This window comes from Variovorax sp. 278MFTsu5.1, from assembly GCF_048305045.1.
GTDB classification, from domain to species: Bacteria; Pseudomonadota; Gammaproteobacteria; order Burkholderiales; family Burkholderiaceae_C; genus Variovorax; species Variovorax guangxiensis.
In genome coordinates this window covers 1-57,671 of the sequence record NZ_CP157622.1, presented here as the reverse complement: position 1 = coordinate 57,671, position 57,671 = coordinate 1, and the positions used below count along the sequence as shown (strand labels likewise).

The window sequence follows — 57,671 nt, the reverse complement described above, 5'->3', positions numbered from 1 at the left end:
TGACGCGGCAGCTGCAGCACACGCTCGAGAAGCAGTTCAACCTCGGCTGTCCCCGCAACGCCACAGGCCACGGCACCGACGTGAAGTGACATTCAGGGGCCGCCGGCACGCATGCCCACCGGCCCCCCGCTCACCCCGGCATGCCGCGCCGCCGCGGCGGCGACGCCATCGCCGGGCGCATCCATCGACAGCTTCGCCAGAAAAGCCGCCAGCACGTCGTTGGCGGCCGCCTGTGTCCGCGCGGGGCCGCGCGACCCGCCGATCAGCGCTGCGGCAGCGAAGCGCGCCGGCGCCGAAAGATACAGCGGCACGTCGGTGAAGCTGTAGTGGTTCGCCTCGGCGATCTGGTAGCGGTAGCCGCCTGCCCGCGCATGCCGCACAAGGGCGAGATTGCCGTCCAGGTAGTGCCGCGAATGCCGCGTCTCGCGGTGGTCGCTCTCCAGCAGGAGGAAGGGCACCGGCAGCGCGCCGGTGGCCGCGTGGCCGTACAGCGTGCCGTCGATGTTGGCGACGGCACGGATGCGCGCGTCCTCCATCGCCGCCTCCACCGCGCTGGCGCCACCGAAGGAATGGCCGATCGCCGCGATGCGCCGCGGATCGAGCCGCTGCGACAGGCGCGGGCCGAAGGCCCCGGGCTGACCGACGCGGCCGGCCACGAAGCGAAGGTCCGCCGCCCGCACAGCCTGCCTGGCGCCCATGTAGCGCAGGCGGTCGGGGTCGTCGGGCAGGAAGCGCACGACCGGCGTCGCGAGCCGGCCGTCGGCCAGCTCCACCACCGGCGCCTCGTAGGCATGGTCCAGCGCGAGCACCACGAAGCCGCGGCTGGCCAGGTCGGCAAGAAGGCCGGAATAGAAAGCGCGCGAGGCACCGTAACCCGGCGAGAACAGCACCACTGGCCAGCGCTCCCGCTGCGCCGCCACCGGCGCGTCGAGGCGCGCGTGGGTGTCGATGCGGTCGTAGCGCCGCATCACCAGTCCGGGTATCAGCGAGACGAAGTCCGGCAGCCTCTCGAGGCCGTCGATGTAGCGCGACGGCCCCGCGGCGCCCTCCCCGGCCGCCGCCGGATACCAGGCCTGCACCACCACGCTGCGCCGGTCGTCCGGGTCGGCGGTCGCGTCCTCGGCGCGCTCGCTGTCGACCCAGCGGAACACCTGGGTTCCGACCGCGTAAGGGCCGTGCGGCGCGGGCAGCTCCGGCACAGGCAGGAAGCTCCACGTCAGCAGCGCCGCCAGGGCCAGACCCGCCACGCCGCCACGGCCGAGCCAGGCGAGCGCGCGCGGCGGCAGCGGTGATGGTGCTGGCCGGCCGCGCCTCCAGCCCAGCGCCAGCAGCCCCGCCAGCAACGAATAGACGGGAAGGAACTGCCAGTAGAAGCCCTCGCGCCAGAGCTGGAAGGCACAGGCGGCCAGAAGCATCGCCGACATGCCGGAGACCACGCGCGCGCCCACCCGCCTCGTCGCCGCGGCGGCCAACGCAAGACCGACCGCGACCAGCACGATCGCGCCATCGAGCACCGACACGGCCTGGGCTCCCTCAGCCCGCGTACCTGGCCAGCATGCCCAGCTTCTCGGCCAGCCCGGCCTGGAAATGCTCGCGCTGCGAGGGCACCCACATCGGCGCGTCGAAGAAGGCGACGATGCGATGGCTCTCGATGCGGATCGTGCCCGCCAGCGGCTCGCGCACCGCGAAGCTGTCGCCCTGCACCTCGACCCGGAAGCCCAGCGCCTCGCCCTCCTTCAGCTGCGCCTTGAGCGCCTCGCGCAGCACCGCCGCCTGACCGGCATGCGCAACGACGATCTCCACCGGCCGCAAATCCGGCAGCGGCAGCAGCACCGGCGCGATGAGCTTCGACGGCCCGCCCGCACCCGGAAAGCGCAGCTTCGCCGCCGCGTCGAGCACCAGCGCGCGCGCCGCCGCGACATCGTCGTCCGCCTCGTAGCCGCTTTGCGCGGTGACGAAGTTGTCGGTCAGTACCTCCACCGACTCCACCCGGCCGTCCGCCGCCACCGCGAGGCGCAGGCTCGTCACGCCCTGCACTTCCTTGAACGGTTTCAGCGGCTGCGCGAGCGAGCGATGGAATCCGGCGATCACCTCGCGCGCGGCCGCCTCGTCCAGCGGCCCCGCAGTCACCACCGGCGAGGCGGCGCGCAGGTGCCCCACCAGCGCGATGCGCCCTTCCAGCGGGTCCATGCTGCCCTGGATGGTCGGCGTGCCGTGGACGACGCGGTCGTCGAACAGCAGCAGCTGGTTGAACCGCGCCGGCACCAGTTCGTACAGCACCTCGCCCTGCACGTGGTGCTTCCTGTAGCTGGGCACGCCGTCGCGCATCAGCAGCGTCTCGCCGCCGGCGAACTTGCGCGACTCCCACCGCGTGAGCGAGTAGACGAAGCCCAGCGTGCCGTTCTGGAAGTCGCTGTGCAGGCCCAGCGTGCAGCCGTTGACCATCAGGTGCAGGTTGGGCTCGCCCGTCGGCACCAGGCCGGCGTGCTCCATGCACCACTGCCGCAGGTGCCGGTCGAAGCGCCGCCACAGCGGCTGCGCAAACACCTGCTGCGGCGCCGTGCGCAGGTAGGTGTACATGCGCGGGTCGCAGAAGTACTGCCACTCGATGGCCTGCCGGTAGGCGTTGCCCACCTTTTCGTCGTAGGCCGCGCGCATCGCCTCGGCCTCCGGGAAGAAGTCGGCGGCGACGTGCTGGCGGCGGATCACGCGGCCACCTCGCGCATGTCGCCCAGCGCCACGCGCACCTGACGGTTGCCGCTGTAGGGCAGCCGCCCGTGGGCCATCAGCAGGTTGTTGACCAGCAGCACGTCGTGGGCCTCGGTGGGTATGCGGACCGAGCACTCCACCAGCACCCGGTCGATGGTGCGCACCCATTCGGCCGGAATGGGGCTGCCGTCGCCGAAGAACACGGTGCGCGGAAACTGGTCTCGGCGGAAGTGCCTGCCCAGCATCGCATCGACCTCGGCCGGCAGCGCGTCGGGGTGGTGCAGCAGGATCTGGTTGAACCACGCCTCGGTGCCGCGCTCGGGAATCCGCAGCACCGCATGGGTGCGGTACGACACGGTGAGGTCGTTCTCGGAGATCGCGTCGATCCCGTGCCCGCTGGCGCCGATCTTCTCGCGCAGCTCGCCCAGGCTTTCGACCTTGAAGAACTGCTGCCAGGAAGTGTCCAGCCCGCGGATGAAGCGGCGCCGGTACATCAGGCCCAGCTCGCGGAAGCGCTCGAGCATCTGCGCCGGCAGCCGCTCGATCACCTGGCGCCCGTCCGAGAGCGTCCACTCGCCGCCCTCGGAGGCCGGCTCCAGGCAGAAGAACAGCTGGCGCGAAGGCCAGCTGCGCGTGTGCGAGGCCTCGTTGTGGAAGCGGATCTCCAGGTGCTTCGGATACGGCGTGGCGAAATAGACGTTGTCGCCCGCGCTGGCCAGCGGCAGGTCGCCGTAATGGCGGTAGAGCGCGTCGCAGGCCGAGCCCGCGCAGTCCTCGAAGCCGGCGAGGCCGCCGACGTCGAAGCCTCGGAACAGCACGTGGCCGTCGCTCCACAGGGCCTCGTCGATGCGCTCGCGGTGCCGGCGGATCCAGGGCGCGAGCGGCTCGTGGGAAGGGGAAGTGATCTGCATGGGTTGTTTCACACCTTGGGTTCTTCGATCTCGTCAGGCCATGGCCACCAGGATGCGGCGTGGCCCCTCGAAGGGCAGCCGCCCGTGCGCGGCGAGGAGGTTGTCCACCACCAGCAGGTCGCCCTGGCGCCAGGCGAAGCTGCGGCGCTGCGCGCGCAGCACCTCGCGCACGCCGGCCAGCGTGTCGTTGTCGATGCGCCCGCCGTCGCCGTAGTACGCCGCCATCGGCAGCCCGGCCTCGATGCGCGCATCGACCCTGGCGCCCATCGGCGTGTTGGAGGCGTGGAACAGGTGCGCCTGGTTGAACCAGACGCGCTCGCCGCTCAGTGGATGCACGCGCGTGGCCGGCCGCCGCTCGTGGATGCGCAGGCCGCCGCCGGGCTGCCATTCGCAGCCGATGTCCATCTCGCGGCAATGCGCCTCGACCTGCCCGCGGTCGGCGGTCTCGAAGGCCTTGCTCCAGGCGTTGTAGGGCGCGTGCGCCGGCGCGAGGTTGCGCACGTACATCAGCCCGCGGCGCTCGAACTCCTCGACGATGGAAGCCGGCATCGCCTGCAGCACGCGCCGCGAGTCGGCCAGCGGCGTCTCGCCGCCGGCCTGCGGCGCGGTCGCGCAGAAGAAATACAGGCGCCCCGGCCAGCGCAGGCTGTACGACATCTCGTTGTGCAGCGGGATCTCCAGCTGCCTCGGGTACTCGGTCGAGGTGTAGACGCCCTCGTCCACCTTGCTGCGCGGCGAGGTGCCGCCCGCGTAGTCGCGCAGCTGCAGCGGCGCCATCGCCGCGACCGCGCGCCGGAAGTCCGCCGCCTCGCGCAGCGGAAAACCGCGAAACAGCAGCGCGCCGGCGCGCAGCAGCACCGGCTCCAGCCGCGGCATCGCCTCGCGGAACCAGCCTTGCGCATCGGCCGCGCTGCCGCCGGCCAGTTCCGCATCGGCGTGGATGCGATGCGGAAAACCGTCGCCGAAGTCCTCACCCTCGCCCTCGCCCGGGTCCGTTGCGGTCATCGCCACCCCGCTCATGGCCGCTGCCCCAGGTACCAATGGCGCCCGACGATGCCGATCACGCGATCGACGTGCGGCGGCCGAAGGATCGACAGGTGATCGCTGCCGGGCACATCGAAGCTGCGCAGCCGGGGCTCGTGGCGGCGCCAGGCATCGAGGCCGACGGCCTCCGTCCCGTCGCCTGAAACCGCGCGCAGCAGCAACGCCAGGCCGGTGAACTCGCTCTCGGGGCGGTAGCCGATCGCGCACTGGCGGCAGAACATCTCCAGCACCGGCGCGAAGTCCGCGCGCCGCGCGCTGGGCGGCAGGAGGCGGGCGCGCCGCATGGCCTCGAAGACCGATGCCGTCTGCTCGCCGGCCGGCAGCGCGGCCAGCGTGCCGGCGTCGAGCCCGTGCTCCTTTCCGCCCTGCAGCCGGATCAGCGCCAGGTACTCGCGCAGCGCGTGGGCGCGGTCGCCGAAACCTTCGGCGCGCGGCGCATCGGTGTCGACCAGCACCACCGGCGCGACCGTCGCACCGGCTCCGGCGAGTTGCCGCGCCGCCTCCAGCGCCACCCAGCCGCCGAAGGAATGGCCGATCAGGTGATAGGGCCCCTGCGGCTGCAGCGCGCGTATCGCATCCACATGCCGCCGCGCCGCCTCCTGCAGCGTCGGCGGCTCGCCCTCGCGACCCAGCAGCGCGGGCGCCTCCAGGCCGATGAAGCTTGCGTCGCCCGGGCTGCGCGACGCGAAGTCGAGGAAGGTGGTCGCGTTGGCCCCTGCACCCGGCAGGCAGAACACCTTGCGTGCCTGTGCGCCGCTGCCGCTCCTGATGGTCACCACCGCGCCGGCCGCCGGCTGGCGGCTGGCCATGGCCATGGCCGGCTTCGCCTGAGCGCCATCGAGCCGCGCGAGGAGCGAATCGATCGCCCCGCCGACGCGCGCCGCATGCCCGGCGTCCATCATGATGCTCCAGTGGTCGCCGCCGACGTGATGCACCTGCAGCCGGTTGCCCAGCACCGCGCTCCAGCCGTTGGCCGGATCGCCAGCGTCCCCGGGGAGTGCCGAGAACAGGTGCGCATCGACCTCCAGCGGCCGCGCGTGATAGCGGTGCGCCGCCGCGCGCAGATCGAACCACAGCCCCGCGCGCGCGTCGAACTCCGCCGGGCTCATGTCCTTCTTCAGCCACTCCTCGGCGCGCGCCAGCGCGATCGCGGCGGGCAGCCCGTCGGCGGCGAGGATGCGCTCGATCTCGCTCGCCTCCAGCTTGCGTCCGTAGTACTCGGCGAAGGCCACCAGCAGCAGCTTGCGGTCCTGCTCGCCCAGCTCGGACACACCGCGCTCGCCCTCGCCACGGTGCCAGCTGTCGATGAGGCCGAGAAACTCGACCCGCCCGCCCGCCGCGATCAGCTGCCGTGCGACCTCGAAGGCCAGCACGCCGCCGGCCGACCAGCCTGCGAGCCGGTAAGGCCCCTGCGGCAACGCCTCGCGGATCAGGTGCGCGTAGCCGGCGGCCAGGTCCTCGTAGCGGCTTTCGCCATGCACCGCCGCGCGGTCGGCGCGAATGCCGTAGAGGCCGATCTCCGGATCGACATGCCGCGCCAGCCGCTCGTACGACAGCACCTCGCCGCTGGGTTCGTGCACGAACACCAGCGCGCGCCGTGTGCCGCCGCCCTTGCGGATGGTCACCCACTGCGCGTTCGCACCCGCGTTCCCGTCCGCCACGTCCTCGCGCGGCTTGCCGATCAGCGCCGCCAGCGCGCCGAGCTGCTGCGCCAGCAGCACGTCCTGCAGCGCCACCTCGTAGCCCTTGCGCTTCAGCCCCTCGATGACCTGGAACACCATCAGCGAATAGCCTCCCAGGTCGAAGAAGTTGTCGTGGCGGCCGATGCGCTCGATGCCGAGCAACTCCGACCACAGCGCGGCGATGGCGCGCTCCGCCTCGCCCTGCGGCGGCTCGTAGCGGCCCAGCGCCAGGCCCTGCGCGTCGGGCGCGGGCAGCGCCTTGCGGTCGAGCTTGCCGTTGGGCGTGAGCGGCAGCGCGTCGAGGGTCACGAAGGCCGAGGGCAGCATGTATTCGGGCAGCTGCGCGGCGAGGCCCGCGCGCAGCAGTGCCGGATCGGGCGCTTCCGCACCGGCCACCACATACGCGACAAGCCGCCTGTCGCCGGGAACGTCCTCGCGCGCGACCACCGCCGCATCGCGCACGCCTGGCAGCCGTGTCAGCCGCGCCTCGATCTCGCCGGGCTCGATGCGGAAGCCGCGCAGCTTGATCTGCTGGTCGTTGCGGCCCAGGTATTCGAGCGTGCCGTCATCGCGCCAGCGGCCGAGGTCGCCGGTGCGGTACATGCGCGCCGGCGCATCTTCGGCAACGAAGGGGTCGCGCAGGAATCGCCGGGCCGTGAGCTCGGGCCGGCCCAGGTAGCCGCGCGCGACACCGGCTCCGCCGATGTGGATCTCTCCGGCCACGCCCACCGGCACCGGGTGTCCCGCCGCGTCGAGCACGTAGATGCGCGCGCCCGGCATCACCTGCCCGATGTGCGGGCGCCGCCCGTCGATCACGCCGCAGCTCGCGTCCACGCTGCACTCGGTGGGCCCGTACATGTTGAAGAAAAGCCGCCCTTCGACGGCGGCCAGCGTGCCCCAGGTGGCCGCATCGATCGCCTCGCCGCCGAGCAGCAGCTTTCGCAGACTCGGTGCGCGGCCTTGCAGGAGGCCCGCGCCCTGCAGCAGCCGCAGGTGCGAGGGCGTGCACTCCATCGCCTCGATGCGATGGGTTTCGAGAAAGCCGAGCAGCTCGTGCGCGCCGAGCCGGTCCGTTTCGGGCAGCAGGAACACGCTGCGGCCGAAAGCCAGCTGGCCCCATGCCTTCACCGCCATGTCGAAACCGAAGGAGGAGTTCCACGCCACGCGCCGGCAATCGGGCGCCGTGCCGTGCGCGCAGGCCTCCATAGCCCGCAGGAAGAAGGCCACGTTGCGGTGCTCCACCATCACGCCCTTGGGCTCGCCGGTCGAGCCGGAGGTGTAGATCACGTAGGCCAGGTGCGAGGGCGTGAGGTCGACTGCGGCCGGGTCCGGGTTGGCGGACGGCGCCGAGGCCCACTTGGGCAGTTCGGCATCGAGCAGCACGCGCGCGCATCGTTGCGGCGCCTGCAGCCGTGCGTCGAGGCGCCGCTGCGTCAGCAGCACGGCCGCGCCGCTGTCTTCCAGCATCTGCGCGAGGCGCTCGTCCGGATGCACCGGGTCGAGCGGCACGTACGCGCCGCCGGCCTTGAGCGTGGCCAGCATCGCCACCACCAGTTCGAGGCTGCGTTCGGCGCAGATCGCCACGCGGTCGTCGGGCTTCACGCCGAGCGCGCGCAGATGGTGGGCGAGCCGGTTGGCGCGCGCGTTGAGCTCGCCATAACCCAGGCTTTCGCCCGCGTATTCGATCGCCTGCGCGTCGGGCTGGCGCGCCGCCTGCTGCTCGATGAGCGCATGCACCAGCACCGGTTCGGCCACCGCGGCATGGCTTTCGTTGAAGCCTTCCACGATCGCCGCGCGCTCGTCGGCATCCAGCAGGTCGATGCGGTCGACCGGCTGGCCGTCGTCGGCGACCATGGCGCGCAGCACCGCCTCCAGGCAACGCCAGTGGCGGCGCACCGTGGCCTCGTCGAACAGCGCGCTGGCGTAGTTGAGCTGGCCGGCGATGCCTTCGCCGTTCTCGCGCAGCTCCAGCGACAGCTCGAACTGCGCGCTGTCGGCGCCGCCGCCCAGGCTCTGCGCCTGCAGGCCGGGCAGCTCGAGCGCGGCCCCGGGCGTGTTGTGCCACGACAGCATCACCTGGAACACCGGGTGATGGGCCAGCGAGCGCGGCGGGTTCAGCGCCTCCACCAGCCGCTCGAAGGGCACGTCCTGCAGGCTCTGCGCCAGCACCGCCGTCTGCCGCGCCTGCGCCAGCAGCGCGCCCACGCTCGGGCCGCCCGAGATGTCGATCTTCAGCGCCTGCGTGTTGACGAAGAAGCCGATCAGCGGTTCCACCTCCACCCGGTTGCGCCCGGCGTGCGAACTGCCGATCACCACCTGCTCCTGCCCGGCGAGCCTGCCCAGCACCACAGCCCATGCCGCGAGCAGCGTCATGTAGAGCGTGGTGCCGTGGCGCTGGCCCAGCGCGCGCAGGCCCTGGCCGAGCGCCGCGTCGAGCTCGACCGCGATGTTGGCGCCGCGGTAGTCCTGCACCGGCGGGCGCGGCCGGTCGGTCGGCAGGTCGAGCAACGCCGGCGCGCCGCGCAGCTGCCGCACCCATTGCTGCAGCTGCTGTTGCAGCAGCGGCCCCTGCAACCACTGGCGCTGCCACATGCCGAAATCGGCGTACTGGATGGCCAGCGGCGGCAGCGGATCGGGGCGGCCTTCGCGGAAGGCGCCGTACAGGGCCGAGAACTCCTTCGCCAGCACCCCGCCAGACCAGCCGTCGGACACGATGTGGTGCATGGTCACCAGCAGCGCGTGGTCGTCGGGGCCGAGCGCGAGCAGCCGGCCGCGGATCAGCGGGCCCAGCGCCAGGTCGAAGGGCCGCAGCGCCTCCTCTCGCACGATGCGTTCCAGCGCCTCGTCGTCGATGCCGCGCCGGTCTTCATGCAGAAGCGCGAAGCCGCGCGGCGCGTCGATGACCTGCCGCGCCTCGCCCGCCATGCCCACGAAGCGGGTGCGCAGCACCTCGTGGCGCTCGACGATGCGGTCGAAGGCGGCCTGCAGCGCCGCCCTGTCCAGCGGGCCGCGCAGCCGCACCGCGTCGGGCACGTGATAGGCCTTGCTCGCCTCGGGATCGACCCGCGCGATGAACCACAGCCGCTGCTGCGCGAAGGACATCGGCAGCGGCGCCGAGCGGTCGGCGCGCGTGATCGCGCCCAGCGTGTTCTGGCTTGCCTCGGCCACCTCCCGCGCCAGGTCGGCGAGCCGCGGGTGGGTGAACAGCACCGGCAGCGGCAGCTCCACCCCGAGCCGCTCGCGCAGCTGCGAGACCAGCCGCACGGCGAGCAGCGAATGGCCGCCGAGCTCGAAGAAGTCGTCGTCACGCCCCACGCGCTCCATGCCGAGCAGCTCGCACCAGATGCGCGCCAGGGTGTTCTCGATCTCGCCCGTCGTCGCCTCGTAGCTGCGGTGGGCGAAGGCCAGGCTCTCCGGCGCCGGCAGCGCCTTGCGGTCGAGCTTGCCGTTGGGAGTGAGCGGCAGGGCGGCGAGCGGCACGAAGGCGCCGGGCAGCATGTGCTCGGGCAGGCGCGCGGCCAGTTGCCGGCGCAGTTCGGCGGGGTCGATGGGATCGAGGGGGTCTTCGGTCGGCGCGCCGTCCGCGACGACGATGTAGGCGACCAGGCGTTTCTCGCCGGGCACATCCTCGCGCGCGACCACGGCCGCCTCGCGCACGCCGGGCAGCTCGCCCAGGCGCGCCTCGATCTCGCCCGGCTCCACGCGGTGGCCGCGGATCTTGAGCTGGAAGTCGTTGCGCCCGAGGTATTCGATCGTGCCGTCCTCGCGCCAGCGGCCCAGGTCGCCGCTGCGGTACATGCGCGCGCCTTCGGCGTCCGGGAACGGATCGCGCAGGAAGCGCTCGGCGCCAGGCGCGGGCTGGTTCAGGTAGCCGCGCGCCACCTGCGCGCCGGCGATGTGGATTTCACCCGCCACGCCGCGCGGCACCGGCCGGCCCAGCGCGTCGAGCAGGTACAGCCGGCAGTTGTCGACCGGCGTGCCGATGGGCGGCAGGTCGTCCCAGTCCCGGGCCGGGCCCGCCAGCGTGTGGGTCGTGACCACGTGGCTTTCGGTCGGGCCGTAGTGGTTGTGCAGCCGCGCCGCGCCGCCGCCGTCGAACAGCCGCCGTATCGCCGGCGTGATGCGCAGCTGCTCGCCCGCGACGATCAGGTCGCGCAGCGCCGGCGGCAGCGCTTCCCCCTGCTGCGACCACAGCTCGCCCAGCGCATGGAGCGCGATGCAGGGCAAAAAGAGCCGCTCGATCCCCTGCCCGGCCAGCCAGCCGGCCAGCGCGGGCAGGTCGCGGCGCAGCTCCTCGGGCACCGGCACCAGCGTGCCGCCCGTGGCCAGCGTCGAGAAGATTTCCTGGAACGCGACGTCGAAGCCCGGCGCCGCGAACTGCAGGGTGCGCGCCGCGTCCGGCAGCTGCTCGCGCTGCCAGGCCAGCAGGTTGGCCAGCGCACGGTGCGGCATCGCCACGCCCTTGGGCACGCCGGTGGAGCCGGAGGTGTAGATCACATACGCCAGGTGGTCGCCGCGCAGGCCCATCGCATGCGCGTCGGGACGCGGCGCGGCGGCCTGCGCCCATGGCGCCCCGGCGATGTCGTCGAGCAGCACGGGTTCGCAGGCCGGCGCAGCGGCGAGGCGGTGCAACAGCCGCTGCTGCGTGAGCAGCACGCGCGGCGCGCAGTCGGCGAGCATGTGCGCCAGGCGCCCGTCGGGCAGCGTGGGGTCCAGCGGCACGTAGGCGCCGCCGGCCTTGAGCGTGGCCACGATGGCGATCGCCGCCGCCGCGCCGCCGTCCAGGCAGATCGCCACGCGCTGGTCGGGCACCACGCCCAGCGTGCGCAGATGCCGGGCCAGCTGGTTCGCCCGCGCTTCGAGCTCGCCATAGGTCAGCCGCCCGGTGGCGGATTCCAGCGCCGGTGTGGACGGATCGCCGTCGGCCCGGCGCTCGAACAGCGCGTGCACCAGTTCGCCTTCGGCAGCGTGGTCGCGGCGTGTGCCGTTGAAGCCGCGCAGCACCTGTTCGAGCTCGGCCGGCGGCAGGGTCTCGATGCGGTGCATCGGCGTGTCGGGTGCCCGGTCGAGCGCGCGCACCAGGTTGCCGAGGGTTTCGCGCATCCAGCCGGCGATGCGCGCGGCGTCCACGCGCTCGACGATCTCGGCGGTGATGGAAAAGTCCTCGCCATGGTCATCCACGTGCAGCACGAAGGGGTAGTTGGTGCGGTCGCGGCTTTCCAGGTGATGGATGCCGGCGATGCCCTGCTCGCCTTGCGCCGCTTGTTCGCGGCTGTGGCGGTAGTTCAGCAGCGCCGAGAACAGCGGCGTGTTCGCGGGCAGGCCGCTGCAGCGCTGCGCGAGCGTCAGCGATGCGTGCTCGTGGCGCAGCAGTTCGGCAAGAGCCGCGGCAGTTTCGTCCAGCGCCTCGCCCGCGCCGCGCCCATCCAGCCGCACGCGCAGCGGCAGCGTGTTGATGAACATGCCCATGGCGCGGTCGGCACCCGCGCCGCCCTGCAGGCGGCCCAGCAGCACGGTGCCGAACACCACGTCGCCGCCGCCGTTTCCGCTGCATCGCGCGAGCAGCTGCGCCCAGGCCAGGTGGAACACGCTGGCCGCGCTGGTGCCGCGCGCCCGCGCCGCGCGGCGCAGGTCCGCGCACAGCGCGGGTTCCAGCCGCAGCCTCGCCTGCACCGTGTCGCTGCCATTGCCCTGCACGTCGAGCAGGTCGAAGGGCGCGGTCGGCTGCTCCACGTCGCCCAGCATCGCGCGGAAGAACTGCTCGTGCTCCGCCTCGCGTGCGCCCAGCCGCGCCTGCGCGACGAAGTTTCGGAAAGGCACGGGCGGCGGCAGTTCCTCGCGGCGTCCCTGCATCACCAGGCCGACTTCCTGCGCCAGCAGCTCCAGCGTGACGTGGTCCATCGCGAGGTGGTGATGCAGCATCTGCAGCAGCCAGCGTCCGCGAGGTGCGTCGAACGCCGCGAAGCCGCGCATCATCGGCGCGCGCCGCACGTCGAGGCGGCAGCGCGCCGGGTCGGCATGGGCCTGCAGCCGCGCCTGCACATCGCTCTCGCTGCCGCCGTCACCGGCTTCCAGCATTTCGATTTCCAGCCGGGCCCGCCGCCACACCACCTGCACCGGCTCGGGCAAGCCATCCCATTGCACCGCGGTGCGCAGCACGTCGTGGCGCGCGATGGTTTCGTCCATCGCGGCGACGAAGCCGTCCAGCAGCTCGCGGCTGTCGAAGGCCATCAGCAGCCGGGTCAGGTAGGCGTCGCCCTGTTGCTGCAGCAGGTGATGGAACAGGATGCCCTCCTGCAGCGGCGCGAGCGGATAGATGTCCTGCACGTTGCCCGCGCCGCCCGGCGTGGCGGCCACGATGCGGTCGATCTGCGCCTGCTCCAGCCGCACCAGCGGCAGCATGAGGGGCGTGATGCGGGGTGTGGTGCGGGGTGTGGTGCGGGGCTCGTGCGGCTGCTGTTCCCGCGCAACGGCGTCGCCCTTCGCGGCAGCCCAGCTCAGCAGCGCCTGCTTGTGCAGTTTCAGCGAGGCCATCACGCCCGGCGTCAGCACGCCGCGCGGCGCCTTGAGCACCAGCTCGCCCTGCTCGATGCGCGCCAGGACCCGGCGCTGCTCGAGCAGGCCGATCAGCGCCGGCGCGTCCATGGATTGCGTGTTCGCTGCTTCCAGATTCACAGTCTGAACTCCTCGGTTTCCGATTCGGTGTCACACCCGGCTTCCGCTTCGGGCTCGTGGTGGGCGAAATGCGCCGGAATGGCGTTGTGCGGTACCTGCACCTCGTGCGCGCCCGGCGCGGTGCGCACGGCCGCAGCCATCGCGGCCAGCCCCGGCCGGTCGAAGACCGCGCGCACGTCGATACCCCAGCCGCGTCCGCGCAACTGCTCCAGCATCTGCACCGCCAGCAGCGAATGCCCGCCGAGCGCGAAGAAGCTGTCGTGGCGGCCGATGCGCTCCACCCCGAGCAGCCGCGCCCAGATCGACGCCAGCGCTTCCTCGACCTCGCCCTGCGGCGGCTCGAAGGCGCGGCGGCCGAAGGCCTCGTCGCCGGGCGCGGGCAACGCCTTGCGGTCCAGCTTGCCGTTGGCGCCCAGCGGCAGCGCGGCGAGGCGCACGTAGGCGGCGGGCAGCATGTGTTCGGGCAGGTGCTCGGCGAGCCGGCCGCGCAACCGGGCGGGCTCCGGCGCGTCGCCGGACGAGCCCGGCACCACGTAGGCCACCAGCGCCGGTGTGCCGGAACGGTCCTCGCGCGCCAGCACCACGGCATCGGCGATGCCATCGACGGCGCGCAGCCGCGCCTCGATCTCGCCCGGCTCGATGCGCTGCCCGCGCAACTTGACCTGGAAGTCGGTGCGGCCCAGGTACTCGATGGCGCCGTCGGCGCGCCAGCGGCCGAGGTCGCCGGTGCGGTAGAGCCGGCCGTTCCCGCCGAAGGGGTCGGCGATGAAGCGCTGCGCCGTCAGCTCCGGCTGGCCCAGGTAGCCGCGCGCCACCTGCACGCCGCCGATGTAGAGCTCGCCCGCGACGCCGGTCGGCACCGGGCGCAGCGCGCCGTCGAGCAGATAGAGCCGGGTGTTGGCGACCGGCCTGCCGATGGGCACGCCGTCGCCGTCGCCATCGCCATCGCCGCAGGTCCAGGCGCTCACGTCCACCGCCGCTTCGGTCGGCCCGTACAGGTTGTGCAGGCGCGCATGCGGCAGGCGCTCGCGGCAGCGGCGCGCAAGGCCGGCGGAAAGCGCCTCGCCGCTGCAGACCACGCGCCGCAGGCCGGCGCAGGCGGCTGCGCCATCGGCATCGCCGTCGAGCCGCGCCAGGAAAAGCCGCAGCATCGAAGGCACGAAGTGCAGCGTCGTCACCCCGCTCTCGCGGATCAGTTCGCACAGATAGGCGGGGTCCTTGTGCCCGTCGGGGCGCGCCAGCACCAGCCGCGCGCCCGCCATCAGCGGCCAGAAGAACTCCCACACCGACACGTCGAAGCCCAGCGGCGTCTTCTGCAGCACCACGTCGTCGGGTGTCAGCGCGTAGGCCTGCTGCATCCAGTGCAGGCGGTTGACGATGCCCCGGTGCTCGTTCATCACGCCCTTGGGGCGGCCGGTGGAGCCGGAGGTGTAGATCACATAGGCCAGGTGGCTTTCGCGGACTTCGGGGCCGCGTTCGTCCGGTTCGGTGGGCGCATCCGTGAGGGCGCAGCGATCCAGCGCGAGCGTAGGCACCATCGTCGGCAGGTCCGCCGCGAGCCCGGCGTCGGCCAGCACCGCCACCGGGCCGGCCTCGTCGATCATTTCCCGCAGCCGCTGCGGCGGATGCGAGGGGTCGAGCGGCAGGTACGCGCCGCCGGCCTTCAGCACCGCGAGCAGCGCCACCACCAGCATCTCGCTGCGCTGCATGAAGATGCCCACGCGCGCGTCGGGCGCCACGCCGAGCGCGCGCAACCGCCGCGCCAGCCGGTTCGCGTGCGCGTCGAGGCCGGCATAGCTGAGACTGCGGCCTTCGAACACCACGGCGGTCGCGTGGGGGCGTTGCGCGGCCTGGCGCTCGAAGAGCTGGTGCAGGAGCAGGCCGCGCGGATAGTCGGCGGCGGTGGCATTGAAGCCGCTCAGCACCCGCAGGCGCTCGCTTTCCGGCAGCACCTCGATGCGGTGAAGCGGCCGACCGGGCTCGGCCTCCAGCGCATCTGCGAGCGAACGCAGGGCCTGCTCGACGAAGCCGCGGATGCGCCGAGCATCGATGCGGCGGTCGATCTCGGCGGTGATGCCGAAGCCGTCGCCATGGTCGTCCACGTGCAGCACGAAGGCATAGTTGGTGCGGTCGTGCCCGCCCAGCGATTCGATGCCCGCCATGCTCGCGGCACCCGCGCTACCTTCGCGATGGCTGTGGCGGTAGTTGAGCAGGCTGGTGAAGAGCGGCGCCTCGGCCGGCAGCCCGCTGCAGCGCCGCGCCAGGCTCAGCGAGGCGTGCTCGTGGCGCATCAGCTGCGCGAGATCGGCGTGCACGCGGCGCAGCGCCGTTTCGGCGCCGTCGTCGATGCGCACGCGCAGCGGCAGCGTGTTGAGGAACATGCCCATCGCGCGCGTCGCCTCGGCGCCCGCCTGCAGCCGGCCGAAGAGCACCGTGCCGAAGACCACGTCGCGGCTTGCGCCGCAGCAGCGCGCCAGCACCAGCGCCCAGGCCAGGTGGAACACGCTGGCCGCGCCCACCCCGTGCAGCCGCGCCTGTTCGCGCAGGCGCCGCGCGAGCCCGGGCTCCAGTTCGCCGCGCGACTGCAGCACGCCGCTGCCGTCGCCGCGCACCTCGTCCAGCCCGAAGGGCACGGTGGCCTGCTCCACGTCGCCTAGCACGCGGCGGAAATAGGCCTCATGCCCCGCTTCCGACCCGCCGCGGCGCGCCTGCGCCACGAAGCGCCGGAACGGCACCGGCGCTGGCAATTCATCGCGCCGGCCCTGCAGGATCAGCATGACCTCGTGCACCAGCAGCTGCGAGGCCGTGTGGTCGAGGATCAGGTGGTGGTGCAGCAGCTGCAGCAGCCAGCGCCCGCTGCCCTCTTCCCCGATGGCATGGCCGCGCAGCATCGGCGCGCGGCGCACGTCGAGGCGGCAGCTGCGTGGGTCGGCCAGCGCGCGCAGCCGCTGCAGTGCTTCTTCTGCGGGCGCGGCGGCCAGCATCGCGATCTCCAGGTCCGCCTCGTGCTGCACAACCTGCACCGGCTGCTCCAGCTCCTGCCAGTGCACGCTGGTGCGCAGGATGTCGTGGCGTGCGATCACCTCGCGCAGCGCCTGCACGAAACCCTCCAGCCGTTCGCGGCTGTCGAAGCGCAGCAGGGTCGGCATCACGTAGGCGTCGCCTCCATCCTCGCTCTCGCGATGAAGGCGGTGATGGAACAGGATGCCCTCCTGCAGCGGCGCGAGCGGATAGATGTCCTGCACGTTGCGCCGGCCGCCGGGCACCTTCGCCGCGAGGCGGTCGATGGCGTCCTGCTCCAGCGCCGGCAGCGCATCGGCACCCTGGCCCTCGCGCAGCAGCGCGATCAGCTCGGCCTTGCGCTCGCGCAGTGCCCGCACGAGCGCCGGGTCGGCCAGCAGCCGCGCATCGCCCTGCAGCGCGAGCCGCTCGCCGTCCAGCCGCAGCGCGAGGCCGCGCGAGGCCAGCGCCTCGAGCAGCTGCAAGGGCGTCGCGTCGAAGTTGCTCACAGGACGATCTCCTCCAGCTGCACGGTGGCCGCCGCGAGCTCGGCCAGCGTCGCCGCGTTGAACACCATCTGCACGTCGACCTGCAGCTGCTGCTCGCCCATGGCGTGGATCAGCTGTATCGCGAGCGCCGAATGCCCGCCGAGCTCGAAGAAGTTGTCGTGACGGCCGACCTGCGCCACGCCGAGCAGTTCGCCCCAGAGGGCGGCCAGCCGGGCCTCGATGTCGGTCCGCGGCGCGGCGTAGGTGCGGCGGGCGAGGCCGCTGTCGCCGGGTGGCGGCAGCGCCATGCGGTCGAGCTTGCCGTTGGCGTTGAGCGGCCAGGCCGCGAGCACCACGCACGCGGCGGGCAGCATGTAGTCGGGCAGCTGCGCGCCGAGCTGCGCGCGCAGCGTGGAAGGCTCCGGCGCCGCGCCCTGCTGCGCGAGCAGGTAGGCGACCAGGCGGGGCTCGCCGGGCTGGCTGCCATCGGCCACCACGATGGCCTCGCGCACGCCTTCCAGCTGCGCGAGCCTGGTCTCGATCTCGCCCAGCTCGATGCGGTAGCCGCGGATCTTCACCTGATGGTCGTTGCGGCCCAGGTACTCGATGCTGCCGTCGGCGCGCCAGCGGCCGAGGTCGCCGGTCCTGTACATGCGCGCGCCGGCTTCGGCCGCGAAGGGATCGGGCAGGAAGCGCCCGGCGGTGAGCGCAGGCTGCCCCAGGTAGCCCCGCGCGACGCCGGCGCCGCCGATGTGGATCTCGCCGGCAACGCCGATGGGCACCGGCTCGCCATGCGCGTCGAGCAGGTAGATACGCGCGCCCGGCATCGGCCGGCCGATGTTCGGCACCGCGCCCGCGACGGGGCCGCAGGTGGCGTCCACGCTGCATTCGGTCGGGCCGTACATGTTGTGGAACCGGAGTTCCGTGCCGTTCTCCGCGATGCCCTGCCAGGTGTCGGCGTCGAGCGCCTCGCCGCCCAGCAGCAGCTTTCGAAGCGAGGTGCCGCGCCGCTGCGGAAAGCCGGCCGCGCGCAGCATGCGCAGATGCGAGGGCGTGCACTCCATCGCCTCGATGGCATGGCGCTCCAGGAAGTCGAGCAGCGCTTGCGCATCGAGGCGTGTGCGCTCCGGCAGCAGGAACACGCTGCGGCCGAAGGCGAGCTGGCCCCATGCCTTCACCGCCATGTCGAAGCCGAAGGAGGAGTTCCAGGCCACGCGGCTGCAGTCCGGCGCCGGGCCATGGATGCGCCGCTCCATTCCGCGCAGGAAGTTCAGCACGTTGCGGTGTTCGACCATCACGCCCTTGGGCACGCCGGTCGAGCCCGAGGTGTAGATCACGTAGGCCAGGTGCGCGGGGGTCAGCCCCACGGCTTCGGGGTCGGGGTCGTGCGAGGGCGCACCGGCCCATGGTGGCGGCGAATCGCCGTCCAGCACCAGCACCACGCATCCTTCGGGCACCGCGAGGCGCTCCAGCAGGCGGGCCTGCGTCAGCACCGCCACCGGGGCGCTGTCGCCCAGCATGTGGGCGAGGCGGTCGTCGGGGTGCACCGGGTCCAGCGGCACGCAGGCGCCGCCGGCCTTGAGCGTGGCCATGAGCGCCACGCCGAGGTCCACGCTGCGTTCCAGGCACAGCGCGACGCGGTCGTCGGGGCGCAGGCCCAGGCCGCGCAGGTGATGCGCGATGCGGTTGGCGCGGGCGTTGAGCCCCGCGTAGTCCAGCGATTCGCCCTCGCAGGCCAGTGCCAGCGTCCCCGGCCGTCTTGCGGCCTGCGCCTCGAAAAGGCGGTGCAGCAGGCCATTGCCCCCGCCGGCCTCGCCGCCGTCGTTGAAGCCGCGCAGCACCAGCTCGCGCTCGCGTGGCGCCATCAGCGCGATGCGGTCCACCGGCGCGGCGGCATCGGCCGCCATGCCGCGCAGCATTGCCACCAGTGCGTGCCAGTGGCGCCGCACCGTGGCCTCGTCGTAGAGGGCGGTGGCGTAGTTGAACTGGCCCGCGATGCGCTCGCCGGCCGGCTCCAGGTCCAGCGAGAGATCGAACTGCGCGCTGCCCGCGTGGCTGGCGAGGTTGTCGAAGGCAAGTCCTTCCAGCTCCAGCCGGGCCGGCGGCGTGTTCTGCCATGCCAGCCGGACCTGGTAGACCGGGTTGAAGGCGCTGGAGCGCGGCGGGTTCAGCGCTTCCACCACCTGCTCGAAAGGCACGTCGCGGTGCTGCTGCGCTTCGAGCGCCACCTGCCGCGCCTGCTTCAGGAGGCCTTCGGCGTCCAGGCCCTCGCCGATGTCGAAGCGCAGAGCCTGCGCGTTGACGAAGAAGCCGATCAGCGGCTCGAGCTCGGCCCGGTCGCGCCCGGCGACGGCGCTGCCGAGCACCACGCGCGTCTGGCCGCTCAGGCGCGCGAGCACCGCCGCCCATGCCCCGAGCACCACCATGTAGACGGTGACGCCATGGCGCCGCGCCAGCGCGCCGAGCTCGCGCGTCAACGCCTCGTCGATGCCGACTTCGATGCTGGCGCCGCGATAGTCCTGCTGCGGCGGGCGAGGCCTGTCGGTGGCCAGGCCGATCAGCGGCGGCGCGTCGCGCAGCCGCTCCACCCAGTAGCCCAGCCGCGCCTGCGCGCCCTCGCCCTGCAGGCGCCGCCGCTGCCACGCGACGTAGTCGCCGTACTGCACCGGCAGCGCCGGCAGCGGGTCGGGCTCGCCGCGGCCGAAGGCCGCGTACAGCGCAGAGAACTCGTGCGCCAGCACCGCCAGCGACCAGCCGTCGCACACGATGTGGTGCATCGTGAGCAGCAGCACATGCTCGTCGGCCGCGAGGCGCAGCAGGCGCACGCGCAGCGGCGGCTCGCGCTCCAGGTCGAAGGGCGCGGCGGCCTCGGCCTGGCACAGCGCGCGCAGGGTGCTGCGGCCGAGCTCGTCGGGTCCGCTGAAGAGGCCGTCGATTTCCTGCAGCTCCAGCGCGACGCCCTGCGCCGCCTCGATGCGCTGGCGCGGCTGGCCGTCGACCATGACGAAGCGCGCGCGCAGCGACTCGTGCCGCGCGACGATCCGCTCGAGCGCGCGCTGCAGCGCGACGCGGTCGAGCGCACCGCGCAGGCGCAGGGCGGCGGGCAGGTGGTAGGCCGCGCCGGCCTGTGCGTCGATGCGCGTCACGTACCAAAGGCGCTGCTGAGAGTGCGACAGCGGCCACGTGCCGCGATCCAGCGCTGCCCGATCCGCCGCGACGATCGGGTCTGCCGCGCCGGGCGCCTCGCGCGCTATCTCCTGCGCGAGCTGCGCCAGCCGGGGCCGCGCGAACACCGTCGTCAGCGCCAGCTCGACGCCGAAGCGCTGGCGCAGCTGCGAGATCATGCGCACGGCCAGCAGCGAATGGCCGCCCAGCTCGAAGAAGCCGTCGTCGCGGCCGACGCGCTCGACGCCGAGCAGCGATTCCCATGTCTGTGCCAGCGCCCGTTCGTGCTCGCCCTCGGGCGCCCGGTAGCCGCGCCGCGCATGGGCTTCGTCGTCCGGCGCGGGCAGCGCGGCGCGGTCGAGCTTGCCGTTGGCGTTGAGCGGCAATGCATCGAGCGGCACGAAGGCGGCCGGCAGCATGTGCTCGGGCAGGCGCACGGCCAGGCGTGCGCGCAGTTGCGCCGGTTCGGGCGGCGGGCTGGTCGGGTCGGCGGCCACCACGTAGGCCAGCAGGCGCCTGTCTTCGTCCTGCCCTTCGCTGGCGATCACCGCCGCTTCGCGGATGCCGCCCAGGCGCATCAGCTCGGCTTCGATCTCGCCCGGCTCGATGCGGAAGCCGCGGATCTTCAGCTGCCGGTCGTCGCGGCCCAGGAATTCGATGGAACCGTCGGCGCGCCAGCGGCCGAGGTCGCCGCTGCGGTACATGCGCGGCCGCGATGCATCGGCGGGAGCGGTCACGAACGGATCGGCCGCGAAGCGCTGCGCCGTCAGCTCGGGGCGATGCAGGTAGCCGCGCGCCACGCCCGCGCCGCCGATCCAGATTTCGCCGATGGCGCCGACCGGCACCGGCTCGCGATGCGCGTCGAGCAGATAGACGCGCGCATTGGCGACCGGCCGGCCGATGTCCAGCGACGAATCTCCGGCACGGCAGCGCGCGACGGTGGCGTTGATGGTGGTTTCCGTCGGCCCGTAGGCATTGGCCAGCGCCGGGCGATGCCCCCCGCGCCGCCACCATGCGTCGAGCGCGGCCGCGCCGACCGTGTCGCCGCCGATCACGATCTGGCGCAGCGACGGCGGAAACATCGCTTCGGGCGACAGCGCGAGTCGCTGCCAGAACAGCGTCGGCAGATTGGCCACGCTGAGCCGGTGCTCGCCGCACAGCGCACACCAGCGCGCGGGCTCGGCGAGCCATTCGTCGGTGCGCAGCACCAGCGTCGCGCCATGGCTGAGCGCGCCGAAGATCTCCTCTCCCGCCACGTCGAAGCTCAGGCCGGAGAACTGCAGCACCCTGTCCTGCGCACCGAAGCCGTAGAGCGCCTGCAGCGCCGCGACCTGGTGGGAGAGCTGCCGGTGCTCGACCATCACGCCCTTGGGCGTGCCGGTGGAGCCGGAGGTGTAGATCACGTAGGCCAGGTGCGAGCCGTCGCCGGGCAGGCCGCCTGCATCGGGCGTGTGCGCGGGCTCGTTCGCCAGCGGCTCGTGCCTGTCGAGCGCGATCGTCGTGCAGCGCGGCGGCGGATGCAGGCGCGGGCTCAGCGCGGAATGCGTCAGCAGCACGGCCGGCGCGCAATCTTCCAGTTGCCAGGCCAGCCGCTGGTCGGGGTGGGAGGGATCGAGCGGCACATACGCGGCCCCGGCCTTGAGCGTGCCCAGCACAGCGACGACGAGATCGAACCCGCGTTCGAGGCACAGCGCGACCCGCTCGCCGGCCCCGGCGCCCAGGCCGCGCAGGTGGTGTGCGAGCCGGTTGGCCCGCTGGTCGAGCTCGGCATAGCCGAGGCGTTCGCCATCGTGCTCCAGCGCGACCGCCTGTGGCCGCAGCGCGGCCTGCCGTTCGAACGCCGCGTGCGCGAACGGGTGCGCGGGAACTGCGGATGCGCCCTGGGCGAAGACGTGCAGCAGACGGTCGCGTTCCGTGTCGTCGAGCAGCGCGATGCGCTCGACCGGCAGGCCTTCGTCGCTCTGCGCCATGCCGCGCAGCGTCGCCACCAGCGCCTGCCAGTGGCGGCGGACCGTGGCCTCGTCGAAAAGCGCCGTGGCGTAGTTGAGCTTGCCGACGATGCGGCCGCCCTCTTCCTGGGCTTCCTGCAGGTCCAGCGCCATGTCGAACTGCGCGCTGCCCGGCAGGCTCTCGACCCGCTCGACGGCGAGGCCCGCGAGCTCCAGCGCGATCGGCGGCGTGTTGTGCCAGGCCAGCATCAGCTGGAACACCGGGTGGTGGGCCATGGAACGCGGCGGGTTCAGCGTCTCGACCAGGCGCTCGAAGGGCACGTCCTGCCGGGCCTGCGCCTGCAGCGCGGTCTCGCGCACCTGCGCGAGCAGGCCGGCCACGCTTGGGTCGTCGTCCAGCGCGATCTTCATCGCCTGCGTGTTGATGAAGCAGCCGATCAGCGGCTCGACCTCGGCGCGGCCGCGGCCGGCATGCGAACTGCCGATCACCACCTGCCGCTGGCCGCCGTAGCGCGCCACCACCGCGGCCCAGGCCGCCAGCACGACCATGTACAGCGTCGCGCCGTGCCGCCGGGCGAGCGCTCGCAGGGCCCGCGTGGTTTCGGCATCGACGCCGACCTCGATGCTCGCGCCGTGATAGTCCTGCAGCGCGGGCCTCGGGCGGTCGTGCGGCAGCTCGACCAGCGCCGGTGCGCCTTGCAGATGCCCGGCCCACTCCCGCAGCCGGGCCTGTGCGGCGGGGCCCTGCAGGTGGCGGTGCAGCCACGCGGCATGGTCGGCATACTGGACGGCCAGCGCCGGCAGGCGAGGCTCGCGCCCCTCGCACAGCGCGCTGTAGGCGGCGGCGAACTCGCGCATCAGCACGCCCAGCGACCAGCCGTCGGAGACGATGTGGTGCATCGAGACCACGAGCACGTGGTCCTGCGCCGCGACGCGCAGCAGTCGGCCACGGATCGGCGGGCCGGCCGCGAGGTCGAAGGGCTCGGCGGCGGCTTCGCGGCACAGCGCCTCGATGTGCGCGGGGTCCGCGGCGTCCGCGGCGCTGACGCCTTGCTCGCGCAGCTCGAAGCCGCGCGGCGGGTCGATGTGCTGCCATGGCTGCCCATCCGCTTCGACGAAGCGCGTGCGCAGGGCCTCGTGCCGGGCGACGACGTGGTCCAGCGCGGCACGCAGGGCTGTGCCGTCGAGCGCGCCGCGCAGGCGCAGGGCGCCGGTGATGTGATACGCGACGCTGGCCTTGGCATCGACACCGGAGATGAACCACAGGCGCTGCTGTGCCGGGGACAGGGGCAGCGGCCGGCTGCGGTCGGCGGGCGTGATCGCGTCCGGTGCGCCCGGACCTGCCTCGGAGATGGCCTCGGCGAGCGCGGCAAGGCATGGGCGGGCGAAGAGCGTGGCAAGCGGAAGTTCCGCGCCGAGGCGCTCGCGGATCTGCGAGATGAGCCTGATGGCCAGCAGGGAATGGCCACCGAGCTCGAAGAAGTCGTCGTTGCGGCCGATCCGCCGGATGTCCAGCAGCTGGGACCAGATGCCGGCGAGGGCTTGTTCGACTTCGCCTCGCGGCGGCTCGTCGGTGCGCCGGTCGCGGGCTTCGGGGGCGGGCAGCGCCTTGCGGTCGAGCTTGCCGTTGGGGGTCAGCGGCAACGCGTCGAGTGCGACGAAGGCCGAGGGGACCATGTAGTCCGGCAGGCGGTCGCGCAAGGCGGTGCGCAATGCGTCCGGATCTGCGGCCTCGGTGAGGACGAGATACGCGACCAGCCGTTTTTCGCCCGGCTGGTCTTCTCGCGCGATCACCGCTGCTTCCCTGACGCCGTCGAGCCTCGCCAGCTGCGCTTCGATCTCACCGGGCTCGACGCGGTAGCCGCGCAGCTTCACCTGATGGTCGTTGCGCCCCAGGTACTCGATGCTGCCGTCGGCGCGCCAGCGGCCGAGGTCGCCGCTTCGGTACATGCGCGCGCCGCCGCGGCTGAACGGGTCGGGCACGAATCGGTCCGCGCTCAGTTCGGGCTGCGACAGGTAGCCGCGGGCGACCTGGGCGCCGGCCAGGTACAGCTCGCCGGCGACACCCACCGGCACCGGATTGCGTTGCGCGTCGAGCACATGGATGCGGCTGTTGCCGACGGGCTTTCCGATCGGCGGCAGGTCTTTCCACTTTTCGGGGAGGCCGCTCAGCGTGTGCGTGCTGACCACGTGGGTCTCGGTCGGGCCGTAGTGGTTGTGCAGCCTTGCCTGCGGATGCCGCGCGAACATCCGGCGGATCGCCGGCGTGATGCGCAACTGCTCGCCGGCAGTGATCACATCGCGCAGCATCGGCAATGGCTCGACGCGCCGCGACCACAGTTCGCAGAGGTTCTGCAGCGCGATGTAGGGCAGGAACAGGCGCTCGACGGACTCCCGCGCCAACCACTCGGCCAACGCCGGAAGATCCTGACGCAGCCCTTCGCGCAGCAGCACCAGCGTGCCGCCACAGGCCAGTGTCGAGAAGATCTCCTGGAAGGCGACATCGAAGCCGGGCGCCGCGAACTGCAGGGTGCGCGCGGGCTCGGGCAGCTGCTCCCGTTGCCACTCCAGCAGGTTGGCCAGCCCGCGATGCGGCATCGCCACGCCCTTGGGTTCGCCCGTGGAGCCGGAGGTGTAGATCACATAGGCCAGGTGCGATGCGGCGAGCCCTTCGACTTGCAGGTCGTCGGCGCAGGCTTCGGCCCAGGCCGCGCCTGCTTCATCGAGCGGGACCGTTGCCACGTCCGGCGCAAGCCGTTCGATCAGGGCTTGCTGGCCCAGCACGACAGTCGCCGCGCTGTCGCGCAGCATGCGGACCAACCGCTCCCGCGGATACGCAGGGTCCAGCGGCACGCACGCGCCGCCGGCCTTGAGCGTGGCCAGGATCGCCACCACCATCGCGAAGCCGCGCCCGGCGCAGATGGCGACGCGGGTATCGGGCCCGACGCCGAGGCCGCGCAGATGCCGGGCAAGCCGGTTGGCCTGCTCACCGAGCGCGCGATAGCTCAGCTGCGCGCCATCGAGTTCGAGCGCGATGCGCTCGGGGTGCACCGCCACCTGCCGTTCGAAGGCTTCGTGGACCAGGGCTGTCGGGTCGTGCGCGCGATGCGTGTCGTTGAAACCATGGAGCACACGCCAACGCTCCTGCTCAGGCAGCACATCGAGCGCCATCAGCGGCCGCCCCGGTTCTTCTTCCAGAGCCCGCGAAACAGATTGCAGCGCCTGCTGCACGAACCCGGCAACGCGTTCCGCGCCCACCGAGGCATCGACCTGCACCGTCAGCCCGAAGCCGCTGCCGTCGTCGTCCACATGCAGGCCGAAGGGGTAGTTGGTGCGGTCGCGCACGTCGAGCAGGCGCACGCCATCGAGCACCTCGGCGCGCGCGAACTGGCCGTGCCTGTAGTTGAGCAGCGCAGAGAACAGGGGCACATGCGTGGGCATCGCGCTGCAGCGCTGCGCTTGCACCAGCGAGGCGTGCTCGTGGCGCAGCAGCGCGCTCAACGCCGCGTGGGCCTCATGCAGCCCCTGCAGCGTTCCGCGCCCGCCCAGCGCGATGCGCACCGGCAGCGTGTTGATGAACATGCCCATCGCGCGTTCGATGCCCGGGCCGCCCTGCATGCGGCCGAACAGCACCGTGCCGAACACCACGTCCTCGCGTCCGCTGCACGAGGCCAGTACGCGGGCCCAGGCCAGATGGAAAAGGCTCGCCGTGCTCACGCCATGCCGCATGGCGAGGGCGCGCAGCTGCGACGACAACGCCGCAGGCAGCATCGACTTCGCCTGCCCGATGCGCGAGCCATCGCCCTGCACATCGAGCAGGCCGAACGCAGCCGTCGGCTCGTCCACGTCGCCGAGCATCGCGCCGAAGAAGGCCGCGTGCTCCGCCTCGCTCGTGCCCTGGCGCGAGCGGGCCACGAAGTCCCGGAACGGCACCGGCGCGGGCAGGCTGCCCGCGTCGCCGCGCTCGATGGCCGCGATCTCCTCCACCAGCAGCTCCAGCGCGGTGTGGTCCATCACGAGGTGGTGATAGGACAGCTGCAGCAGCCAGCGCCCGCTCGCGTCGTCACGGGCCGCGAAGCCCTGCAGCATGGGCGCGCGCCGCACGTCGATGCGTAGGCCCCGCACGCGCGGATGCTCGCGCAGGCGCTGCTGCGCGGGGCTCTCGCCCGGTGCCAGCGTCAATGTCGCGGGCGCGAATCCGGCGTTTCGCCACACCACCTGCACGGGCTCGGCCAGGCCCTCCCAGTGGATCGCGGTGCGCAGGATGTCGTGGCGCCCGATCACCTGGGAGAGCGCCGCGGCGAAGCTGTCCATGCGCGGCCTGCTGTCGAACTCGAGCAGCGTCGGCAGCACGTAGGCGTCGCCCTCGCCCTTGCCTTCGCGCTGCAGCAGGTGGTGGAACAGGATGCCCTGCTGCAGCGGCGCGAGCGGATAGATGTCCTGGATGTTGGCCGCGCCGCCCGGCGTGCCCTGCACGATTCGCGCGATATCGGCGGCGTCGAGCCTGGCGAGCGTCAGCATCGCGGGCTCGATGGCTTCGCAGCCCGGCGGGATCAGGTTGGGCGGCACCGATGCAGTCTCTTCGTCGCGCCGGATCGTGGAGGCGAATGCATGCAGCCTCGGGTGCATGAAGAGCGACCGGATGTCGGTGGACCAGCCGCGCCGGCGCAGCTGTTCGAGCAACCGGATGGCGAGCAGGGAATGGCCGCCGAGCTCGAAGAAGTCGTCGTCGCGGCCGATCTGGCGGATGCCGAGGAGCTGGGACCAGATGCCGGCGAGGGCCTGTTCGACTTCGCCCTGGGGTGGCGCGGAGGTGTTGTGGCCATGGGCCCCGGGTGCGGGCAGTGCCTTGCGGTCGAGCTTGCCGTTGGGGGTCAGCGGCAGCGCGTCGAGTGCGACGAAGGCCGAGGGGACCATGTAGTCCGGCAGGCGTTCGCGCAAGGCGGCGCGCAGTGCGGATGGATCGAGGGCACCGGCGCAGACGAGGTAGGCGACCAATCGCTTGTCGCCCGGCTGGTCTTCGCGGGCGATCACTGCAGCTTCGCGTACGCCTTCGATGCGGGCGAGTTGTGCTTCGATCTCGCCCAATTCGACGCGGTAGCCGCGCAGCTTCACCTGATGGTCGTTGCGCCCCAGGTACTCGATGCTGCCGTCGGCGCGCCAGCGGCCGAGGTCGCCGCTTCGGTACATGCGTGCGCCAGGGCCGCCGAACGGATCGGGCAGGAAGCGTGCTTCGGTGAGATCGGGCTGCGAGAGATATCCCCGGGCGACCTGTTCGCCGCCCAGATACAGCTCGCCCACGACTCCCTCGGGAGCCGGATTGCGCTGCGCATCCAGCACGTAGATGCGGCTGTTGCCGACGGGCTTCCCGATGGGCGGCAGGTCTTCCCATTGCCCGGGCGCGCCGCCCAGCGTGTGCGTGCTGACCACGTGCGTCTCGGTCGGGCCGTAGTGGTTGTGCAGCCGGGCCTGCGGATGCTTGCCGAACATGAGCCGGATCGCGGGCGTGATGCGCAATTGCTCGCCTGCCGTGATCACGTCCCGCAGCATCGGCAGCAGTGCACTGCGCTGCGACCACAGCTCGCACAGGTTCTGCAGCGCGATGCAAGGCAGGAACAGCCGTTCGACCGATTCTTCGGCGAGCCATTCGGCCAAGGCCGGCAGGTCCTGGCGCAAGCCCTCGCGCAGCAGCACCAGTGTGCCGCCGCTGGCCAGCGTCGAGAAGATCTCCTGGAAGGCGACATCGAAGCCGAGCGCCGCGAACTGCAGTGTGCGCGCGGGTTCGGGCAATTGCTCCCGCTGCCATGCGAGCAGATTGACGAGCCCGCGATGCGGCATCGCCACGCCCTTGGGCTCGCCGGTGGAGCCGGAGGTGTAGATCACGTAAGCCAGGTGCGATGGCGCGAGGCCTTCGACGTGAAGGTTGTCGGCAGATGCTCCGGCCCAGGCCGCTTCATCGAGCGGCACCGACGCCACGTCGGGCGTGAGCCCTTCCATCTGCCCCAGGACGACCGCCGCCCCGCTGTCGCGCAGCATGCGGCCCAGGCGCTCGCGTGGATATGCCGGATCCAGCGGCACGCAGGCACCGCCGGCCTTGAGCGCGGCCAGGATCGCGACCACCATCGCGAAATTGCGCCCGGCACGGATCGCGACACGGGTGTCCGGCCCGACTCCGAGTCCATGAAGATGCCGTGCAAGCCGGTTGGCCTGCTCGTTGAGCGCGCGATAGCTCAGCTGGGCGCCATCGAGTTCGAGCGCGATGCGTTCCGGGTGCCGCGCCGCCTGCTGCTCGAAGGCCTGGTGCGCCAGCGACGCCGTGCCGTACGCACCATGCGTATCGTTGAAGCCGTGCAACACGCGCTGAAGCTCTTCCGCCGGCAAGACTTCGAGCGCCATCAGCGCTCGGCCGGGCTCCTCTTCCAGCGCCTCGGCAACAGCCTGCAATGCCCGCACCACGAACCCGCACACGCGCCGCGCGGGCACCGAGTCGTGAATCTCGGCGCTGAGCACGAAACCTTCTCCCAGGTCGTCGACGTACAGGCTGAACGGATAGTTGGTGAGGTCGCGTCCGCCGAGGTAGTGCATGCCATCGGCGATCGCGATCCCGCCCTCCGCGGAGAAACTCTCGCTTCGGCTGTGCCGGTAGTTGAGCAGCGCCGGGAAGACCGGCACGCCCGGCCCAAGGCCGCTGCAGCGTTGCGCCAGCGTGAGCGATGCATGCTCGTGGCGCAGCAGCTCGCTCAACGCCGCATGGGTCTCGCGCAGCCCCTGCAGCGTTCCGCGCCCGCCCAGCGCAATGCGCACCGGCAGCGTGTTGATGAACATGCCCATGGCACGCTCGATGCCCGGGCCGCCCTGCATGCGGCCGAACAGCACCGTGCCGAACACCACGTCGTCACGCCCGCTGCATGAAGCCAGCACACGCGCCCAGGCCAGATGGAAGATGCTGGCCGTGCTCACGCCGTGGCGCATGGCGAGGGCGCGCAGCCGCAGCGACAAGGCCGGGGGCAGCGTCGCCCTCGCCTGCTCGACCTGCGAGCCATCGCCCTGCACGTCGAGCAGGCCGAATGGCGCCGTCGGCTCGTCCACGTCGCCGAGCATCACGCCGAAGAAGGCTTCGTGCTCCGCCTCGCTCGTGCCCTGGCGCGAGCGGGCCACGAAATCCCGGAACGGTACGGGCGCGGGCAGGCTGTCTCCGCGCCCCTGCAGCAGCGCCACCACCTCGTGCAGGATCAGCTCGGTGGTGGTGTGGTCCAGCGTCAGGTGGTGATGCAGCAGCTGCAGCAGCCAGCATTGCGAAACGGGGTCGAAGGCCGCATGGGCCTGCAGCATCGGCGCGCGGCGCAGGTCCAGGCGCACCGTGCGCGCATCGGCACGGGCCTGCAGTTGCGCCTGTACGTCGCCATCGGCCGGGTCGAAGCGGTGCTCCCGCAGCGCAAGGCCGGCGCTGCGCCAGACGACCTGCACGGGCGTGTCCAGCCCTTCCCACTGCACGGCGGTGCGCAGGATGTCGTGGCGGGCGACGACCTGCCGCAGCGCGGCCACGAACCGGTCGAGCCGCGCGCGATCGTCGAAGCGCAGCAGTGCCGGCAGCACATAGGCGTCGCCCCCGCCCCTGCTTTCGCCCTGCAGCAGGTGGTGGAACAGGATGCCTTCCTGCAGCGGCGCGAGCGGGTAGATGTCCTGGATGTTGCGCATGCCGCCCGGCACGGCGGCGGCGATCAGGTCGATCTGCGCCTGCGTCAGGCTCGCGAGCGGAAGCATCCGCGGCGTGATGCGCCCGCATTGCGCGGGGATCGCGTTCGGCGGCACCGTTGCAGGTGCCGCGGCCTTGTCCTGCGCCGCCACGCGGGCTGCGAGCGCGCCCAGTGTCGGCTCGGTGAAGAGCTGGCGGATATCGGCCTCCATCCCTTCACGCTGCATGCGCTCGACCAGCCGCACCGCGAGGATGGAATGCCCGCCGAGCTCGAAGAAGTTGTCGCCGCGCCCCACCCGCTCGATGCCGAGCACCTCGGACCACAGCTTTGCCATTGCCTGCTCGGTGGCACCCTGCGGCGGCTCATGCTCGCGCTGCCCGTGCCATGCGCGAGGCTCCGGCGGGGGCAGCGCCTTGCGGTCGAGCTTGCCGTTGGGGGTCAGCGGCAGGGCGTCCAGCGGCACGTACGCGGCCGGGATCATGTAGTCGGGCAGGTGCTTGCCCAAGGCGATGCGCGCGGCGGCGGGATCGAAGGCCGCCCTGGCCTCGGCATCTGCGTCGGCGAACACGAGGTACGCGACGAGGCGCGTATCGCCCGGCTGGTCCTCCCGCGCGATCGCCACCGCGTCGGCCACGCCGTCGAGCCGCAACAGCCGGGCCTCGATTTCGCCGGGCTCGATGCGGAAGCCGCGGATCTTGAGCTGCTGGTCGTTGCGTCCGAGGTACTCCAGGCTGCCGTCGGCGAGCAGGCGGCCCATGTCGCCGCTGCGGTACATGCGCGCGCCCGGCACGCCGCCGAACGGATCGGGCACGAAGCGCTGCGCGTCCAGCTCGGGCCGGCGCAGATAGCCGCGGGCCACGCCGGCGCCGCCGACGCAGATCTCGCCCGCGCAGCCCACCGGCAGCGGCCGGCCCTGCGCATCGAGCACGTACAGGCTCAGGTCGGGAATGCGCGTGCCGATCGGGCTCGCGCCGGCGCGATGGGCATCGTCGGGGCCGAGCACCCGGCAGCTGACGTGCACGGTGGTCTCGGTGATGCCGTACATGTTGACCAGCTGCGCGCGCCGGTTGTGCGCCAGCGCGTACCAGGGTGCGAGCGTGGCCGTTTCCAGAGCCTCGCCGCCGAGGATCACGTGGCGAAGCGCATGCGCCGGCAGCTCCTTCGGGGCAGACCGGCATGCGGCGGCGAACTGGCGGAATGCGCTCGGCGTCTGGTTGAGCACGGTCACGCCCTGCTCGCACACCAGGCGGTGGAACTCCGCCGGCGCGCGGCTGACCGCGTGCGGCACGATCACCAGCCGGCCGCCGTGGAGCAGCGCGCCCCACAGCTCCCACACCGAGAAGTCGAAGGCGAAGGAGTGGAAGAGCGTCCACACGTCGTCGCGGCCGAAGCCGAACCAGCCGCGCGTCGCGGCGAAGAGTCGGCCGACCTGCGCGTGCTCGACCATCACGCCCTTGGGCAGGCCGGTGGAGCCGGAGGTGTAGATCACGTAGGCCAGGTGCGAGGGCGCGAGGCCCTCGATTTGCGGATTGCCGATGGGTGCGTCGCACCACGGTGCTTCTTCCCATGGCTGGTCGAGGCGCAGCCGTTGGCACGAGGGCAGCGCGGGCAGCGAGGGCAGGCGATCGAGCGAGGCGCGGTCGCCGACCAGCGCCACCGGCGTGCTGTCGCGCAGCATGTGGGCCAGTCGTTCGTCGGGCTGCACCGGGTCCAGCGGGACGTAGGCGCCACCGGCCTTGAGCGTGGCGAGGATCGCGATCGCCATGCCGGGCCCGCGCTCCAGGCAGATCGCGACGAGGGCGTCGGGGCCCACGCCCAGCCCGCGCAGGTGGTGGGCCAGCTGGTTGGCGCGCCGGTCGAGTTCGCCGTAGCTCAGCCGCTGGTCTTCGAACTGCACGGCGATGGCGTCCGGGTCGCGCGCGGCCTGCTGCTCGAACAGCGCGTGGATCAGCGAAGGGGCGCCGGTGTCGAGCAGCGGCCGGTTGAAGCCGTGCACGACCAGGTCGCGCTCGGCTTCGTCCATCAGCGGCAGGTCGCGCACGGGTGTATGCGGCGCATCGGTTGCGGCGCGCATCAGCGCCTGCAGTCGCCGCAGGTGCATGGCCATCTGCGGCGCGGAGAACAGCGCCGCGTCGTGGTTGAACTCGACGTGCACCGGGCGCCCGGGTTCGTAGTCGCGCACGTAGACCGCGAGCGGCTGGCGCTCGTGGCCGTTGTGCAGCGGGAACACCGTGCTGCGGATGCCTTCGAGCCTCAGGTCGCCCTGGAAGCTTTCGATCGACAGGGAGATGTCGAACAGGCCGCGGCGCTCGCCCGTGCCGGCCAGCAGCTCGCGGTGCAGCTCGGCCAGGGGATAGCGCTGGTGGCGGTAGCACCGCTTCAGTTCGGCCGCGACGCCGCGCAGGGTCTGCGCGAAGCTCTGCCGCGGATCGACCGCGATGCCGACCGGGATCGCGCCCGAGAACATGCCGGGCATGCGCCTGTGCGCGGCGCTGGTGCGGTTGTGCACCGGCATGCCGATCACGACTTCGTCGCCAGCTTCGCGTTCCTGATGAAGGCGCGCGAAGTACACCGCCAGCAGCGCGGCGAGGAAGTGCGTGCTCGACGCGCCCTGCGCGGCGGCCACTTCGGTCAGGCGGTCGTGGTCGGCGCGGTCCAGGTGCCAGACGGCCTGCTCCACCTTGCGGCGGGCCGCCTGGCTGCGCCGCGCGGGGGCGTCCTCGAACAGCGGCGCGGCCAGGCGTGCGTGGCGCTGCAGCCAGAAGGCGCGGTCGCGGGCGTAGCGCGGGGAGGCCCGGTACTCGGCATCGAGGCGGATGAAGCCGGCATAGTCGCCGCCTTCGTCTTTTTCTTCTTCCCCGAGCGCTGCCTCGCCGCGCCCGAGCCGGTTGTAGGCATCGGCGACGGCATTGCCGATCAGCGAGACCGACCACCCGTCCGCGACGAGATGGTGGAAGCACACCAGCCAGTAGCCGCGCCGGGGCGCGACCTGCAGCCACTGCATGCGCCACAGCCGCTGGCCGTAGAGCGCGAAGGGGGCGAGGAAGGCGGCGCGCAGGTGTGCCCATGCGCTCGCCTCAGGGTCGGCTTCGCCGGTGAAATCGAAGCGCTGCAGCGGCGCGCCGGCGGCATCGTCGTCGGGCGCGGCGAAGCGCTGCATGGCTTCGCCGTTGTTGTCGCCGCTGTTGCCGCCGTTGTTGCCGCCGTTGTTGCCGCCGCGCTCGAGCACGGTGCGCAGCGCCTGGTGGCGCGAGACGACGGCGCGGATCGCCGCTTCCAGCCGGTCGACGTCGGTGGGCCCGTCGAGGCTGGCCGTCACGCCGATGTTGTGGCAGGGCACATCGGGCGCCAGCGACTGCTCGAGCCAGACGGCCTGCTGGGGCGAACTCAGGGGGTGCACGTGCGGGCCGCTCACGATTGGCCGCCGTCCGGGACCAGCGTTTCCAGCCGGCGCAGGCGCGGATGGAAGAGCGCGAAAACGGTCAGCGCGAGGCCGGCCGCGCCGCTCGCGAAGAACAGGAAGCCGATGCCGCGGCCCGGCCCCGTGCCGAAGAGGCTGCCCACCGGCGTGCCGTCGAGCGCGCCGCCGGGGCGTAGCGCGGGCTCGAGCACCGCGTCGGCGAGCCAGCCGCCGGCCAGCAGCACGGCGCACATCACGAGCATGTTGGACGCGGCGATCAGCGCGAAGACGCTGCCCTGCCGGCCGATGGGCGCCTTGCGCATCCACAGCGCATGCGAGCACGCGACCGAGGTGCTGCCGCAGAACAGGCAGACGAAGGCCGCGGCGCACCACAGCGCCGGCGTGGTCGCGCAGCCGGCGGCCAGCACCGCCGCGCACTGCAGCGCGTCGCAGGCCAGCACCCATCGCATCAGCCTGTGCCGCAGCCGCGCGGTGGCGACCAGGATCGAGCCGAGCAGGCCGCCGACGATGCCGACGGACATCACCAGGCCCAGCACGCCGCTGGAGTGCGTGGACAGCACCATCGGCGTCACCATGGCCGTGGCCAGCACCATGAGGCACTGCACCAGCGCGCCGTAGCCGAGCAGCGCGCGCATCAGCGGCTGCTCGCGCAGGTAGGCGAGCGCGCCGGAAAGGCTGGCGCCCGCGCCGCGCCAAAGCGCGCCGCCTTGCGCGGGCACATCGCCACTGCGTACGTCCGCGCCGGCGCGGGTCAGCGCGGCGAACACCAGCGCGGCGGCGGCCAGCAGCAGGCACAGCTGCGTCGCCATCACGCCCTGCAGGCCGCCCGCGTGCGCCATCAGGAAACCGGCCGTGGCGGGCGCGCCGACCTGCACCAGCGCGCGGGAGATGCCGGTCAGCCCGCCGACCTGGGCGAAGCGGTCCTTGGGCACGAAACGGCTGACGGCCACCCGGATGGACGGCCGCCGCAGCGCGCCGACGGCGGCCGCGACCGCGGCATAGGCGTAGAGCGCGCCGATGCCGAGCCGGCCCGAGGTCAGCGCCAGCACGATCGCGAAGGTGCCGGCGATGGCGGCGAGGTCGCAGCACAGCACCACCCGGCGCCGGTCGTGCCGGTCGGCCAGCACGCCGGCGAAAGGCGTGGCCAGCATCGCCGCGAGCGCGGCGGCGAGCACCGAGAAGGAGTAGTCCTGCGCGGAGCCGGTGCGCGAGAAGATCCAGACTCCCACCGCGAAGCTGACCAGCGTGGTGCCGAGGTCGAAGGCGGTCTCGCTGAGCCACAGCAGGGCGAAAGTGGAGCGGGTGCCCCGGGCCTGTTGCTGCTCCTGTTGTTGCAGGGGCGGCGGCCTGGCCGGGTTGTCACGGGTTGGAGTCGCAGCGGCTTCCACGGTCACTTCCTGCATAACGTGCGCTCTCCAGGGTCCGCGCTCTGTCAATTAATAAAAAAGCGCAGGTACTTCGGGTGGCGGGATGAATATTTGCGCGGCCGGGCCGCGGGCGTTGCACGATTATTCCGCGCTGCAGCACTGTAATTGGGGTGCTCGCACAAATGACGCATCAGTTAAATTTGTTGACGTGAAAGCACGAGAACTTCGGAATTGAAGCGTATTTGGAATTACGAAGATCTGTTCCGTTTGCAGGCGAACGGGGCAATACGAATGGCATCGGACGACCCGGAAAGGCTGTGGCGCAGGCCCTAAAGGGCACGGAGAGTCAAATCCGAAGTGCAACACCTTGTCTCCCCTGAGGTGTTCAGGTGGAGGACAGGTTGGCGGATCGGGCCCGGAAATCGGTCGGACCGGCGTAGTAATTCTGTTTAGAAATTCATTTGTAGAAAAAAGAAAGCGTTGGGAGTTTTTGAATCGGGCACTCGAAAAAATCAGGCAGGGCAACCACGGCAAAGGGATTGCCGCACTGCGGGTAGGGGAAAAAGAAAAAAGCCTCCGGCAATGCCAGAAGCCTTTATTAATGAATTCGTTGGCAGTTTTTAAATGGACCGGCCCGAATTCCGGGGCCTGCACCTTGCGCGGCCGGAAGAGGCGCCGGGACGCCCGGAGCCATAGGAGAATCCCCGGCTGTTCGGGGCCGCCACATACCGCAGGCGGGTCGGCCAACGGGCTTCTACAGGAACGATGTCATGCAACTGGAATGCCGCATTTCGCGCAAGAAGAAGAGTTCTCCAGGTACCGGACTGGGTGCCGCCATGCTCGTGGCGCTGGTCCTCTCATCGGCACCGATGCTGGCGGTCGGGCAGGAAAGCGGCGGCGGCATGAAGTGGTCGCAGGACCCCGCTACGGGATGCCGCTTCGTGGCGCCCTCCTCGCTGGGCACGGCACCGACCTACTGGATTGGCGCCTGCCCCGGCGGCAAGGCCGCCGGCCTCGGCATGCTCCGCACCCGCGTCGGCACCACCGCGGGCCACGCGTTCTACGGCGAACTGCGCGAAGGCGTTCCGGTGATCGGCACCGTCGACCTCGATGGCGGTTTCCAGGTGGGCAGGTTCGTGCGGGGCGACATCGGCACGCGCGACACCGAATGGCAGGAGCGGCACGACGGCTTCGAGACGGCGCTGCGCGCGGCGCGCGCTGTCAGCGCGCACTATGCCGGACAGAAGAATGCGGCCTCGGCGCGGCACTACAGCGGCGTCGCGAAGAAGCTGGAGACGCAGCTCGAGGGCGATTGATCGACGAAGCTGCGCGCGCCCGCCGCTATCCGGCTACTCGATCAGCGCGCGCTTGACGTCTTCCTGCAGGCTGCGCAGGTGGTCGCGCATGGCCACGCGCGCGCGTTCGGCGTCGCGCGCGCGCAGGGCGCTGATGATTTCGCCGTGCTCGTCGTGGTTCTCCGAATGCCTGTGCAACGGGCTGTGCAGGCGGAAGAGCCGTGCGTTGACGCGAAGCTCCTCCACCAGCCGGGGGAACACGACGTTGCCGCTGGCCTTGGCGATCAGCAGGTGGAAGCGGTCGTCGAAGTGCCAGTGCTCGGTTTCGCTGTGCTCGCCGCCGCCCAGCGTGGCGATGTCGGCCTCCAGGGCATCGATCTCGGCGTCGGTGATCTTGCCCACCGCCAGCGCGATGGCCTCGCACTCGATGACTTCGCGCGCGCGCATGCAGTCGAAGTACTCCTTGGTGCCGAGCGCACGCACGGCGTAGGAGCGCGCGTCGCGTCGCACCAGAAGCCCTTCGCCCGCCAGCCGCACCAGCGCTTCGCGCATGGGCGTGCGCGAGATGCGCAGGTCTTCCGCCAGCCGCGCCTCCTGCAGCGGGCTGCCGGCCGAGATCTGCCGATCGAGGATCAGGGTGCGCAGCCGGTCGTAGGCCTGTTCGGCCAGGCTGGCGGAGCGCACCTCCAGCGGAGCGATCGTGATGGTGGCGGGCTGCGTGGGGCTGGGAAGGCTGGGCATGCGGGGATGGGCGAAAGCCACGAGGGCGGGTGAGCTTAGCAGGGGCGGCCAGGCGCGCTCAGAGCCATTCTTTCAGAGCCACTTGTCCAGCGGATTGCCGTCGTTGGGCGCACGAGGACGCAGGCACGGCAGGAACTGGCCGGAGCCGGGCTCGGCCTGGAACACGCCGTCCTGCCACACGATGCGCCCGCGCGAGACGGTGAGGCCGGGCCAGGCGCGCAGGCGCATGCCCTCGTAGGGCGTGTAGTCGGCGTCGTGGTGGAGCATGTCGTTGGCGAGCAGTTTCTCCTGGCCTTCGGGGAACATGTCCCACACCACGAAGTCGGCGTCGCTGCCCACGGCAATGGTGCCCTTGCGCGGGTACAGGCCGTAAAGGCGCGCCGGGTTGGTGGCGGTGAGCTCGACGAAGCGGTGGATGTCGATGCGCCCCTTGAGCACGCCTTCGCTCATGAGCAGCGGCAGGCGGGTTTCCACGCCGGGAATGCCGTTGGGGATGCGGTCGAAGGAGGCGTCGTCGCCGGCCACGCGCTTGCCGTCGCTGCCGTTCATGTTGAAGGGCGCGTGATCGGACGAGAAGATGGTGAAGAGCCCGCTCGACAGGCCGTTCCAGATGAACTGCTGGTTCGCCTTGTCGCGCGGCGGCGGGCTGCAGATGCAGCGCGCGCCGTGCATCGGGTCGTCGGGGTCGATGCCCAGGTCCTCGGCGCTCAGGAACAGGTACTGCGGGCAGGTCTCGGCATGGATGGGCAGCCCGCGCCCGCGCGCCCAGTGGATCTGCTCGACCGCCTCGCGGCCCGAGACGTGGACGATCAGGATCGGCGTGTCGACCAGTTCCGCCAGCGCGATGGCGCGGTGCGTCGCCTCGCGCTCCACCGCCATCGGCCGCGAGCTGGAGTGGTAGCGCGGCGCGGTGAGGCCCGCGTCGAGCAACTGCTCGGTGAGCCAGGCGATGCAGTCGCTGTTCTCGGCGTGGATCATCGTCATCGCGCCGTGGCGGCGCGCGGTGGCCAGCACCTCGATGATCTGGCGGTCGTCCAGCTTCAGGTCGTCGTAGGTCATGTAGATCTTGAAGGAGGTATAGCCCTTCTCGATCAAGGCGGGCAGCTCGCGCTGCGTCACGTCGCGCGTGGCGTCGGCCACGATGAGGTGGAAGGCGTAGTCGATCACCGCCTTGCCCTCGGCGCGGCGGTGGTAGTCGTCCACCGCCTCCTGCACGCTGCGGCCCTTCTGCTGCGCGGCGAAGGGCAGCACGGTGGTGGTGCCGCCGCATGCGGCCGAGCGTGTGCCGGAGAGGAAATCGTCGGCGAAGCGCGAGCCGTCGCTGGTGGGCTGGTCGAAGTGGCAGTGGCCGTCGACGCCGCCGGGCGTGACCAGCCGGCCGCGCGCGTCGATCTCGCGCGCGGCGCTGGCGTCGAGCCCCTGCGCGATGGCGCAGATGCGCCCGTCGCGCACGCCGATGTCGGCGGTGTAGCGGTCGCCGGCGGTGGCGATGTCCGCGTTGCGCAGGATCAGGTCGTAGGTGTTCATGGGCTCGGGTTCCTTCTAGCGCTGCTCGAGCGCGGGCTCCGCGGGCACGACCGGCGCATCGGCGGCACTGCCGTAGGCGCGGCCGTAGTGGCGCTCAATGCGGCGCTGGATGAAGTCCCAGGCGGTGGTCATGAGCAGGTAGTAGATGGCGGCAACGATGAAGAGCTCCAGCACCATGAACTTCTCCTGGATCAGCACCTGCGTGCGGCGCAGCAGCTCCTCCATCGAGATCACCGAGGTGATCGACGTGGTCTTGAGCAGCCCGTTGATGCTGTTGCCCAGCGTGGGCACGATCAGGCGCATGGCCTGCGGCAGCACGATGTAGCGCATGGTCTGCGCGCTGCTGAAGCCCACGGCGCGCGCGGCGTTGGTCTGCCCGGCGGGAATCGACTGGATGCCGCCGCGCACGATCTCCGCAAGGTAGGCCGCCTCGTTGAGGATGAGGCCCAGCAGCGCCGACTCGATCACCGATAGCTTCAGCCCCAGCTGCGGCAGCCCGGTGAAGATGATGATGAGCTGCACCAGCAGCGGCGTGCCGCGGAACACCCAGATGTAGAAGTGCGCCGGCGCCGACAGCCAGCGGTGGCTGGACAGGCGGGCCAGGGCCAGCGCGCAGCCCACCACCAGCCCGCCCGCGATCGCCGCGAGCGTGAGCCACAGCGTGGTCACCGCGCCGCTGAGGATGTACGGATTGAACAGGTAGTCGAAGAAGCCCGACCAGCTCCAGCCTTGTCCCATGGAAGTTTCCTTCGCTTGCTTGCTCTATGGCGATGCGGACGGCGGCGCGCCCTCAGCTCGCCGGGCCCTTGACCGTCACGGCGCCGTCGGCGGCCTTGACGCCGTACTGGTCGAACAGCTTCCGGAAGCTGCCGTCGGCCTTCATGTCGTTCATGACCTTGGCCATCGCGGCGGCCAGCTCCTTGTTGCGCGCGGCCAGCGCCACCGGCGTGGGGAACAGGCCGTTGAGCACGCGCTCGAAGTCGCCGCGCTTCTGGTATTCGGCCCCGGTCGAGTCGATGGACAGCGCCACCTCCACCTGCCCCGCGCGCAGCGCCTGGAAGGCCATCGCGAAGTTCTCGAAGGTGCGGATGGTCATGCCCTTCATGCCCTTGTCGGTGAGCTGCTTGTCGAGCTCGCGCGCCTTGCGCTCCTCGAAGCCGCCGATCTCCACGCCGATGCTCTTGCCCGAGAGGTCTTCCGGCTTGGCGATCTTCAGCGGATTGCCCTTGGCGGCGCTGATGCTGATGGCCTGGTCTTCGTAGACCAGCATCTGCATCAGCTTGGCACGCTCCTCGGTGAAGAAGATGCCGGTGTTGATCACGTCCCAGCGGCCGGCCTGCAGGCCGGGGATCATGGCCGAGAACTCGATGCGCACGTACTCGGGCGTGAGGCACAGGCGCTTGGCGATCTGCTCGCCCAGCTCCACGCGCATGCCCTTGAGCGCGCCGGACTGGTCGACGAACTGCATCGGCGGCAGCGTCGGGTTGACCGACATGGTCAGCGTGCCCTTCTTGACGAGGGCCGAGTCGGGCACCGGCGACTTGCAGGCCTGCTGCGCGTTCGCGGCGCCAGCGCAGGAGATGAAGAGTGCCGTTGCCGACGCGAGAGCGGGGAGCAGTTTCATGGTGTGGTCCTTGAGGAAGGGATCGAGGCGACGAGGTGGGAAAGGGAAAGCGGAACGGGGCTGGCCGCGTCAGGTGCGGATCGAGTCCAGCAGTTCGAGGCGCGCGAGTTCGCGGCGCAGGTCGGCCGCATCGGCATCGGGCAGCGGCAGGCGCGGCGCGCGGGGCTTGCCGACGGGCAGGCCCATCATCGACAGGCCGTCCTTGGAGGCCGCGACGTAGCGGTGGCCGCCGACCCAGCGCACGATCGGCAGCATCTTCTTGTAGAGCTCGAGTGCCGCGGGCATGTCGCGCTCGTCGGCCACCAGCTCGAAAAGGCGCGCCGACATCTTCGGGATGAGGTTGGAGCACACGGCCACCCAGCCCTGCGCGCCGAGCCAGAACGACTCGTAGCCGAGGATGCCGGCGAACACGGTCATGCGGTCGCCGCACAGCTCGATGATGTCGCGCACGCGAGTGACCTCGAGCGTCGACTCCTTGATGTACTTGCAGTTGTCGATGCGCGAGAGGCGCGCCACCAGTTCGGGCTTGAGGTCGACGTTGGCGGTGGCCGGGTTGTTGTAGACCATGATGGGAATGCCGATCGCCTCGCCCACCTTGCGGTAGTGCTCGAACAGCTCGTCGTCGGTGGGCGTGCTGTAGAAGGGCGGAATGATCATGACGCCGTCGGCGCCCATGCTCTCGGCCTCGCGGCTCAGCCGCACGCACTCGTCGGTCCACTCCGCGCCGGTGCCGATCAATACCGGCACGCGTTTTGCAGCAGTGCTCACGCAGGTTTCGATCACCAACTGGCGCTCGTCGGGCGTCAGCGAGAGGAACTCACCGGTGCTCCCCAGGGGGATCAGCCCGTGGATGCCTTCCTCGATTTGCCAATCGACCAGCTTCTTCAGCGCAGGCACGTCCACGTGCTTGCCGTCGGCGGTCATGGGGGTGATGAGCACCGTATAGGTGCCGCGGAACGCTGTCATGGGCAGTCCTTGGGGAAAATTCGGGCGATTCGGTATATGTATACGTTGAGTATACGTATACAATCTAGCACGTCAACCGTAAGTTGACGTTCTTCCATCGCACTGACCATGAGCGCCAGACTGACCCACCCTTCCATCACCCCGGCCGGGCGCCCCGTGCGCTTCTGGTACGACGGCCAGCCCGTCGAGGGCCTGGAGGGCGAGACCATCGCGGCGGCGCTGGCGGCCGGCGGCATCAAGGCGATGCGCCACACCCGCGGCGGCGAGCGCCGGGGTCTCTATTGCGGCATGGGCGCGTGCTTCGACTGTCTCGTCACCGTCGACGGCCAAGCCAGCCAGCGCGCCTGCCTCACGAAAGTGGCCGATGGCCAGCAGGTGCGTTCGACCCAGCCCGCCGGCACGCCCGACGATCCGCTGCAGCCGCTCACCCCGCAGCCCGGCGCCGAACCCGAGCGCCGGCAGGTCGACGTGCTCGTCGTCGGCGCGGGTCCGGCCGGCCTTTCCGCCGCGCTCGCCGCGCGCCGCGCCGGTGCCGACGTGCTGGTGCTCGACGAGCGCCCGCAGTCCGGCGGCCAGTTCTACAAGCCGCTCGCGCCTTCGCATGCGGCGCCCTCCCCTGCGGACCGCCAGTTCGCGCAGGGCCTCGCGCTGGAAAACGATGTCCGCGCTGCCGGCGTCGCCATCGCCCAGGGCGCGCAGGTCTGGGCGGCCTTCTCTGCACACGAAGTCGCCGCGCTCATCGACGGTCGCGCTTGCGTGATCAGCTGCCGGCAACTCGTCATCGCCCCCGGCGCCTACGAGCGCCCCGTGCCTTTCCCCGGCTGGACCCTCCCCGGCGTGATGACCACCGGCGCCGGCCAGACGCTGGCGCGCGCCTACCGCGTCGCGCCCGGGCGCCGCGTCGTGATCGCCGGCAACGGGCCGCTGAACCTGCAGCTCGCCGCGGAGCTGCTCGCGGGCGGCGCCGAAGTAGTCGCCGTGCTGGAGTCGGCGCCGCGCCCTTCGCTGCGGCAATGGCGTCATCTGCTGAGCGCGGCGCGCACGGCCCCCGACCTGTTGCTCGACGGCTGGCGCTATCTGCGAAAACTGCGCGCCCGCAAGGTGCCAGTGCTGTGGGAGCACGCCGTCGTCTCCGCCGAAGGCTCCACCGGCTTGCACGCTGTGCAGGTCGCGCAGATCGACGCCCAGGGCCAGGCCATGCCCGCGACGGAACGCCGCCTCGAAGCAGACACGCTCTGCCTCGGCTACGGCTTCATTCCCTCCACCGAACTCGCGCGCATGCTGGGCTGCGAGCACCGCCTCGCGCCCCGCCATCTCGGCTACCTGGCAACCGTCACCCAGGAAGACGGCGCCACCAGCCTGCCCGGCGTGTACGTGGTGGGCGACGGCGCCGACCTCGGCGGCTCCCGTGTCGCGCTCGCGCGCGGCACGCTGGCGGGCGCTGCAGTCGCACGCAACCTCGGCCTGAAGGCGCCCGAGCCCGACGGGGCCGCTGAAAAACTGCATCGCGCCGAATGCTTCCAGCAGGCGCTGTGGTCGATCTACGCGCCGCCGCCCGTCACCCTCGCGGCGGTGCCCGACGAAACCCTGTTGTGCCGCTGCGAGGAGATCACCTTCGGCTCGGTACGCGAGCAGATCCGCGCCGGCAGCGACACGTTGGCCGCGCTCAAGCGCAACACCCGTCTCGGCATGGGCCGCTGCCAGGCGCGTTACTGCGGCGTTACCGCCGGCCGCCTGCTGGCCGAGATGACCGGCCGGCCGCCGCAGGTCGAGCAGTACTTCGCCCCGCGTCCGCCCGCCAAGCCGGTGCCGGCCGGCGCGCTCGGCTTCGAGAAACCCGAATGGGGCGGCCACAAGCCCGCCATCACGCCCAACCTCGCGAGGCCGGTGGAACAGGCGCCCTTCGATGGCACGCTGCGCACCGACGTGCTGGTGATCGGCGCCGGCGTGCTCGGTTCCTGCCTGGGCTACTACCTCTCGAAGGCCGGCCAGGACGTGACGGTGGTCGACCGCGACGACATCAACCTCCAGGCCTCCGGCGCCAACGCCGGCAGCCTGCACGTGCAGCTTCTTTCGTTCGACTTCGGTGCCAAGGCGCAGGAAGGCGGTGGCCCGGCCGCGGCCACGCTGCCGCTCGGGCCGATGTCGGTGCGCCTGTGGCAGGAGATCGAGGCCGACTGCGGGGAGGACCTCGAGATCAAGATCACCGGCGGCCTCATGGTGGCCGACAGCGAAGCCGGCATGCGTTTTCTCGAAGCCAAGGCCGCGCTGGAGCGCAGCCACGGCATCGACGCGCAGGTGATCGACGGCGCCGAGCTGCGGCGACTCTCGCCCGCGCTCTCCGGGCAGCTGCTGGGCGCCGAGCTCTGCCCCATGGAAGGCAAGATCAACCCGCTGCGCGCCACCTACGCCGTCGCCCGGCGCGCGCAGCAGCAGGGTGCGCGCATGCTGCGCGGCTGCGACGTGCAGTCCATCGAGGCGCTGCCGGGCGAAGGCGCCGGCTTCATCGTGCGCACCTCGCGCGGCAGCATCCACGCCGGGCGCGTCGTGAACGCGAGCGGTGCCTGGTCGAGCGCCGTCGGCCGCATGCTGGGCATCGACATCCCCGTCAAGGGCGCGCCGCTGCAGATGATCGTGACCGAGCCCGCGCCGCCGCTGGTCGACCACCTCGTCGCGCATGCCGACCGGCACCTGAGCCTGAAGCAGGCGGCCAGCGGCGGCCTCATCGTCGGCGGCGGCTGGACCGCCGCCTTCAACGAAGGCATGCGCCTGAACCGCGCCGAGCGCGAGAGCATCGAGGGCAATCTCTGGGTCGCGGCCCACGTGCTGCCGGCCGTGCGCGGGCTGCACATGGTGCGCTGCTGGGCCGGCATGAACGTCAACATCGACGGCGCACCCATCCTCGGCGAAGTGCCGGGCCGCCCAGGCTTCTACAACGCCGTGACCTCCAACGGCTACACGCTCGCGCCCGTCACCGCGCGGCTGGTCACCGACCTCATCGTTCGCGGCCGCACCGACATCGACATCAGCCCCTTCCTCATCGACCGCTTCCTCTGACCGCCATGACCGAAAACGCTTCTGCGCGCGACACGCTGCGCGACTACATCGACGCGCACTTCGACGAGCAGGTGCGCACCCTCGCAGAACTCGTGCGCTGCCCGTCCGACAACCCGCCGGGCGACTGCGCCCCGCACGCCGAGCTCACCGCCCGGCTGCTCGAGGCCATGGGCTTCACCGTGGAGCGCCACGAAGTGCCGCCCGAGTTCGCGGCCGCGCACGGCATGCGCAGCGTGACCAACCTCATCGTGCGCGAGCGTTTCGGCGACGGCCCGGTGGTGGCGCTCAATGCGCACGGCGACGTGGTGCCGCCCGGTGCAGGCTGGAGCGTCGACCCCTACGGCGGAGAGGTGCGCGACGGCTGGCTCTACGGGCGCGGCGCCGCCGTGTCGAAGTCGGACTTCACCACCTACGCCTTCGCGATGCGCGCGCTCAAGCACCTCGCGGCCTCTGGCACGCCCCTGGCCGGCAGCGTCGAGCTGCACCTGACCTACGACGAGGAAACCGGCGGCATGACGGGCCCCGACTGGATCCTCTCCAAGGGCCTGAGCAAGCCCGACTTCGTGCTCTCCGCCGCGTTCTCGCACCACGTCGTGGTGGCGCACAACGGCTGCCTGCATCTCGAGGTCGTCGTGCGCGGCACCTCGGCGCATGCCGCCCGACCCGACACCGGCCACGACGCGATCGAAGCCGCGGCCACCCTGCTGCCCGCGCTCTACCGCTATCGCGACAGCCTCGCCGGCCGCCCATCGCGCACGCCCGGCATCACCCATCCCACGATGGTCGTGGGCCTCATCGACGGCGGCATCAACACCAACGTGGTGTCCGACGTGCTGAGCCTGCGCATCGACCGGCGCATCGTGCCCGAGGAATCGCCCGAGGCCGTCGAGGCCGAGCTGCGCGAGGTGATCGAAGCCGCCTGCCGGCCGCTGCCCGGCATCTCGGTGGAGATCCGCCAGATCCTGCTGGCCCGCCCCTTCGCGCCCGCACCCGGCGCCGACGAGTTCGCCGCGCTCGTGTGCCGCGAGGCCGGCGAAGTCATGGGCAAGCCGGTCACGCCGATCGGCGTGCCGCTGTACACCGACGCGCGCCTCTACAGCGAGGCCGGCATTCCCACCGTGATGTACGGCGCCGGCCCCGAGTCGCTGCTCGAAGCCAACGGCCACCGCGCCGACGAGCGCGTGCCGCTGGACGAACTGCGCAAGGCCACGCGCGTGGTCGCCAACACCCTGCACCGGCTGCTCGCGCGCTGAATTTCATCTCACCGGGACACGACATGATCGAAATCAGCCACGTCGACAAGAGCTACGGCGCCTTCCAGGTGCTGACCGACTGCACCACCCAGGTCCGCAAGGGCGAGGTCGTGGTGGTCTGCGGGCCTTCGGGCTCGGGCAAGTCCACCCTCATCAAGTGCGTCAACGCGCTGGAGCCCTTCCAGCGCGGCCGCATCACCATCGACGGCGTGTCGGTGGGCGACCCGAAGACCGACCTCAACAAGCTGCGCGCCCGCGTGGGCATGGTGTTCCAGCACTTCGAACTGTTTCCGCACCTCTCGATCGAGGACAACCTCTCCATCGCGCAAGTCAAGGTGCTCAAGCGCTCGGCCTCGGAGGCCCGCACCGCATCGATGGCGCTGCTGCAGCGCGTGGGCATGCGCGCCCACGCGCACAAGTTTCCGAGCCAGCTCTCCGGCGGCCAGCAGCAGCGCGTGGCCATCGCCCGTGCGCTGGCGATGAACCCGGTCGCCATGCTCTTCGACGAGCCCACCTCCGCGCTCGACCCCGAGATGGTCAACGAGGTGCTCGACGTGATGGTCGAACTCGCCCGCGAAGGCATGACCATGATGTGCGTCACCCACGAGATGGGCTTCGCCCGCAAGGTCGCGAACCGAGTGATCTTCATGGACCGCGGCCGCATCGTCGAAGACTGCGCGAAGGAAGAGTTCTTCGGCAACCCCGCGGGGCGGTCGGATCGGGCGCGGCAGTTTCTTTCGAAGATCCTGCAGCACTGAGGCGGGGCGGGATCCACCGCCACCTCACGACGAGTTCTTGCCTGCTCCCAGGCGTAGCCTGCAGCGAATGCCCCCAGGCAGCGCCTGCTTCGTGTTGTCCAGCTCTGCGAGGACGCCGAATGTTCCCGCAGCCGAATCGATCACACGATCCACGGTCTTGATGCGCACGCCGATCTCGCGCGAGAACGGCTTCTCCGGCACGATCGTCGCGGCATCGCCTGGATGGACTTCCGGAAACAGCCCAAAGGGCAAGACGAGAGCTTCGACTACCAGGTCGGTAACTGCCGCTTGGTGTGCAATCCCCGGGGATACATGCGGCATGGCCTTGACCAGGAGAACAAGCGGTTCAATCCCGAGTTAGTTGTCCGCGCCGAGGTAGAACTGAGCCACCGGTGGCTTACTTTTACTTCGGCGCCGACACTATCTGTTCGTTTCGAGGAGATTTGCTAAACGAAGGACTGATGCGGACACTAAGGTAGGCTTCAATTCGCATTCCCATACGTTGAAGACTCGCCAGCCCTGCTCCCGCAGGGCTTGTTCTTTGCGGGCGTCGCGCGCGCGGTTCGCGGCGATCTTCGGCGCCCAGTAATCCACGTTGGAGCTCGGCGCACGGCCTTGCCGGCACTCGTGACCGTGCCAGAAGCAGCCGTGGACGAAGACGGCAGCCTTGTATTTGGGGAAGACCAGATCGGGCGTGCCCGGCAGTCGCTTGTCGCCGATGACGTAGCGGAAGCCCAGGCGGTGCAGGGCTTTGCGGAGCGTGACCTCAGGCTTTGTGTCCGAGCGCCGCACCCGCTTCATCAGATCGGATCGGCGTTCGGGCGAGAGGTTGTCCATGCCCTAAACCTACATCCTCGCCATCAGGGGCAGGGTCGCGGCATAGCCGAGCAGGGGCGGGACAGCGTCGCCAATCCATTTCTGTAGGCCTGTGCGGCTTGGCGGATTTGCCGGATCGACCACGAATGAGAAGGTGTCCGGGAAGGACTGGATCCGAGCCGCCTCGTGCGGCGTAATCACTCGAGGCCGCAGCGGGTGGACGTAGCGGCCCCGGCCGGGTGTCAAGAAGCCCGTTGTGATGGTCTGTGATGGTTTGTCCCACCAGAGGCGGCCATAGACCGACGGGTAGGTGTGGCCGTCCTTGTGGCAATCGGGCCGGACTTCGTTGGGCAGATCGTAAAGGTCGTTGTCGAAGAGGTGATGGATCCGGGTCAGATTGTCGGCCGAGAGCATCGGCGTCGTGTCCATGATCCCGGTCTTCGAGTCTTGCGACGGGTCGCTCAGCAGGTCGCCAATTGCCCAGCTCAGCGGCCGGGCGGCATGCTTCAAGCCCTTCGCCACATCCTTGATCGACAGCTCGGCCGCAGGCTCCGAAACCCGCGAGGCGACCAGGAAATAGCGCTTGCGGGTCTGCGCTCCGCCCAGGTGGTCGGCGGCCAAGACGCCGCTATCGATCCACGAATAGCCGGCCGCCTTCAACAAGGCCTTGGCGATGTTGACAACGTCGCTTTTGTCGTTGACGACCTCGGGGACGTTCTCAATGACGATCGATTTCGCTCGCAGGCCCACGCCCAAGGCCACGGCCGTGACGTACAGAAGGTTGCGAGGGTCCTCGCGGCGGGTCTTGTTGTTGAGGTTCGAGTGGCCTTGGCAAGGCGGTCCCGCCAGGAACAAGTCGATGTTGCCGACTTCGGCCGCCAGGTTGGGCTCAAGGATTTCGGGCTCGTAGGCAAAGCGCGATTTCTCGCCTTCGCCGCTCACATGCCAATCGACCAAGCTAGACGCGTTCGAGTGCAGGGTGTACTTCGTCCCGAAGTTGGCCTTGTGGATCGCCAAGCCATCGTCGTCCACGTCGATCGCGGCCACCGACTCAAGGACATGGCCGGTGGCGATCGCCGCCTGAGTCGCGCCCAGGGTCAGACCGCCGCTGCCGCAGAAGGCGTCCACGCTGCGGATCTTCTTGTGCTTGCCGACCGCCGAGTCGACGTAGACCGTGCCGCCGCGCAAAAAACTCTGCCACCAGGCTCCGGCGGGCGCCAAGTTCTCGTCGGCTCTGTTGTCCACCGCCGATGTCCACGATCTACCTCCGACCGAAACGGTCCGCAATACTCGCCCCTCCGACTGGGAGTAGGCCTCCAACGGGATATCGCTCATTCAATTGGCCACAACGACTGCCGCCTCCGCTTCGATAACGGCGCGGCATTCCTCCTCTGGGAGGATTTCTAAGAAAAGGTTGGATCGCATTCGACGCAGCCGCTTGACAAGATCCCTGATCTCCGAGAGCTTGAGCTTCGGCTCCGCCGGATTCGACTTCTTCGGGTATTGGAACCGCAAGAGCGCCTTGGCGAAGTTGCGGGCATTCGCGTAACCCTGTCGAAAGAGATGGCTTCTATAAAAGTCGATCTGTCCCGAATCAGCAAGATGATAGCGATCGACTGCCTCTTCGTCGAGCACGAGTTCGGCGCGCAGCCACAGGCGATAGAGCAGGTTCTCCGTGCGGGAGCCGACGCCATAGTTGGCGAGCTGGGCGGCGCGGTCTTCCTTGCCGTAGCGGTAGCGCCATTCGACGACATCCGGGAAGTGCGTCACCGCCAGCCAGATCCAGAACTCCGGATCGGCCAGAACCTCGCTGTTAATCGCGAGGCTCTCATGGATGACGCGGGACGCCTTGCTCTCGAAGGCGTTGGCCTTCGGGTCCGACTTGGACTTGATGCCCTCCGGGAAGCCCGCCATCGTCTCCGTGAGTGCCGCTCGCAGCGGTTCCAAGAACGAACTGTCGAATTCGTCGCCGGAGCCCGCGAATCGGGCCAGGGATTCAACTTCCAGTTGGTTGCCCGCGCGCTTGGCTTGCAGGTAGGTCGTGGCGTCGCCCGCCGTCATGGTTGGATATCGCATGTTCCTCAGCCCTCAGCGATGGAGCGGACCGACTGTTGGTCGGCGTGGAGCAGCGCTTTGAGCCGAGGCATGCCAGGCTCCTTCGCGCAATCCTTGAATTTCTCGAACGTGAACGCAGGATCGATCCGAGCGATCCGCTTCAAGAAAGCGGATAGCGGGCTATTGGGCGTTGCCTCGTCCACGTCCCATTCGGACTGGCTGGCGGAGATGATGTGCCCCGTGATCTCGGCGGCAAGCGAGGCCATCATGGGCTTGGCCAGTCGCTGCGCGGATTCAAGCGTCAGCTTTTTGTGCACGTCGGCATGGATGCGCACCTTCGCGAGGTTGCTGTCCTTGGCCACCGGGTCGTTGAAGCCGCCGATGTAGTGGACGGAGTAAAGCGTTTTGGCGGGGTAACCAATCTGCTTCCATTCCTCGTCGGTCATCGGTTGGATCGGGAAGTCCTCGGCGAGCTTCGGCTGCTTGATGGCGAAGCTCTTCTTGGAGAGCCAGTGGCCGAGCAGGAAGGGGCTGCCCGGCTTTTTTGCGAGCTGCTTGCCGAGGCAGAGGGCGACTTCAATAGTGATGTTGGAGCCGCCGCCAAGCTTGTCGATGATGTCGCTGCCGATGGCGATCTCGTCGGGGATCTTGCTTGTGACCTTGTGGGTTTCGACGACGATGGTCTTCTTCATGAACGGCTGAACTGCCGTCACGGCCAGGACGAGATCGCCTTTGGCCATCGGCATCTCAGCGGGGAGCGCGAGGTTGGGCCGAACCACGATGTCGAGGAGCTGGCTCTCCGACGGCTCGACCGCGTGGGCGGTGTCAGCCATGAATGCGCCGTCCTCGTAGAGGCGGATCTCGGCCAGATCAACGCTGCTTTCAAGCGTCGCCGCGCCGAAGAATGGACGAACGTCCTTGGTGGCGGACTTGCGCCAGGTGATGTTGCTCATTACGCCTCCATGTGGTCGATGTCAGGGCGCAGGCGAACCGTCCACGCCGGGTCGTAAGGCGCGGACTCCACCTTGAATTTCGCCTTCACGTTTTTGGGCAGCGTGAAGCGATACGTCCACTTGTTGGCCTCGTCGTTCACCACTTCCACGCCGTCGACGGAGACGGTGAGCGGCAGGTTGTCGCCTTCCTCGTTGTTGTCCTCGAGCACCGGGCAATTCAATTGCAGGCGCAGCGGCACGGAGTCCTCTTCCGAGGAGTCATCCAGGCGCACTGTGAAGGTGCTCTTCAAGCGCAGCATTCCGCCCTCGGCCGCCTCGGCATAGGGGGCCTTGGAGAATTCGAGATGAAGCGGCGAGGGATTCGAATCGGGCGGGGGCGGATTGCCGCCACCACTCGGCTTGAAATAGGTTCCGAGCGCACGCTCGAGCTGCGTCATGCGGCGCTGCTTGACCGGAGTGGCCGGGGCCGCCTCGGTCTGGAATTTGCGCAGCTGAGTCTTGATTCGGTTGAGGATCGACTGGACGATGCCGCGGCCCTTTTGGTCCTCATCGCGCAGATTCGTCGAGTCCGGATCCCAGCGGTCGTGAGCGGGCGGCTCGCTCTTGCGCAGGAGCTGCTCCACAACGTCCTCGTCGGGTGCGACGTAAGCGCCGACGATCGCGGGATTCGCCTGCGAAGCCGGGTGATACGCCACTACCATGAGCGGGCCGCGAATCAGAGCGACGGAGTTCACGCGCTCCGGCGGGACGGTCGCATTGCCGCTCGGGTCGACGGGGGCGACCACGAAGCCACAGCGACCCATCTCCAGCCCTTGCTCCTTGTTGAAGATGGCCTGCTTCTGCTGCCCTTGCTTCAAGAGCACGCCGCGGCCAAGCGCGATGTCATAGGCCTCGATGAAAGGACGCAGGCCCGGGTTCTTCTTGGGGCGAGGGATGTGCTCATCGCCGTTGGGATCGATGATCTTGACATCGAGCTTGTGCTCGACCAGGCGAGGCCACCACCAGTCCTCGACGCCGCGTTCGATCGCTTTGATGTTGACGGCGGCATCCACGATGAGGATCGATGTGCCGAGCTCGCCATCACCGCGCAAGGTGAAGCCAAGCTTGGCGGCAAGCTCTTCCGCCTTCTTGCCCTCGATGGGGTCGACGACGACGCGGCCTAGGTCATCCTTCCGCGAGGGCATGCCCAGCCAAGCGCGCCCGCTGTAAGGCGACTTCTTGAAGTTGTGGCTGACGAAGTAGCCGCAACCGAAGATTCGGGTGTGTTCCTTGCCATCCGCGCCCTTGAAGCGGGTGTAGGCGAAGATGGTCTGGATCGCCGAGCTCGACGAATACACCGACTTGCCGAAGCCGTAGGAGCCGCCGGTGTTGCCTTGGGCCGTGCGCGACTTGGACCGATCGCCCAGCGACAGCAGCAGGCGATAGAAGTTCGAGTCCATGTCGTGCGGATCGCCGGACAGGCCAACCGCGTTGTAGTCCTCAACGTAGAGCAGGCAGAGCTCCTTTTGCGGCTTGTCCAGCGCAGCCAGGCAGTTCGGGCCAGACAGCGTCAGTTCTTTGGCGCGCTCGGCGAGGCGACTGAGGTCAGCCGCCTGGACGAAGGCCGTCTTCTTGGCCCCCTTCACGACGCTCGAGCGGAAGCGCACTTCGACCTTGGCGCCGTTGCCGGCGTCGACCGAGTTCTGGATCGCTTCGCGCGCCAGAACGTGCTCAGGCAGCATGCCCGGAGATTTCAGCGTGTTCGCAAAGGCTTCGCCTGCAGCGCCCCCCATGGGGTCGCTGGCGTGGAAATACCAACCCATCTTGTCTCTCCCTTAACCGAGCTTGAATTCGTCCTTCGGCCGCTTGCTCAAGGCGGTCTGGAACTTCGCTTTCAAGAGCTTCATTTCGCCATCAAGGGCGTTGAAGATCTTCTGGGCGTCATCTGCCGAGTACTCGTAGTTGTTCGAGTTCGCCAAATTGCCGATGAGCCGCAGCATCTGAGTCGCCTTTGTGACCCTTGCCTCGCCCAGCTCAATAAAACGACTGCGCTTGTCTCGCATAGCGACCTTTCGCTGTCTCTTCACTACAGGCGTGAAATGTAGCACAAGGATTTGCGATGCGTTGCGTATCTTCCTTTGGTTGTTACATGGCTTCATACTTGCGCTCTGGGCCGACCGCTAGGATTACAATCTACAAACGCATGGCTCTCAGTGGGGCAGCGTTCTCATTAGGCCGCGGCTCGCAACACGGACCCTGTTCCCTTTGGAGGGTGTTGAGAATGAACGACCCGAGGAAGCTCTTTGTGGACGATCGCCTTCGCGGCTGGTGTGTCTACTGCGGTGGACGGCCCGAAACGAGGGACCACTGTCCATCAAAGGTCTTGCTTGACGAGCCCTATCCGCCGAACCTTCCAGTGGTTGAGGCCTGCCTGGACTGCCATCAGTCCTTTTCTCTGGACGAGCAATATCTGGCGTGCTTCTTGGAGTGCGTGGTGTGCGGTTCGACGAACCCGGCCAACCTGCGGCGCGAGAACATCCGGCGCATCTTGTCGGCCGCGCCTTTTCTGGCGGCCGACATCCAGTCGACCATGCAGCTCGACGAGGGCGGCGGGAAGGTCTGGCGCCCGGACATGGACAGGGTGCGCAACGTGGTCTCAAAGCTTGCGCGCGGTCATTTGGACTACGAACTCAGCATCCAAGAGCCCGACGGACCTGCCTTGTTGGAAATTGCGCCGCTGAGCCTAATGGCTGCCGAGGCGCGGGAATTCTTCGAATGCCCCGAGCCTGGGCCGCTGGCGCTGTGGCCTGAGATTGGATCGCGAGCGTTTATGCGGCTGATGGGCAACGGCGAACAGGCCGTCGATGGTTGGCTGGACGTGCAGCCAAGTCGCTATCGCTACCTCGTCGGACAGGGGCACGGCAACTACGTCCACTTGGTCATTGGCGAATACCTGGGGTGTCGAGTTGCATGGGGATGACGTGTTACGCGAGAGTCCGGAGAGTTACGGACCGTCCGCGCCTCAACGAGCGTATTTGGGTTCGATGGTGCCCTAAGTTCTTTTACGCCGACACGGCAAACGCATCGTTCTCCAGAGGCTAGTTCAACCTCAGTCGTCGGGCGAAGGTGTACACCTTGTCCAGCACCGAAGGCGGACAGCGCCGAATTTGCAAGTAGTGAGAATATTTGCATCTATTCTGAGAACCTACAGAATCAGACGTCGATATTCGCCGCCCGCAGCGCGTTCTGCTCGATGAACTCCCGACGCGGCTCCACCTCGTCGCCCATCAGCATCGTGAACACGCGGTCGGCCTCGATCGCGTCGTCGATCTGCACCTTCAGCAGGCGGCGCACGTTCGGGTCCATGGTGGTTTCCCACAGCTGCTCTGGGTTCATCTCGCCCAGGCCCTTGTAGCGCTGGCGCGAGGTGGCGCGTTCGGCTTCGCCGATGAGCCACTTCATGGCCTGGCGGAAGTCGTCGACCTTTTCTTCCTTGGTACGGTCGCCCTCGCCGCGCTTGACCACCGCGCCCTCGGGGCTCAGCAGGCCGCGGAAGGTGTTGGCGGCTTCGGCGAGCGCGGCGTAGTCGGCGCCGTGCACGAAGTCCTGGGTGAGCACGCTGCTCTTGACGTTGCCGTGGTGGCGGCGGCTGATGCGCAGCAGGGGCTTGTCGGTGCGGGCGTCGAACTCGCTGCTCACCTCGGCCGGCACGCCGGTCGTGTTGAGCTCGCGCAGCTTGGCCTGCAGCGCGACGGCCGAGGCCTCGGCGGCGGGCGTGGTGTCGAGGTCGAGCGCCACGCCGTCGGCGATGGCGCGCAGCGCTTCGGCGTCCATGAAGTTGCGCAGGCGCGCGATGACGGCCTCGGCCACCTGGTGCTTGCGCGCCAGTTCGGCCAGGGTGTCGCCGCTGAGCGTGGTCGAGCTGGCGCCGCCGGTCTCGATGCGCGCGTCCTTCAGCGCCACCTTCAGCAGGAAGGCGTCGAGCGCGGGGCCGTCCTTCAGGTACTGCTCTTCCTTGCCGACCTTGACCTTGTACAGCGGCGGCTGCGCGATGTAGATGTGGCCGCGCTCGACCAGCTCCGGCATCTGCCGGTAGAAGAAGGTCAGCAGCAGCGTGCGGATGTGGGCGCCGTCGACGTCGGCGTCGGTCATGATGATGATGCGGTGGTAGCGCAGCTTGGCGACGTTGAAGTCATCGGCTCCGCCGCCCGGCGTGCTCGCGCCGGCGCGGCCGATGCCGGTGCCCAGCGCAGTGATCATGGTGAGAATTTCGTTGCTGGTCAGCAGCTTCTCGTAGCGCGCCTTCTCGACGTTCAGGATCTTGCCGCGCAGCGGCAGGATGGCCTGGAACTTCCGGTCGCGGCCCTGCTTGGCGGAGCCGCCGGCGGAGTCGCCCTCCACCAGGTAGACCTCGCACAGCGCCGGGTCCTTCTCCTGGCAGTCGGCCAGCTTGCCGGGCAGGCCCATGCCGTCGAGCACGCCCTTGCGGCGCGTCATTTCGCGGGCCTTGCGCGCGGCCTCGCGGGCCTTGGCGGCCTCGATGATCTTGCCGCAGATGATCTTGGCGTCGTTCGGGCGTTCCAGGAGGTAGTCTGTCAGCAGGCGGCCGACGATGTCTTCCACCGGCGCGCGCACTTCGCTGGACACCAGCTTGTCCTTGGTCTGGCTCGAGAACTTGGGCTCGGGCACCTTCACGCTCAGCACGCAGCAAAGGCCTTCGCGCATGTCGTCGCCGGTGACTTCGACCTTGGCCTTCTTGGCCAGCTCGTTCTCCTCGATGTACTTGTTGATGACGCGCGTCATCGCCGCTCGCAGGCCCGTGAGGTGGGTGCCGCCGTCGCGCTGCGGGATGTTGTTGGTGAAGCACAGCACCTGCTCGTTGTAGCCGCTGTTCCACTGCATCGCCACCTCGACGCCGATGTGCGTGCCGGGGATGCCGCCGTAGGTGTCGGCCGGGCGCTCGCCCTCGGCGTAGAACGAGTTCGGGTGCAGGACGGTCTTGCCCTTGTTGATGAACTCGACGAAGCCGCGCACGCCGCCGGCGCCGGAGAAGTCGTCTTCCTTGCCGGTGCGCTCGTCCTTCAGGCGGATGCGCACGCCGTTGTTCAGGAAGCTCAGTTCGCGCAGGCGCTTGCTGAGGATTTCGTAGTGGAAGTCCGAGTTCTCCTTGAAGATCTCGGTGTCGGGCAGGAAGTGAACTTCGGTGCCGCGCTTGTCGGTGTCGCCGATGATCTTCATGGGCGAGACCTCGACGCCGTTCACCGTCTCCAGCAGGCGGTTCTGCACGAAGCCGCGGCTGAATTCGAGTTCGTGGATCTTGCCCTCGCGGCGCACCACCAGGCGCAGCATGGTGCTCAGCGCGTTCACGCAGCTCACGCCCACGCCGTGCAGGCCGCCCGAGACCTTGTAGCTGTTCTGGTTGAACTTGCCGCCGGCGTGCAACTCGGTCAGCGCGATCTCGGCGGCCGAACGCTTGGGCTCGTGCTTGTCGTCCATCTTCACGCCGGTGGGAATGCCGCGGCCGTTGTCGGTGACGGAGATCGAGTTGTCGGTGTGGATGGTCACGACGATGTCGTCGCAGTGGCCGGCCAGCGCCTCGTCGATGGAGTTGTCGACCACCTCGAAGACGAGGTGGTGCAGCCCGGTGCCGTCCGAGGTGTCGCCGATGTACATGCCGGGGCGCTTGCGCACGGCCTCAAGCCCTTCGAGGATCGTGATCGAGCCTTCGCCATAGCTGGTGTCGGCGGCCACGGTTTCGATCTCGGGGATGTAGACGGGCTCGGTGTGCGGCACGTCGGGCTTGTTTTCTTCAGCACTCATTCGGATATTCCTCAGTCTCTCACGGCATTCGCGCGTGATTTTTCGGGCTCTCAAAAGCTCAATTCGTCGCCTCTTGAAAGCGCAAACCCGCGGAAGGCCGCGGGTCGTGTGCGCAAGGCGCCGTGGTTTCTGTCTGCTAGATGCGCATCGGCATCACGACGTATTTGAAGGATGCGTTCTCGGGAATGGTCAAAAGCGCCGAACTGTTGGAGTCGGCCAGGTCGATCTTGACCATGTCCTGGTCCATGTTCGACAGCGCGTCGATCAGGTAGGTCACGTTGAAGCCGATCTCGATGGTGTCGCCGCCGTAGTCGATGTCGAGCTCGTCCTGTGCTTCTTCCTGCTCGGCGTTGTTCGACGCGATGCGCAGCGTGCCCGGCTCGATGTTCAGGCGCACGCCCTTGAACTTCTCGCTGGTCAGGATGGCGGTGCGCTGCAGGCTGGCCAGCAGCGGCGCGCGGCCGAGCGTTACGGTGTTCTTGTGGTTCTTCGGGATGACGCGGTTGTAGTCGGGGAACTTGCCCTCGACCAGCTTGGTGACGAACTCCATGCCGCCGAAGCTGAACTTGGCCTGGTTGTTCGCGAACTGCATCTCGATGGCGCCTTCGGCGTCGGACAGCAGGCGCTGCATTTCGAGCACGGTCTTGCGCGGCAGGATCACTTCCTGGCGCGGCACTTCCACGTCGAGCGTGGCGGACGAGAAGGCCAGGCGGTGGCCGTCGGTGGCGACCAGGCTCAGCTGCTTGCCCTCGGCCACGAAGAGGATGCCGTTGAGGTAGTAGCGGATGTCGTGCACGGCCATCGCGAACGAAACCTGCGAGAGCAGGTCCTTGAGCGTCTTCTGCGGCACGCTGAACACGGGGCCGAAGTTGGCGGCTTCCTGCACCAGCGGGAAGTCTTCCGCCGGCAGCGACTGCAGCGTGAAGCGGCTCTTGCCGCCCTTGAGCACGAGCTTGCTGGCGCTCGATTCGAGGCTCACGGTCTGGTCGGCCGGCATGGTGCGCAGGATGTCGATCAGCTTGCGCGCGCCGATGGTGGTGGTGAAGTTGCCTTCATCGCCGCCGAGCTCGGCGGTGGTGCGGATCTGGATCTCGAGGTCGCTGGTGGTCAGCTGCAGCTGGCCGCCGGTCTTGCGGATCAGCACGTTCGCCAGGATCGGCAAGGTGTGACGCCGCTCCACGATGCCCGCCACCGACTGCAGCGCGGCGAGGACCTTGTCCTGGGTTGCCTTCAAAACGATCATGTCTTCTTCCTCTTCCTATCTCTTTGAATCAGCTTGCAGGGCGCCATTCTCCGCTGTCGCGGGGAGCTTCCTGGACGACATCCGATTTCTTTCCGGTCAGCCCTTGAGGGTCTGCTCGAGCACGTGGAGCTGCTGGTTGAGCTCGGTGAGCTGCTGGCGCTCGCCGGAGATCTTGCGCACCGCGTGCAGCACCGTCGTGTGATCGCGCCCGCCGAACAGCTCGCCGATTTCCGGCAGGCTCTTCTGAGTGAGCTCCTTGGCCAGGTACATCGCGATCTGCCGCGGCCGCGCGATGCTGGCCGGGCGTTTCTTGCTGTACATGTCGGCGACCTTGATCTTGTAGTAGTCGGCCACCGTCTTCTGGATATTCTCGACGGAGATCTGCCGGTTCTGGATCGACAGCAGGTCGCGCAGCGCCTCGCGCGCCAGGGCGATCGAGATCTCCTTCTGGTTGAAGCGCGAGTAGGCGAGGATCTTGCGCAGCGCGCCCTCGAGCTCGCGCACGTTGGAGCGCACGTTCTTGGCGACGAAGAAGGCGACTTCTTCCGGCATTTCGGCCGATTCGGCGCGCGCCTTGTTGATCAGGATGGCCACGCGCATCTCGAGCTCGGGCGGCTCGATGGCGACCGTCAGGCCGGAATCGAAGCGCGAAACCAGGCGCTCGTGGATGTCCGCCAGGCCCTTCGGATAGGTGTCGCTGGTCATCACGATGTGCGACTTCTTGGCCAGCAGGGCCTCGAACGCATTGAAGAATTCTTCCTGCGTCCGGTCCTTGTTGGCGAAGAACTGCACATCGTCGATCAGCAGCAGGTCGAGCGAGTGGTAGCGCTCCTTGAACTCATCGAAGGTCTTGCGCTGATACGCCTTGACCACATCCGACACAAATTGCTCGGCGTGGATGTAGAGAACTTTGGAGTCCGGCTTGTCGGCCAGCAGTCGGTTACCCACAGCATGCATCAGGTGGGTCTTGCCCAGGCCGACGCCGCCATAGATGAAAAGAGGGTTGTACAGGTGACCCGGCATGCCGGCCACGTGCATCGCCGCGGCGCGCGCCATGCGGTTGGCCGTGCCCTCGACCAGGGTGTCGAAGGTGAGGCCGGAATTCAGGCGGTTCTTGAAGCCGGCGGCGGCCGGCTCCTCGCCCGGGCCCGCCACGTCGCGCGGCACGTCCGTTTCGGTCATGACGGCCACGGGTGCAGCACGTACGGGGATTTCGCGAGGAGCAAGCGCTAACTCGATAGCAACCGGCTGGCCGTACATCTTCTCCGCCATGGCGGCGATCTTGCCGGCGTACTGGGCACGGATCCAGTCGAGCTTGAACCGGTTGGCCACGAACACCGTCATGCGCGACAGGTCGTCGGCGACCTGTGCCGTCAGGGGTTTGATCCAGGTGTTGAACTGCTGCTCGGACAGCTCCTGCGCGAGCTGGTCGACGCAGGCCTGCCAGAGGCTTTCGCCGATGCCGTCAGTCGACAT

Annotated in this window: 27 protein-coding genes and 2 pseudogenes (1 of these 29 running past the window's edge); 6 read left to right on the top strand and 23 right to left on the bottom strand. The window is 69.7% G+C overall.

Features of this window, described 5'->3' with window-relative positions; translation table 11 throughout:
• On the top strand, window positions 1-89 hold the final stretch of the coding sequence (locus ABL844_RS00145) for a hypothetical protein (protein ID WP_184639107.1). 211 nt of this gene lie to the left of the window's left edge; 89 of the gene's 300 nt are visible here — the last part of the coding sequence; its start codon lies beyond the left edge, outside the window; its stop codon occupies window positions 87-89.
• A gap of 3 nt (window positions 90-92) precedes the next feature.
• Here ABL844_RS00145 and ABL844_RS00140 read toward each other — a convergent pair whose 3' ends face one another.
• From ABL844_RS00140 to ABL844_RS00105, 8 genes and pseudogenes are all read right to left on the bottom strand, one after another.
• Complete coding sequence (locus ABL844_RS00140; RefSeq protein ID WP_418130130.1) at window positions 93-1,520, bottom strand: alpha/beta hydrolase family protein; 1,428 nt, start codon at window positions 1,518-1,520, stop codon at window positions 93-95.
• Window positions 1,521-1,533: 13 nt separating this feature from the next.
• Window positions 1,534-2,709: a hypothetical protein gene (locus tag ABL844_RS00135; protein ID WP_418130129.1), complete on the bottom strand. Its 1,176-nt coding sequence runs from the start codon at window positions 2,707-2,709 to the stop codon at window positions 1,534-1,536.
• Window positions 2,706-3,620 (bottom strand): TauD/TfdA family dioxygenase, encoded by a 915-nt coding sequence (locus ABL844_RS00130; RefSeq protein ID WP_126020810.1) that lies wholly within the window; start codon window positions 3,618-3,620, stop codon window positions 2,706-2,708. The genes ABL844_RS00135 and ABL844_RS00130 overlap by 4 nt, the downstream gene beginning before the upstream one ends.
• Window positions 3,621-3,653: 33 nt before the next feature.
• A complete protein-coding gene (locus ABL844_RS00125; protein ID WP_418123535.1) occupies window positions 3,654-4,625 on the bottom strand; it encodes a TauD/TfdA family dioxygenase in 972 nt (323 codons plus the stop codon).
• Window positions 4,626-4,729: 104 nt separating this feature from the next.
• Window positions 4,730-12,763 (bottom strand): annotated as a pseudogene (locus ABL844_RS00120) (amino acid adenylation domain-containing protein); the annotation flags it as partial.
• A gap of 254 nt (window positions 12,764-13,017) precedes the next feature.
• A complete protein-coding gene (locus ABL844_RS00115; protein ID WP_418130128.1) occupies window positions 13,018-16,530 on the bottom strand; it encodes an amino acid adenylation domain-containing protein in 3,513 nt (1,170 codons plus the stop codon).
• Window positions 16,527-32,735, bottom strand: coding sequence for an amino acid adenylation domain-containing protein (locus tag ABL844_RS00110; RefSeq protein WP_418130127.1), 16,209 nt, complete (start codon window positions 32,733-32,735; stop codon window positions 16,527-16,529). The genes ABL844_RS00115 and ABL844_RS00110 overlap by 4 nt, the downstream gene beginning before the upstream one ends.
• A complete protein-coding gene (locus ABL844_RS00105; RefSeq protein WP_418130126.1) occupies window positions 32,732-34,144 on the bottom strand; it encodes an MFS transporter in 1,413 nt (470 codons plus the stop codon). The genes ABL844_RS00110 and ABL844_RS00105 overlap by 4 nt, the downstream gene beginning before the upstream one ends.
• 734 nt (window positions 34,145-34,878) lie before the next feature.
• Between ABL844_RS00105 and ABL844_RS00100 the strand changes: the two genes are divergently transcribed.
• On the top strand, window positions 34,879-35,424 hold the full coding sequence (locus ABL844_RS00100; RefSeq protein WP_418130125.1) for a hypothetical protein: 546 nt from the start codon (window positions 34,879-34,881) through the stop codon (window positions 35,422-35,424).
• A gap of 33 nt (window positions 35,425-35,457) precedes the next feature.
• On the opposite strand, the gene ABL844_RS00095 is transcribed toward ABL844_RS00100, so the two are convergent.
• The 5 genes from ABL844_RS00095 to ABL844_RS00075 form a co-directional block, all read right to left on the bottom strand.
• Window positions 35,458-36,144, bottom strand: coding sequence for a GntR family transcriptional regulator (locus ABL844_RS00095; protein WP_126020825.1), 687 nt, complete (start codon window positions 36,142-36,144; stop codon window positions 35,458-35,460).
• A gap of 72 nt (window positions 36,145-36,216) precedes the next feature.
• Entirely contained in the window at window positions 36,217-37,671 is a 1,455-nt protein-coding gene (hydA, locus tag ABL844_RS00090; RefSeq protein ID WP_184639117.1) for a dihydropyrimidinase, read from the bottom strand.
• A 15-nt stretch (window positions 37,672-37,686) separates the two neighbouring features.
• Entirely contained in the window at window positions 37,687-38,409 is a 723-nt protein-coding gene (locus tag ABL844_RS00085) for an amino acid ABC transporter permease (RefSeq protein ID WP_126020829.1), read from the bottom strand.
• Between the two features lie 52 nt (window positions 38,410-38,461).
• Entirely contained in the window at window positions 38,462-39,295 is an 834-nt protein-coding gene (locus ABL844_RS00080; RefSeq protein ID WP_418130124.1) for an ABC transporter substrate-binding protein, read from the bottom strand.
• A gap of 69 nt (window positions 39,296-39,364) precedes the next feature.
• Complete coding sequence (locus ABL844_RS00075; protein WP_369660227.1) at window positions 39,365-40,261, bottom strand: dihydrodipicolinate synthase family protein; 897 nt, start codon at window positions 40,259-40,261, stop codon at window positions 39,365-39,367.
• Between the two features lie 108 nt (window positions 40,262-40,369).
• On the opposite strand from ABL844_RS00075, the gene ABL844_RS00070 reads away from it, so the two are divergent.
• From ABL844_RS00070 to ABL844_RS00060, 3 genes are read left to right on the top strand one after another with little or no spacing between them, the layout of a single operon-like run.
• On the top strand, window positions 40,370-43,318 hold the full coding sequence (locus ABL844_RS00070; protein WP_418130123.1) for an FAD-dependent oxidoreductase: 2,949 nt from the start codon (window positions 40,370-40,372) through the stop codon (window positions 43,316-43,318).
• Window positions 43,319-43,323: 5 nt separating this feature from the next.
• Window positions 43,324-44,571 (top strand): M20/M25/M40 family metallo-hydrolase, encoded by a 1,248-nt coding sequence (locus ABL844_RS00065; protein WP_418130122.1) that lies wholly within the window; start codon window positions 43,324-43,326, stop codon window positions 44,569-44,571.
• A 23-nt stretch (window positions 44,572-44,594) separates the two neighbouring features.
• Window positions 44,595-45,329 carry an amino acid ABC transporter ATP-binding protein gene (locus ABL844_RS00060; protein WP_418130121.1) on the top strand — a complete coding sequence of 245 codons (735 nt, stop codon included), beginning with the start codon at window positions 44,595-44,597 and terminating at the stop codon, window positions 45,327-45,329.
• A 24-nt stretch (window positions 45,330-45,353) separates the two neighbouring features.
• Here the strand turns inward: ABL844_RS00060 and ABL844_RS00055 are convergent, their stop codons facing one another.
• The 7 genes from ABL844_RS00055 to ABL844_RS00025 all read right to left on the bottom strand — a co-directional run bounded on the left by ABL844_RS00055 (window position 45,354) and on the right by ABL844_RS00025 (window position 51,195).
• Window positions 45,354-45,650 carry a hypothetical protein gene (locus ABL844_RS00055; RefSeq protein ID WP_418130120.1) on the bottom strand — a complete coding sequence of 99 codons (297 nt, stop codon included), beginning with the start codon at window positions 45,648-45,650 and terminating at the stop codon, window positions 45,354-45,356.
• Between the two features lie 99 nt (window positions 45,651-45,749).
• A complete protein-coding gene (locus tag ABL844_RS00050) occupies window positions 45,750-46,166 on the bottom strand; it encodes a very short patch repair endonuclease (protein WP_418130119.1) in 417 nt (138 codons plus the stop codon).
• A gap of 9 nt (window positions 46,167-46,175) precedes the next feature.
• Window positions 46,176-47,390 (bottom strand): DNA cytosine methyltransferase, encoded by a 1,215-nt coding sequence (locus ABL844_RS00045; RefSeq protein ID WP_418130118.1) that lies wholly within the window; start codon window positions 47,388-47,390, stop codon window positions 46,176-46,178.
• A gap of 90 nt (window positions 47,391-47,480) precedes the next feature.
• A complete protein-coding gene (locus ABL844_RS00040; RefSeq protein ID WP_418130117.1) occupies window positions 47,481-48,206 on the bottom strand; it encodes a DUF6339 family protein in 726 nt (241 codons plus the stop codon).
• Window positions 48,207-48,226: 20 nt separating this feature from the next.
• The gene (locus tag ABL844_RS00035; RefSeq protein ID WP_418130116.1) at window positions 48,227-49,153 is read right to left on the bottom strand and encodes a hypothetical protein; all 927 of its coding nucleotides are present in this window, start codon (window positions 49,151-49,153) and stop codon (window positions 48,227-48,229) included.
• Window positions 49,153-50,955 carry a hypothetical protein gene (locus tag ABL844_RS00030; protein WP_418130115.1) on the bottom strand — a complete coding sequence of 601 codons (1,803 nt, stop codon included), beginning with the start codon at window positions 50,953-50,955 and terminating at the stop codon, window positions 49,153-49,155. Before ABL844_RS00030 ends, ABL844_RS00035 begins: the two co-directional genes overlap by 1 nt.
• 12 nt (window positions 50,956-50,967) lie before the next feature.
• The gene (locus tag ABL844_RS00025) at window positions 50,968-51,195 is read right to left on the bottom strand and encodes a hypothetical protein (protein ID WP_418130114.1); all 228 of its coding nucleotides are present in this window, start codon (window positions 51,193-51,195) and stop codon (window positions 50,968-50,970) included.
• A gap of 320 nt (window positions 51,196-51,515) precedes the next feature.
• Here ABL844_RS00025 and ABL844_RS00020 point away from each other — a divergent pair, with 320 nt between their 5' ends.
• Window positions 51,516-52,112, top strand: a complete 597-nt coding sequence (locus tag ABL844_RS00020) for a hypothetical protein (RefSeq protein ID WP_418130113.1) — start codon at window positions 51,516-51,518, stop codon at window positions 52,110-52,112.
• A 233-nt stretch (window positions 52,113-52,345) separates the two neighbouring features.
• On the opposite strand, the gene gyrB is transcribed toward ABL844_RS00020, so the two are convergent.
• From gyrB to dnaA, 3 genes and pseudogenes are all read right to left on the bottom strand, one after another.
• Entirely contained in the window at window positions 52,346-54,952 is a 2,607-nt protein-coding gene (gyrB, locus tag ABL844_RS00015) for a DNA topoisomerase (ATP-hydrolyzing) subunit B (RefSeq protein ID WP_369660244.1), read from the bottom strand.
• A 136-nt stretch (window positions 54,953-55,088) separates the two neighbouring features.
• Window positions 55,089-56,195 (bottom strand): DNA polymerase III subunit beta, encoded by a 1,107-nt coding sequence (dnaN, locus tag ABL844_RS00010; protein ID WP_126020843.1) that lies wholly within the window; start codon window positions 56,193-56,195, stop codon window positions 55,089-55,091.
• A 99-nt stretch (window positions 56,196-56,294) separates the two neighbouring features.
• Window positions 56,295-57,664: pseudogene (gene dnaA, locus ABL844_RS00005) on the bottom strand (chromosomal replication initiator protein DnaA); the annotation flags it as partial.
• Between the last annotated feature and the right edge of the window lie 7 nt (window positions 57,665-57,671).

Bases quoted from the DNA above. Each gene is read 5' to 3' on its own strand.
- ABL844_RS00065 (WP_418130122.1), top strand. From the start codon at position 43,324: ATGACCGAAAACGCTTCTGCGCGCGACACGCTGCGCGACTACATCGAC.
- ABL844_RS00030 (WP_418130115.1), bottom strand. From the start codon at position 50,955: ATGGGTTGGTATTTCCACGCCAGCGACCCCATGGGGGGCGCTGCAGGC.
- ABL844_RS00130 (WP_126020810.1), bottom strand. From the start codon at position 3,620: ATGCAGATCACTTCCCCTTCCCACGAGCCGCTCGCGCCCTGGATCCGC.
- ABL844_RS00100 (WP_418130125.1), top strand. From the start codon at position 34,879: ATGCAACTGGAATGCCGCATTTCGCGCAAGAAGAAGAGTTCTCCAGGT.
- ABL844_RS00105 (WP_418130126.1), bottom strand. From the start codon at position 34,144: ATGCAGGAAGTGACCGTGGAAGCCGCTGCGACTCCAACCCGTGACAAC.
- hydA (WP_184639117.1), bottom strand. From the start codon at position 37,671: ATGAACACCTACGACCTGATCCTGCGCAACGCGGACATCGCCACCGCC.
- ABL844_RS00055 (WP_418130120.1), bottom strand. From the start codon at position 45,650: ATGCCGCATGTATCCCCGGGGATTGCACACCAAGCGGCAGTTACCGAC.
- ABL844_RS00070 (WP_418130123.1), top strand. From the start codon at position 40,370: ATGAGCGCCAGACTGACCCACCCTTCCATCACCCCGGCCGGGCGCCCC.
- gyrB (WP_369660244.1), bottom strand. From the start codon at position 54,952: ATGAGTGCTGAAGAAAACAAGCCCGACGTGCCGCACACCGAGCCCGTC.
- ABL844_RS00050 (WP_418130119.1), bottom strand. From the start codon at position 46,166: ATGGACAACCTCTCGCCCGAACGCCGATCCGATCTGATGAAGCGGGTG.
- ABL844_RS00060 (WP_418130121.1), top strand. From the start codon at position 44,595: ATGATCGAAATCAGCCACGTCGACAAGAGCTACGGCGCCTTCCAGGTG.
- ABL844_RS00035 (WP_418130116.1), bottom strand. From the start codon at position 49,153: ATGAGCAACATCACCTGGCGCAAGTCCGCCACCAAGGACGTTCGTCCA.
- ABL844_RS00085 (WP_126020829.1), bottom strand. From the start codon at position 38,409: ATGGGACAAGGCTGGAGCTGGTCGGGCTTCTTCGACTACCTGTTCAAT.
- ABL844_RS00095 (WP_126020825.1), bottom strand. From the start codon at position 36,144: ATGCCCAGCCTTCCCAGCCCCACGCAGCCCGCCACCATCACGATCGCT.
- ABL844_RS00080 (WP_418130124.1), bottom strand. From the start codon at position 39,295: ATGAAACTGCTCCCCGCTCTCGCGTCGGCAACGGCACTCTTCATCTCC.
- ABL844_RS00025 (WP_418130114.1), bottom strand. From the start codon at position 51,195: ATGCGAGACAAGCGCAGTCGTTTTATTGAGCTGGGCGAGGCAAGGGTC.
- ABL844_RS00040 (WP_418130117.1), bottom strand. From the start codon at position 48,206: ATGACGGCGGGCGACGCCACGACCTACCTGCAAGCCAAGCGCGCGGGC.
- dnaN (WP_126020843.1), bottom strand. From the start codon at position 56,195: ATGATCGTTTTGAAGGCAACCCAGGACAAGGTCCTCGCCGCGCTGCAG.
- ABL844_RS00075 (WP_369660227.1), bottom strand. From the start codon at position 40,261: ATGACAGCGTTCCGCGGCACCTATACGGTGCTCATCACCCCCATGACC.
- ABL844_RS00125 (WP_418123535.1), bottom strand. From the start codon at position 4,625: ATGACCGCAACGGACCCGGGCGAGGGCGAGGGTGAGGACTTCGGCGAC.